The 40,775-nt window shown below is 59.6% G+C and carries 41 protein-coding genes and 2 pseudogenes; 18 read left to right on the forward strand and 25 right to left on the reverse strand.

Translation table 11 applies throughout. The features are described from left to right. Positions 1 to 116: 116 nt before the first annotated feature. The 4 genes from AC0L2X_RS28915 to AC0L2X_RS28930 form a co-directional block, all read right to left on the reverse strand. Complete coding sequence (locus AC0L2X_RS28915; RefSeq protein ID WP_473553593.1) at positions 117 to 362, reverse strand: DUF6074 family protein; 246 nt, start codon at positions 360 to 362, stop codon at positions 117 to 119. Between the two features lie 458 nt (positions 363 to 820). After that, positions 821 to 1,174 carry a TadE/TadG family type IV pilus assembly protein gene (locus AC0L2X_RS28920; RefSeq protein ID WP_473553595.1) on the reverse strand — a complete coding sequence of 118 codons (354 nt, stop codon included), beginning with the start codon at positions 1,172 to 1,174 and terminating at the stop codon, positions 821 to 823. 40 nt (positions 1,175 to 1,214) lie between these two features. Beyond that, on the reverse strand, positions 1,215 to 1,655 hold the full coding sequence (locus AC0L2X_RS28925; RefSeq protein ID WP_473553597.1) for a TadE/TadG family type IV pilus assembly protein: 441 nt from the start codon (positions 1,653 to 1,655) through the stop codon (positions 1,215 to 1,217). A 5-nt stretch (positions 1,656 to 1,660) separates the two neighbouring features. Then, complete coding sequence (locus AC0L2X_RS28930) at positions 1,661 to 2,899, reverse strand: pilus assembly protein TadG-related protein (protein WP_473553598.1); 1,239 nt, start codon at positions 2,897 to 2,899, stop codon at positions 1,661 to 1,663. A gap of 464 nt (positions 2,900 to 3,363) precedes the next feature. Here AC0L2X_RS28930 and AC0L2X_RS28935 point away from each other — a divergent pair, with 464 nt between their 5' ends. After that, entirely contained in the window at positions 3,364 to 3,675 is a 312-nt protein-coding gene (locus tag AC0L2X_RS28935) for a PilZ domain-containing protein (RefSeq protein WP_473553600.1), read from the forward strand. A gap of 863 nt (positions 3,676 to 4,538) precedes the next feature. Beyond that, positions 4,539 to 5,531, forward strand: coding sequence for a LacI family DNA-binding transcriptional regulator (locus AC0L2X_RS28940; protein WP_473553601.1), 993 nt, complete (start codon positions 4,539 to 4,541; stop codon positions 5,529 to 5,531). A 2-nt stretch (positions 5,532 to 5,533) separates the two neighbouring features. Here the strand turns inward: AC0L2X_RS28940 and AC0L2X_RS28945 are convergent, their stop codons facing one another. Together AC0L2X_RS28945 and AC0L2X_RS28950 are read right to left on the reverse strand one after the other, a co-directional pair. Continuing rightward, positions 5,534 to 6,568 (reverse strand): L-idonate 5-dehydrogenase, encoded by a 1,035-nt coding sequence (locus tag AC0L2X_RS28945; protein WP_473553603.1) that lies wholly within the window; start codon positions 6,566 to 6,568, stop codon positions 5,534 to 5,536. A gap of 14 nt (positions 6,569 to 6,582) precedes the next feature. Beyond that, positions 6,583 to 7,503: a 2-hydroxyacid dehydrogenase gene (locus AC0L2X_RS28950; protein WP_473553697.1), complete on the reverse strand. Its 921-nt coding sequence runs from the start codon at positions 7,501 to 7,503 to the stop codon at positions 6,583 to 6,585. A gap of 142 nt (positions 7,504 to 7,645) precedes the next feature. Between AC0L2X_RS28950 and AC0L2X_RS28955 the strand changes: the two genes are divergently transcribed. The 8 genes from AC0L2X_RS28955 (at position 7,646) to AC0L2X_RS28990 (ending at position 15,191) form a co-directional block, all read left to right on the forward strand. Further along, entirely contained in the window at positions 7,646 to 8,413 is a 768-nt protein-coding gene (locus AC0L2X_RS28955) for an SDR family oxidoreductase (RefSeq protein ID WP_473553604.1), read from the forward strand. Continuing rightward, positions 8,382 to 8,957, forward strand: coding sequence for a gluconokinase (locus AC0L2X_RS28960; RefSeq protein ID WP_473553606.1), 576 nt, complete (start codon positions 8,382 to 8,384; stop codon positions 8,955 to 8,957). Before AC0L2X_RS28955 ends, AC0L2X_RS28960 begins: the two co-directional genes overlap by 32 nt. A gap of 2 nt (positions 8,958 to 8,959) precedes the next feature. Further along, entirely contained in the window at positions 8,960 to 9,850 is an 891-nt protein-coding gene (locus AC0L2X_RS28965) for an NAD(P)-dependent oxidoreductase (protein WP_473553608.1), read from the forward strand. Between the two features lie 76 nt (positions 9,851 to 9,926). Then, positions 9,927 to 11,423 (forward strand): sugar ABC transporter ATP-binding protein, encoded by a 1,497-nt coding sequence (locus AC0L2X_RS28970; RefSeq protein WP_473600849.1) that lies wholly within the window; start codon positions 9,927 to 9,929, stop codon positions 11,421 to 11,423. 18 nt (positions 11,424 to 11,441) lie between these two features. Continuing rightward, complete coding sequence (locus AC0L2X_RS28975; protein WP_473553612.1) at positions 11,442 to 12,497, forward strand: ABC transporter permease; 1,056 nt, start codon at positions 11,442 to 11,444, stop codon at positions 12,495 to 12,497. 25 nt (positions 12,498 to 12,522) lie between these two features. Next, a complete protein-coding gene (locus AC0L2X_RS28980; RefSeq protein ID WP_473553613.1) occupies positions 12,523 to 13,491 on the forward strand; it encodes an SMP-30/gluconolactonase/LRE family protein in 969 nt (322 codons plus the stop codon). Between the two features lie 77 nt (positions 13,492 to 13,568). Then, positions 13,569 to 14,684, forward strand: coding sequence for an ABC transporter substrate-binding protein (locus tag AC0L2X_RS28985; RefSeq protein ID WP_473553615.1), 1,116 nt, complete (start codon positions 13,569 to 13,571; stop codon positions 14,682 to 14,684). Positions 14,685 to 14,828: 144 nt separating this feature from the next. After that, complete coding sequence (locus tag AC0L2X_RS28990) at positions 14,829 to 15,191, forward strand: hypothetical protein (RefSeq protein ID WP_473553616.1); 363 nt, start codon at positions 14,829 to 14,831, stop codon at positions 15,189 to 15,191. A gap of 302 nt (positions 15,192 to 15,493) precedes the next feature. Here the strand turns inward: AC0L2X_RS28990 and AC0L2X_RS28995 are convergent. The 9 genes and pseudogenes from AC0L2X_RS28995 to AC0L2X_RS29035 form a co-directional block, all read right to left on the reverse strand. Further along, positions 15,494 to 16,004: pseudogene (locus AC0L2X_RS28995) on the reverse strand (TOBE domain-containing protein); the annotation flags it as partial. 101 nt (positions 16,005 to 16,105) lie between these two features. Next, positions 16,106 to 16,714 carry an ATP-dependent DNA ligase gene (locus tag AC0L2X_RS29000; RefSeq protein ID WP_473553618.1) on the reverse strand — a complete coding sequence of 203 codons (609 nt, stop codon included), beginning with the start codon at positions 16,712 to 16,714 and terminating at the stop codon, positions 16,106 to 16,108. A 226-nt stretch (positions 16,715 to 16,940) separates the two neighbouring features. Further along, positions 16,941 to 17,279 (reverse strand): slr1659 superfamily regulator, encoded by a 339-nt coding sequence (locus AC0L2X_RS29005; RefSeq protein ID WP_473553619.1) that lies wholly within the window; start codon positions 17,277 to 17,279, stop codon positions 16,941 to 16,943. 18 nt (positions 17,280 to 17,297) lie between these two features. After that, a complete protein-coding gene (locus tag AC0L2X_RS29010) occupies positions 17,298 to 17,858 on the reverse strand; it encodes a slr1658 superfamily regulator (RefSeq protein WP_473553620.1) in 561 nt (186 codons plus the stop codon). A gap of 2 nt (positions 17,859 to 17,860) precedes the next feature. After that, complete coding sequence (locus tag AC0L2X_RS29015; RefSeq protein WP_473600850.1) at positions 17,861 to 20,227, reverse strand: SpoIIE family protein phosphatase; 2,367 nt, start codon at positions 20,225 to 20,227, stop codon at positions 17,861 to 17,863. Next, positions 20,224 to 21,402 carry a methyltransferase domain-containing protein gene (locus tag AC0L2X_RS29020; protein ID WP_473600851.1) on the reverse strand — a complete coding sequence of 393 codons (1,179 nt, stop codon included), beginning with the start codon at positions 21,400 to 21,402 and terminating at the stop codon, positions 20,224 to 20,226. The genes AC0L2X_RS29015 and AC0L2X_RS29020 overlap by 4 nt, the downstream gene beginning before the upstream one ends. Then, complete coding sequence (locus AC0L2X_RS29025) at positions 21,399 to 21,941, reverse strand: ubiquinone biosynthesis methyltransferase UbiE (protein WP_473600852.1); 543 nt, start codon at positions 21,939 to 21,941, stop codon at positions 21,399 to 21,401. Before AC0L2X_RS29025 ends, AC0L2X_RS29020 begins: the two co-directional genes overlap by 4 nt. A 154-nt stretch (positions 21,942 to 22,095) precedes the next feature. Continuing rightward, entirely contained in the window at positions 22,096 to 23,745 is a 1,650-nt protein-coding gene (locus AC0L2X_RS29030) for a putative bifunctional diguanylate cyclase/phosphodiesterase (protein ID WP_473553698.1), read from the reverse strand. Between the two features lie 420 nt (positions 23,746 to 24,165). Next, on the reverse strand, positions 24,166 to 25,308 hold the full coding sequence (locus AC0L2X_RS29035; RefSeq protein ID WP_473553626.1) for a helix-turn-helix domain-containing protein: 1,143 nt from the start codon (positions 25,306 to 25,308) through the stop codon (positions 24,166 to 24,168). Positions 25,309 to 25,539: 231 nt separating this feature from the next. On the opposite strand from AC0L2X_RS29035, the gene AC0L2X_RS29040 reads away from it, so the two are divergent. From AC0L2X_RS29040 to AC0L2X_RS29050, 3 genes are all read left to right on the forward strand, one after another. Then, the gene (locus AC0L2X_RS29040) at positions 25,540 to 25,839 is read left to right on the forward strand and encodes a hypothetical protein (RefSeq protein WP_473553628.1); all 300 of its coding nucleotides are present in this window, start codon (positions 25,540 to 25,542) and stop codon (positions 25,837 to 25,839) included. Positions 25,840 to 25,952: 113 nt separating this feature from the next. Next, positions 25,953 to 26,186: a hypothetical protein gene (locus tag AC0L2X_RS29045; RefSeq protein WP_473553629.1), complete on the forward strand. Its 234-nt coding sequence runs from the start codon at positions 25,953 to 25,955 to the stop codon at positions 26,184 to 26,186. Further along, positions 26,183 to 26,596 (forward strand): hypothetical protein, encoded by a 414-nt coding sequence (locus AC0L2X_RS29050; protein WP_473553631.1) that lies wholly within the window; start codon positions 26,183 to 26,185, stop codon positions 26,594 to 26,596. Before AC0L2X_RS29045 ends, AC0L2X_RS29050 begins: the two co-directional genes overlap by 4 nt. 13 nt (positions 26,597 to 26,609) lie before the next feature. Here the strand turns inward: AC0L2X_RS29050 and AC0L2X_RS29055 are convergent, their stop codons facing one another. The 3 genes from AC0L2X_RS29055 to AC0L2X_RS29065 all read right to left on the reverse strand — a co-directional run bounded on the left by AC0L2X_RS29055 (position 26,610) and on the right by AC0L2X_RS29065 (position 27,533). Then, a complete protein-coding gene (locus AC0L2X_RS29055) occupies positions 26,610 to 26,843 on the reverse strand; it encodes a DUF6894 family protein (RefSeq protein WP_292665332.1) in 234 nt (77 codons plus the stop codon). 24 nt (positions 26,844 to 26,867) lie between these two features. After that, complete coding sequence (locus AC0L2X_RS29060) at positions 26,868 to 27,056, reverse strand: DUF3606 domain-containing protein (RefSeq protein ID WP_473553633.1); 189 nt, start codon at positions 27,054 to 27,056, stop codon at positions 26,868 to 26,870. A 219-nt stretch (positions 27,057 to 27,275) separates the two neighbouring features. Beyond that, positions 27,276 to 27,533 carry a hypothetical protein gene (locus AC0L2X_RS29065; RefSeq protein WP_473553635.1) on the reverse strand — a complete coding sequence of 86 codons (258 nt, stop codon included), beginning with the start codon at positions 27,531 to 27,533 and terminating at the stop codon, positions 27,276 to 27,278. Between the two features lie 16 nt (positions 27,534 to 27,549). Here AC0L2X_RS29065 and AC0L2X_RS29070 point away from each other — a divergent pair, with 16 nt between their 5' ends. Further along, positions 27,550 to 27,876 carry a hypothetical protein gene (locus AC0L2X_RS29070; protein WP_473553637.1) on the forward strand — a complete coding sequence of 109 codons (327 nt, stop codon included), beginning with the start codon at positions 27,550 to 27,552 and terminating at the stop codon, positions 27,874 to 27,876. Between the two features lie 148 nt (positions 27,877 to 28,024). On the opposite strand, the gene AC0L2X_RS29075 is transcribed toward AC0L2X_RS29070, so the two are convergent. Continuing rightward, positions 28,025 to 28,210, reverse strand: coding sequence for a hypothetical protein (locus AC0L2X_RS29075; protein WP_473553639.1), 186 nt, complete (start codon positions 28,208 to 28,210; stop codon positions 28,025 to 28,027). 308 nt (positions 28,211 to 28,518) lie between these two features. Beyond that, positions 28,519 to 28,794 carry a hypothetical protein gene (locus AC0L2X_RS29080; RefSeq protein ID WP_473553641.1) on the reverse strand — a complete coding sequence of 92 codons (276 nt, stop codon included), beginning with the start codon at positions 28,792 to 28,794 and terminating at the stop codon, positions 28,519 to 28,521. A gap of 186 nt (positions 28,795 to 28,980) precedes the next feature. Here AC0L2X_RS29080 and ligD point away from each other — a divergent pair, with 186 nt between their 5' ends. Beyond that, positions 28,981 to 30,735 (forward strand): DNA ligase D, encoded by a 1,755-nt coding sequence (ligD, locus tag AC0L2X_RS29085; protein WP_473553643.1) that lies wholly within the window; start codon positions 28,981 to 28,983, stop codon positions 30,733 to 30,735. Between the two features lie 68 nt (positions 30,736 to 30,803). Here the strand turns inward: ligD and AC0L2X_RS29090 are convergent, their stop codons facing one another. Beyond that, a complete protein-coding gene (locus AC0L2X_RS29090) occupies positions 30,804 to 31,088 on the reverse strand; it encodes a hypothetical protein (RefSeq protein WP_473553645.1) in 285 nt (94 codons plus the stop codon). A 417-nt stretch (positions 31,089 to 31,505) separates the two neighbouring features. Between AC0L2X_RS29090 and AC0L2X_RS29095 the strand changes: the two genes are divergently transcribed. The 3 genes from AC0L2X_RS29095 (at position 31,506) to AC0L2X_RS29105 (ending at position 34,507) form a co-directional block, all read left to right on the forward strand. Further along, positions 31,506 to 33,503: a conjugal transfer protein TraG gene (locus AC0L2X_RS29095; RefSeq protein ID WP_473553700.1), complete on the forward strand. Its 1,998-nt coding sequence runs from the start codon at positions 31,506 to 31,508 to the stop codon at positions 33,501 to 33,503. Between the two features lie 4 nt (positions 33,504 to 33,507). After that, the gene (locus tag AC0L2X_RS29100) at positions 33,508 to 33,942 is read left to right on the forward strand and encodes a CopG family transcriptional regulator (protein ID WP_473600853.1); all 435 of its coding nucleotides are present in this window, start codon (positions 33,508 to 33,510) and stop codon (positions 33,940 to 33,942) included. Positions 33,943 to 34,330: 388 nt separating this feature from the next. Further along, complete coding sequence (locus AC0L2X_RS29105) at positions 34,331 to 34,507, forward strand: hypothetical protein (protein ID WP_473553648.1); 177 nt, start codon at positions 34,331 to 34,333, stop codon at positions 34,505 to 34,507. 744 nt (positions 34,508 to 35,251) lie between these two features. On the opposite strand, the gene AC0L2X_RS29110 is transcribed toward AC0L2X_RS29105, so the two are convergent. The 4 genes and pseudogenes from AC0L2X_RS29110 to AC0L2X_RS29125 form a co-directional block, all read right to left on the reverse strand. Beyond that, positions 35,252 to 35,557: a hypothetical protein gene (locus AC0L2X_RS29110; protein WP_473553650.1), complete on the reverse strand. Its 306-nt coding sequence runs from the start codon at positions 35,555 to 35,557 to the stop codon at positions 35,252 to 35,254. Between the two features lie 488 nt (positions 35,558 to 36,045). Beyond that, positions 36,046 to 36,930: a hypothetical protein gene (locus AC0L2X_RS29115; RefSeq protein ID WP_473553701.1), complete on the reverse strand. Its 885-nt coding sequence runs from the start codon at positions 36,928 to 36,930 to the stop codon at positions 36,046 to 36,048. A gap of 560 nt (positions 36,931 to 37,490) precedes the next feature. Beyond that, positions 37,491 to 39,743 carry an amylo-alpha-1,6-glucosidase gene (locus tag AC0L2X_RS29120; RefSeq protein ID WP_473553652.1) on the reverse strand — a complete coding sequence of 751 codons (2,253 nt, stop codon included), beginning with the start codon at positions 39,741 to 39,743 and terminating at the stop codon, positions 37,491 to 37,493. Between the two features lie 822 nt (positions 39,744 to 40,565). Then, positions 40,566 to 40,775: pseudogene (locus tag AC0L2X_RS29125) on the reverse strand (hypothetical protein); the annotation flags it as partial.

A 40,775-nucleotide genomic window follows, 5' to 3' on the forward strand; every position in this document is an offset into this window, starting at 1 on the left:
GCTAAGGCGACCCAGCCTAGCATAAACCTCTGTAAACGCTGCGAAATACACGTGTTTGTGGACGGAAACTAGTCTAGTAGAGTCCGCGAGTGGCAATCATTCGTCGTGAGTCGATGCTAATGTACGCGTTTCGCAGCACTCCGGCTCGCTATATCGCCTAAGACGGCATGAAGAAGCGATCCAACTTCCAGTTCGGCGAACCTGGGCGCAACTCCTGATTCGGACAACTGAAGGAGAATTGTCTTGGCAGTGCCGCGCCAGAACGCATTCGCATCTTCGCCGTTCTTGGTTTCCAGCACGCGGGCAATTCCCTCGACCAACTTCCGCCGCCGATACAGCGGAAACGCCCTTATGTTTGACACCGATCACCTACCCATTCAGTCTCGCGATTAAGCACTGGAGGATGAGAAAATCTGGTTAACGGCACATCCTTTTTGTTGGGTGAGCGTGTAGCGGGAGTTCTGAGGTCGGGCGGCGGCTTGGGCGCAACTGTCGGGTAGCAGGGATGGGCCAGAGCGACATTGGCCAATGTCCGTTCACCAGCCAAGACGGTCCGGGCTGGCAGAGCGAATGGACTTCGCTATGTCGGACGAGCAGCCTGGACGACGAATATGTTGGTCCCTGCCGGCGCCTGCCGTGGTAAGCGGGATCGGTTGTCCGATTTAGGAGCATGCCTGCCGCACCAAAGGGCTGCAATGCGCGCCGGCGAACCCAATGGGTCAAAGCGGGGATACGGCCTCGGAAGCAAGCCGTGAGGAATAGCTTAGCTGCCGGTATTCTGTGAAGGATCGTTAGCCGCGGCGTCCGACGTGAACAAGCCCTATGTCCCAATCAAGGGAACTGTGACTGTCGTTGCGTAATTTATCGGATACTGGTCGAAATATGGGAACTCGATGACGAAGGCATAGGTGGCGGTCAGATGCGCTAAGCGGAACCCGCCGCTAGGGGGATCGATCCCAATCGTAACCACGACGTCTTTCAGTCCCAGATCCAGTAATTTTTGCGTGGCGATGGCTTGGATCTGGGCCTGCGTCAGCGAGTTCTTCATCTGCAGCGCACGCGAGGACGTTTCCAGCGTATACCGAACGCTCGACATGCCGTTCAGAGCCCAGCCGAACGCGAAAATGCCGAACAAAAGCATCATCAGAAAAGGCGCGAGCAGTGCGAACTCCAATGCAGCTCCGCCTGATGCATTGCCCGCGAAAGGTCTCCGTTCAGCGGACACGAATCACCTGTTGATGACCGAGCTCGCGTGAAAAGGAAACCTCGCCAAAACTGAAGGGCGGTGACCAGGTGGCTGTCGCCTGGATTACGAGGAAGACCGAGGGGGCTTTCAAAGTGTCGCACAGGATCGATGGATCGACCACGATGTTCCCGCACATATATTTACGGCTCAGCGTCACCTGCGCGCCATCGGGGTGGTTTTCCCAGCTCGAAAGAGCGACAGCTTGGATGGTGGCGTCCTCGACGGCTCCTTGCATCACGAGGTTCGCCGCCGTCTTGACGCCTGCACGCATCGACAACGTGTTTGATACGAAGGACCAGCCGTTAATGATGCCAAGAAGTACCAGGCAAAGGATGGGCACAATCAGTGCAAACTCTACCGCAGCAACACCTGAATCGCTCCGGAAAATTCGGACGGATCGCCGTTCCACGAAAATTACTCGACAAGCCGAACGGATTGCGTCGCCGGAATATTGCGCATTCCGAGGCTCGTGCAATCCTGGCTGATGCTGGTGTTGCCGGACCACTGCAAGGTGCCGGCGACGACCTGGGTGCAACCACCCTTGCCAGAGAAATTGCCGAGATAATTGACGTCCTGGGTTGGAAAATACAGAGCGCCGGTCAAAAGTGAATCCGCCGTCCCATTGAAGGTGTTCGACCCCGTCAGGTTACCTTTGTTGCCGTAAAACAGAACACCGGAATACGTGCCCGACGTGGGTGCGCTAAGCTTGATGGTGGCGTTACCGTTCATGCTGACGCCCGAGCTGCCGGCCAGATAGATGAAGACGCCGTCACCGGAGATATTGGCGTTCGCGTTCGCTTTGAAATCACCGCCTCCGATGACGTACACGCCGGGCGAGAGGGCAACATTGCCGCTCAGGCTCAACCCGCTGCAGTATGTCCCGGGGTTCAGGGTCGACAATCTCGGATTTTGACAAGAGTCAGTGGCCGGTGGCGCGGGCAGGTCGGCAAACGGGTCACCGGCGGGTAAGGCCTGAGTTATCGGGCTGGCGCAAACGGTTGTCACAGGGTTGCTCAGCGAAACGCCGCCGGCTGATATGAGGCAGTCGGCCTGAAGGTTGGCCGATCCCTGAAGTTTGATGGCGTCGGCGGCTATCGAATTCGACATTACGGAGCAGCCCGTCATTTTTATGGTCGAACTGCCGGAAAACAGCGCCGCTTTCGGGGCGGAAGGATTGAGCGACAAAGCGCAGGCTTTTGATGCGTCAGTGATGAGAGCCACCGCTCTTGCCCGTGCGCCGACCGCGTTCTGCGTGAATATCGATGTAAAAAATCGATCGAGGTTTTGGTGAACGATTACCTCAACGGCGTTTTTCGCCACGCTTGATCCGGACGAAGGGGGGCTGAAAACTTCGATCGTGCCTGCCGACGCTGCAAAACCGTTCGAGGCTGCTGAAAGCGTCGCGGCGGAGACAATCGCGGACTTGTCTGATCCCGAAACCTTTTCCAAAGCGCCTGCATAGGCTGCCGCGTCGGCCACCGCCTGCAATTTCAAGCTACTGTAGTACCAATAGGAGGTTTCGACACCGAGGCCCGCACCGCCGACAACTATCGGCAAGGACAGCGCGAAAACAACGGCTACGTTGCCGTTATTCCCGAGGCGTCGTCGTAGACCGCGGCCGAACCGGTCGAAGATATGGGCGACCCATTCCATTGAGGTTTGTAGGCGCAAATACATGAAAGAATGAATAAGAAATTCCCTCCACTTGCACCCTCCTGGGCGGGCTCTGACTCAGAGATCCTGTCCATCGCCCCACCTGAGGCGGGCGAACGCGAACGAGCCTCTTGGTCGCTGGCAACTGGGGGCGCGGTGTCGATGATTTCACATACAAAATGGGGTTCGTTGACGGCGAACAAAAGTGACGCGATCGGCGGCGCCTTCAAGATCGTCGGCAACAGATATTCGGCCCTTCAGAGGGCCCGCGCCTGCACAAGTCCACATCACGGCGCGCGCAAGTCTCTTCGTCGCCGCGAGCTTGCCAGATCACTAGATGTTTTGGCGCGACCCGATAGATTCACTGAAGCGTCCGCGGTGACACGCGACCTGACGCATCCATTGCCGTGTGCCTGTCTTAGGTATTTTATGCCTAGAGGATGAATTCAGCTGATTTGACACTGATGGCAAACACTGCGAACCCACCTTATGAAAATTCCGGCGAGCATCGGCGCGAGCGCCGCCACCGTGTGCTAAAGGGCGGCACGATCATCACCGGGATCCAGAATTCCGAAATCAGCTGCACCTTGCGCAATCAACACGAGGGGGGTGCCGAGCTGAAGGTCGCGCCCGAAGCCCGGGTTCCCGATCGCTTCTTGCTCTACGTCGCGGTTGATGGACTTGCCTATCGATCGGAGGTTTGCTGGCGCCGCAACGACCGTATCGGCGTCAAATTCACCGGCACCGAGCCCAAACCGAAACTCCACTACGGCTGACCGACGGCAAGATGAAGGTCAGCGCGCCGCCATCCGGCCCGCAAACCAGCACTCCCCTAGGCGGGCACCTTCGCCAATTGCGCGCGTCCACCATAGGCGCGCAGGACACCTTCAGTGGCGGCGCTCGCGTTCTGAAACCCTGAAACCATTCGGCAAATCTCGGTCTGAGGCTCTCCTCCACTGGCCCTCAACCCGTCACCGCGACGCGGGCCGAATCTAATTCTTCGGGGCAGAGCGGAACTCGGGAAGCGAGCGCCGACTAGCAGAGGTCTTCCTCAGAAAGTCTGTACCCCGGCAAAGGAAATTTTCCGCTTTCGCGGGAGCCTTTGCTATGTCCGGGCCGCAGTCGCAAGGTCGCTACTTCAACGAACACATCCGCAATTTTTCGGGTGCCACCTGTTGCTGGCGATAGCGATCGGGGATGAGCTAACATTTTGGTGCTGATGTGGCCTTGTCACTCCAACTGTCGCTTGGTGGACGCATTGCAGCTGATGCGCATATGGTGTCCTGACGGTCCGCGCGCGCCGGGCAAACCCGATCCCGAGCCCGACTTGGTGCAACAACGCTTGATCGGCCCGGCCGCACGAACTGCGGCGGGTTTTTGTTTAGCTCGATTGAACACCGGTCCGCAGAGAACGTCAGGCGCACCCAGTAAACCTACCGCTGCCTGAGTTCACGCGATGATTGTTGTCATAGAGCGGTGATATCGATAACATACAACCGATTTGATTCTAGAGGAGCCGGGCTAATGGACAAAGCCGAAACCAGTTCCTGCCATACGATGTGCCGTTTGCTGCGGCTAGCGCAGAGGCATGATGGCTAAGACAGCGTCGTCGAGGCCCCTCGAGAGCCAAGCACCGACTATGGTCGATGTAGCCCTGCGGGCTGGCGTGTCGGCCATGACGGTCTCGCGCGCTTTAAAGGACGGCGGCCGCGTTTCCATGACCACTCGGGAAAAGATCATGGCCGCGGTCAACGAGCTGGGCTATGTGCTCGACCAGTCGGCCGGCAGTTTGTCTTCGCGCAAGACCGGATTTGTCGCGGCGATCGTTCCCTCGATCAACAATTCAAATTTCGCCGACACGGCGCGCGGCATTACCGATGAGCTGGAAAGCACGGGGCTCCAGCTTCTGCTCGGATACACCGACTACACGGTCGAGAAGGAAGAGAAGCTGATCGAAGCCATGCTCCGACGTCGGCCGGAAGGCATCATTCTGACCGGCGGCGCGCATACGGACCGGGCACGTCAACTTTTGAAAAGCACGGGCATCCCGGTGATCGAAACCTGGGAGTTGCCGGCCAAGCCCATCGACCAGGTTGTCGGCTTCTCCAACGAAGAGGCAATGGGGCTTCTCGTAAGAACGCTCGCCAGAAAGGGCTACCGGAAATTCGGCTACATTGGTGGTACGACCTCGCGCGACACGCGCGGCAGCCAACGGCGCGAAGGCTTCGTCCGAGCCATCGAGGAGCTCGGTCTGCCGAATGGCCGGCTTGTTTCCTTCGGCGTGCCGCCGATCTCGATCGAGCAGGGCGGGCAGGCCGTCGTCAGCATGCTGGAGCGTTGGCCGGACATTGAGGCCGTGCTGTGCGTCTCGGATCTGTCGGCTTTCGGGGCACTAATGGAATGCAAGCGCCGCGGAATGCGGGTCCCGCAAGACATCGCCATCGCCGGCTTCGGCGACTATGAGGTTGCCGCTTTCTGCCATCCTGGCATCACCACGGTAAATGTTGATTGTTACGGCATCGGGCGGCAGGCTGCACGCCGGCTCATCCAGATCATCCGGGGTGGCGAGAAGAACCACGGACAGGAAATCGTCCTGACTGGTTATCGTGTCGTTGAGCGCGAAAGCACCTGAGTTTAGCCTAGCGCGATCTGAACCTTCATCGATTTGTTTCGGTTGCCGGCGATCTCGAAGGCCGCAACCGCCTCATCGAGCGGATAGATGCCGGTCAAAAGTGGTTTCACATCGACGCGGCGCTGGTTGATCAGATCGATTGCGAGTGCGAACTCGTCATGGAAGCGGAAGCTGCCGCGCATCTCGATCTCCTTGGAGACGATCAGGTTCTGCGAAATCGAAAGGTCGCCGCCGAGCCCCAGCTGAACGAGAACGCCGCGCGGCTTTAGGACATCTAGACCCGCCCGCACTGCGCGCTCGTTGCCGGAGGCCTCGAACATCACGTCGAAGCTACCTTTGTTAGCATTATAGGCAGCAAGCTTTTCGCTATTTGTCGCGACATTGATGGTATGGTCGGCGCCGATCTCCAAGGCCTTCGCCAGCACGCCGTCTATGACATCGGTCGCAACGATTTCGCGTGCGCCGTGCGCTCGGGCGGCAAGGATACAAAGCGCGCCGATCGGGCCGCAGCCAGTGATGAGAACGCGTTTGCCGAGCAGCGAACCTGCGCGGTTGACGGCGTGCAGCGTCACCGCAAAGGGCTCGGCAAAGGCGGCTTCGTTGATCGAAACATGATCTGCGATCTTATGACATTGCCATGCCTCGGCGACCAGTCGCTGGCGGAACGCACCCTGGATGTGCGGCATCGGCATGGCGCTGCCGTAAAAACGCATGTTAAGACACTGGTTCTGCATGCCTTGGAAGCAGTAACGGCAGGCATTGCACGGCCGGCTGGGCGAGATAGCGACGCGGTCGCCGACAGCGAGCGAGGAAACGCTGCCGCCCACCGCGTTGACCGTGCCGGCGACCTCATGGCCTAGGATCATCGGCTCGCGAAGACGGATCACACCGAAACCGCCATGGTTGTAGTAGTGCAGGTCCGAGCCACAGATGCCGCCCGCCTCGACGGCAATCTCCACCTGTCCATCGCCAGGAATATCTGGATCGGTCTCTTCGATCCTCAGGTCTTTTGCAGCATGAATGACGATCGACTTCATCAGGTGGTCCTTCCTCAGACGACCGGCGTCAACAAGGGCTGTCCGCCGAAATGGGCCGCGAGATTATCACGAACGAGCTGACCCATGGCTTTGCGGGTCTCAACCGTGCCGCTTGCGTGGTGAGGCTGCAGTACGACGTTGGAGAGCCTCAGGAAGCGCTCGTCGATCGTCGGCTCGTTCCAAAACACATCGAGCCCGGCGCCCTTGATTGCGCCCAATTCCAAAGCAGCAAGCAATGCGGTCTCGTGGATCGTGCTGCCGCGCGAAATGTTTATCACGATGCCGTGCGTTCCGAGTGCTGCCAGAACCGCCGCATTGATGATGTGCTTCGTGCTGTCACCGCCGGCAAGCGTCACGATCAGGAATTCGCTCTGTCGTGCCAGCTCGACCAGATCGCCGACGAAGGCGTAGGGTAGGTCGTCGCGCTTGCGCACATCGAAATAGGAAATCGCACAGTCGAATGCAGCGGCGCGCTTGGCCACAGCCGCGCCGACACGGCCCATTCCGACGATGCCCAGCCTTTTGCCGCAGACGCGCGTGACCAGTGGCATGTTGCCCTTGCGCCAGCTGCCGTCGCGGACATAGGCGTCGGCCTGCGGGATTTTTCGAGCGACGGCGAGCAGCAAGCCGATGCCGATATCGGCAACATCCTCGGTCAGCACATCCGGTGTATTGGTGACGTGGATGCCATTCGCTCTGGTGTAAGCAAGGTCTATGGCGTCGGTGCCGACGCCATAACAAGAGACGATTTCGAGCATCGGCAGTTTTGCCATCAGCGCTGCACTGGCACCAAGCTCGCCGCGTGTCGCGATGGCGCGGACGGCGCCGGCATGACGGGCGACCAAGGCGTCCTTGTCCTCGGCCTGCCATAATTTATGGACGCGATATTTGGCCTCGATGTCTGCCATATCCCAATCCGGATAGGGACCTGTCATCAATATGTCGGTCACGGTGTTGTCTCCTCCGCGAATTCATTTTCTTATTGACTATGTTATCGATAACATTCATGTCAATAGTGGCTAGGGGCGGCGCGAACGAAATCGTGTCCGCTTTTGGGAGGTTGGTCTGGAGGTGCGCATGAGCAGTTCGCTCTTCGATTTGACGGGCAAGCGGGCGCTGGTCACTGGCTCGGGGCAGGGGATCGGCCTGGCCTTGGCACAGGGGCTGGCGCAGCACGGCGCCGAAATCGTGCTCAATGGGCGCAGCGCCGAAAAGGTCGCGGCCGCTGCCGATGCACTGGCGGTCAAGGGTCACAAGGCTCACAGCGCGGTCTTCGACGTCACCGATCACGCTGCTGTCGTCAAAGGCGTCGCGGAGATTGAGGATGCGGTCGGCGCCATCGATATCCTCGTCAACAATGCCGGCATGCAGTTCCGGACGCCGCTTGAGGATTTTCCCGCCGAAAAGTGGGACGAATTGCTGCGCACCAACATCTCCAGCGTGTTTTTCGTCGGGCAAGCGGTAGCGCGCCACATGATCCCGCGGCGGAGCGGTAAGATCATCAACATCGCCTCGGTGCAGAGCGAACTCGCTCGTCCCAATATCGCCCCCTACACGGCAACGAAGGGCGCGGTGCGCAACCTGACGCGCGGCATGTGCGCCGACTGGGCCAAGCATGGGCTTCAGGTCAACGCCATCGCGCCTGGCTATTTCAAGACGCCGCTCAACCAGGCGCTGGTCGACAATCCCGAATTCTCGGCCTGGCTGACCAACCGCACGCCTGCTGGACGCTGGGGCGAAGTCGGTGAACTGGTCGGCGCGACGATTTTCCTGGCCGGACCGGCCTCATCCTTTGTCAATGGACACACGCTCTATGTCGATGGCGGCATTACAACGTGCCTCTGAGGCGGCGCTCATTGTCGTGATGGGTGTCAGCGGCTGCGGCAAGACCAGCATCGGCGTCGAGATCGCCGCGCGGACCGGGGTTGCCTTCCTCGAAGGCGACACGCTGCATCCGGGTAGCAATGTCGAGAAAATGTCGGCGGGCATCCCGCTTGGCGATGATGATCGCTGGCCCTGGCTGGATCTGGTGGGCGCAGCCTTGCGCCAGGCCTATGAAGAGGGCCGCGGGCTGGTGGTGAGTTGCTCGGCTCTGAAGAAATCGTATCGCGATCGCCTTCGCCATGCGGCGGGTGGGCCGCTGGCGTTCATATTCGCGGCGGGATCGCGCGCCCTGCTGCAAGCCCGGATCGCCGAACGTCGCGGTCACTTCTTTCCGCCAGCGCTGCTCGACACTCAGCTCGCCACACTGGAAAGCCCGGGCGATGAACCGCTTGTGGTCACCGTCGATATAGACGCTCCGGTCGACAGGATCGCCGACGCGGCCTTGAAAGCGCTCGGCAATTTTCTGCAGCCCCATGCTGCCGGCACAAAGAACGAGGCACGTTGAAAATGACACAAGCAGCAGCGAAGGTCGCCGTCATCGGCGCCGGCATTATGGGATCGGCGATCGCCACCCGCCTGGTCGAGACAAAGCAGGCAGTGACGGTGTTCGACCTCGATAAGGCGAAGGTCGCCGCGTTGACTGCAAAGGGCGCGGCTGCCGCCACCTCGATTGCCGAGGCAACGCGAGCGAGCAGCTTCGTGGTCCTCAGCCTCAACCATACCGACATCGTGCGCTCGGTGGTGTTCGGCGAGAACGGTGTCGCGGTTGCCGGGTCGTCCGAAAAGCTCCTAATCGACATGTCGTCGATCGACCCGGCCGACACCGCTCACATGGCAAGACAGCTTTCGGCCGAGACCGGCATGAGATGGGTCGACTGCCCGCTTTCAGGTGGCGTTCCTGGCGCTTTGGCGGGCCGACTGACTGTCATGGCGGGCGGCGAAACAGCTGACTTCGAACACGCGCGCACTGTGATGCGGCATCTGTGCGCCAACTACACGTTAATGGGGCCGAGCGGAGCCGGGCAGACGACCAAGCTGATCAACCAGCTTTTCTGCGCTGTCCTGTTCCAGGCCGTTGCCGAAGCCGTGAAGCTCGCTGAGGCCGGCGGCGTCGATCCGAAGGCAATCCCGGCGGCGCTTAAGGGGGGACGCGCCGATTCCAGCATCATGCAGGAGTTCATGGTGAAATTCGCCGCCCGGGATTTCTCGCCGACCGGCCGCATCGACAACATGTTGAAGGATCTCGATTCGCTGCAGGCCTTCGCCCTCAAGACCAACACGCCGATGCCGATGACCGGGCAAGTGGTCGAGGTCCATCGCCTGCTCTGCGCGGCTGGCCTGGGGCCGAAGGATTCGGCAGAGATGATGCGCCTTCTCGACGGCAAGATTGCCGGCTAGCAATCGAACACTTTGTCGCTTGACGCCCGGAAATGTTATCGATAACATCAGCTGGCGATCTTGGGAGGAACGCTTTGTGGCCGAAGAAAAACTGATTGAGTTCAAGTCGGTTACGAAAGAGTTCGGCGGCACTCGCGCTCTTTCCGACGTAACGCTCGATCTCCACAAGGGCGAGATCCTGGCACTGCTCGGCGAAAATGGTGCCGGCAAGTCGACGCTGATCAAGACGCTTGCCGGTATCTATCGGCCCGATGGCGGCCGTATACTGTTTCGTGGCGAGCCGTATCACCACCGCCCGCCACGGCCGAGCCAGCGTCAGTCGGTTGCCTTCATTCACCAAGATCTCGGCCTGATCGATTGGATGACGGTTGGCGAGAATGTCGGCCTAGCCCAGGGGTTCTCGGTTCGCTCAGGTCTCATCGACTGGCATGCTACCGAAGAACGCGCGCGCGCGGCACTCAAGCTCGTCGGCTGTGATTTCGACCCGACGACGCGTGTCCAGGATTTGACCCGCACAGAAAAATCGCTGGTCGCCATCGCTCGCGCCTTGGCCACCGAGGCCGATGTGCTGGTGCTCGATGAACCGACCGCCAGCCTGCCTGCCGACGAGGTCGATCGCCTGTTCGACGCCATCCGCCCGCTGAAGCAGCGGGGCGTGGGCATGATCTATGTCTCGCATCGTCTCGACGAGATTTTCCGCATCGCCGACCGTGTCGCCGTGCTGCGCGACGGCAAGCTGGTCGGCCAGAAGAAGATTGCCGACACCAAGCCGGACCAATTGGTCGAGATGATTGTCGGCCGTCCTGTAAGTCAGGTTTTTACCAAGGCGTCGACAGAGGCCGGCAAGACGATCTGCACCGTCCGCGATCTGGTTTGTGCCGGCGCCGGTCCGGTCTCCTTCGAGGTGCGCAAGGGTGAGCTGCTCGGCCTGGTCGGGCTGCGCGGCGCCGGGCAGGAACTGGTCGGCCGGGCACTGTTCGGTTGTCAGCCATTTTCAGGCTCCGTGACGATACGCGGCGTTCACCCGGACCTGTCGAGCCCGATCGCGGCGATGGCGTCCGGCGTCGGCCTGATAGCCCGTGACAGGACCGAAGAATCGATCGCGGCCTCCTTGTCGATCCGGGAAAACAGCTTCCTCAACCCCGGCGCTGGCAAGCGCGGCCTCTTCTCGTTTCTGGCGCCGCACAAGGAGGCTGCCCTCGCACAAGCTATCGGCGGTTCGGTCGGGCTGCGCCCCAATGATCCGAACCTGCCAATCGAGGCATTGTCCGGGGGCAACCAGCAGAAAGTGGTCGTCGGCAGGTGGTTACACACCGGCCGCACTTTGCTGATCGCCGAAGATCCTACGGCCGGGGTCGACGTCGGCGCCAAGGCCGAAATCTACCGGCTGATCGGACGCGCGCTCGAAGCCGGCCTCGCTGTGGTCGTGGTCTCGACCGATTTCGAGGAGATCGCCCACATCTGCCATCGCGCGCTGGTGTTTTCGCGCGGACGCATTGTGCGCGAACTTACCCGCCACGACCTGACCACTTCCGCCGTGATCACCGCGGCATCGGCTTCCGAAGCCGCCTGACCCTTCCGGAGCAAAGCCATGCAATCTATCGAATCCAGCGCACTCGAGCCGACCCGTGGCGAAATGGCGGGATTGCCGTTGACGCAGAAGATTATTCGGCTGCTGCCGGTCTACGGGCTGGTGATCCTGACCCTGTTGTTGATCCTGCTGTTTTCGGTCTTGCTGCCGAACACGTTTCCGACGCTGCTCAATTTGCGCTCGATCATCTCCGACAAGGCGATCATCGCTTTGTTGTCGCTGGCGGCAATGATCCCGATGGCGTCCGGGCGCATCGACTTGACGGTCGGCTATGGGATCGTGCTGTGGCACATTCTTGCCATCAGCCTGCAAACCATGTTCGGCCTGCCATGGCCCCTGGCGGTGATGATCGTGCTGCTTCTTGGGGCGGCAACCGGCTTCCTCAACGGCCTGCTGGTCGAAGTAGCCCGTATAGACTCTTTCATCGCCACGTTGGGCACCGGTACCGTGCTCTATGCGCTGGCCCTATGGCACACTGGCGGCCGACAAGTGGTTGGTGTGTTGCCCAACGGGTTTTATGCGCTCAACGGCACGATGGTTTTCGGGCTGCCGATCACCGGGCTCGATGTGCTGGGCATCGCCGTCGCGCTCTGGATCGTTCTCGAATATTTGCCGATTGGCCGCTACGTCTATGCCATCGGCGCCAATCCGAAAGCTGCCGCCCTCAACGGCATTCCGGTGCGCCGCTTCGTCATTGGAGCCTTCATCTCATCGGGCTTCCTGACGGCGCTGACGGGCGTTTTGCTCGCCTCGAAACTGCGCATCGGGCAAGCCAGCGTCGGGCTGGAGTATCTTCTGCCGGCACTCGTCGGCGCGTTTCTTGGCTCGACGACGATCAAACCAGGACGCGTCAATGTGTGGGGCACGATGACCGGCGTCATCATCCTTGCGGTCGGCATTTCAGGCATCCAGCAGTTCGGCGGCTCGTTCTTCGTCGAGCCCCTGTTCAACGGCGTGACACTGCTCGTTGCGATCGGCATTGCCGGCTACGCGCAACGAAAGCGCGGCGCGGCGCACATAGCAAGGATCAAGAATGTCGCGCAATCTGCGAAGTGACCGGCACGGAACCAGCCCAGGGACAATGACGGTGGATTGCCGTCTGCAGCCAACAACGCTTGGCAACTACGAGATATTGGATGACCGGTTCCGGAAGCTGACGATTTCGCATGCCAAGCTGGAGCGGCTGTGGTCCGGCAGCCGCTGGGCCGAAGGTCCGGTCTACGTTCCGGCCGCTAAGCACCTGCTGTGGTCTGACATCCCCAACGATCGGCTGCTGCGGTACGATGAAACCGACGGTTCCGTCAGCGTCTTCGACACGCGCTGCAACAACCAGAACGGACATACCCTCGACCGCGAAGGCCGCGTCGTTGCTTGCGAGCATCGCGGCCGGCGCATCTCCAGGCTCGAGCACGACGGAGGTTGGAAGACCCTCGTCGAAACCGTCGATGGCAAACGGCTCAATTCACCGAACGATGTTGTTGTCAAATCCGACCGGACGATCTGGTTTACCGATCCGGTCTACGGCATTGAGGGCCATTATGAAGGTATCATTGCCAAGGCGGAGATCGGCGGATCCCATGTCTACCGGTTCGACGAGACCTCCGGCCACGTGAGAGCCGTCGTCACCGATCTGGTCCAGCCCAACGGTCTCGCTTTCTCCCCGGACGAAAAGATTCTTTACGTCTCGGACACCGGCGCAAGCCATGTGCCCGGCCTGCCGCGGGCCATCAAGGCATATGATCTTGCGCAAGACGGTCTCTCCGCTCGGGCACGCGGTGCTTTCGCCGAATGCGAGGCGGGTGCCTTCGATGGTTTCCGTGTCGATTACGGCGGCAATATCTGGGCCTCGAGCGCGGACTCGGTCCGCGTCTATTCGCCGGACGGGACCTTGATAGGCCGAATCCTGGTTCCGGAACTTGTCTCGAACGTTTGTTTCGGCGGTCCGAACCGGAACCGGCTCTACATCACCGCCCAAACATCCCTCTACGCTGTCTACGTGAACACCCAGCCAGCCGGCTCAGGTCCGGCAGCGGGAAAAATCGCCGCCTGAAACCACGCCGTGCCGATCAATCTCAAGCCTTCTCGGGAAGGCCAAAACATTTCAAACGCCAAGGGAGGTTACCGAACATGCAACGCAGAACATTCCTCACAGCATCCATCGCCTTGATTATGATCACGACCGCTGCTCCGTCCTTGTTCTCAAACCAAGCGCGCGCGGACGAGATGGCCGACGCCATGGCGGTCGTTCAAAAATATGCCCAGAAGGTCACCGCTTGGGACGGCCCGACCACTGGTCCGAAGGCCCAGCAAGGCAAGACGATCGTCGTGCTTGCCGGGGACCTCAAGAATGGCGGCATTCTCGGCGTCGCCAACGGTGTCGAGGAAGCGGCCAAGGCGATCGGCTGGGAGGTCAAGGTAATCGACGGCGCAGGATCGATTGGCGGGCGCACCGCCGCTTTCGGCCAGGCGATAGCGCTGAAGCCAAATGGCATCGTCATCGATGGGTTCGATGCCATCGAGCAGGCGCCGGCGCTGGAGCAGGCGAAGTCCGCGGGTATCCCGCTGGTCTCATGGCATGCGGGACCGGTCATCGGGCCTGATGAAAAGAGCGACGTCTTCGCCAATGTCTCGACCGATGCGATGCAAGTCTCTACCGCTGCGGCCGACTGGGCCTATGCCGACGCCAAAGGCAAGCCCGGCGTTATCATCTTCACTGACTCGACGTATGCGATCGCCATAGCCAAGGCCGACAAGATGAAGGCGGAAATCGAGCGGCTGGGTGGAAAGGTGCTCGAATATGTCGACACGCCGATCGCCGAGACTTCGCAGCGCATGCCGCAGCTCACAACTTCACTGCTGCAGAAATACGGCGATGCGTGGACGCACTCGCTGGCGATCAACGACCTGTATTTCGACTTCATGGGACCGTCGCTTGCCGCGGCCGGCAAGGCTGGCACCGACGCGCCGGTCAATGTCGCTGCCGGCGACGGCTCCGAATCCGCCTATCAGCGCATCCGTGCCGGCGAATTCCAGAAGGTAACGGTCGCCGAACCGCTCAACCTGCAGGGCTGGCAACTGGTCGACGAACTCAATCGCGCCATTGCCGGTGAAAAGTGGTCGGGCTACTTGTCGCCGCTGCACGTCGTGACGGCCGACAATGTGGAGTTCGACGGCGGCCCCAACAATGCATTTGACCCCGGCAACGGTTACCGGGACGAGTACAAGAAGATCTGGGGCAAATAGGCATTCGGCAAGCGGGCGCCTCACGCGATGCGCCCGCAAAGCCAGACTCACGTTGTGGTCGCAACTTCAGAAAATTGCTTGACCCGCTAACTGCCGCCACCGGGCGGCAGGTGATCCCAGGTAGAAAGTTAGGAAACTCTCGTCATGATCATTCGTTACGCCCTCTTCGAAGGTCAAATCCACGCCGGACGCGAGAGCGAGTTTCGGCGTTTCGTCAAGGAGAAGCTGGTGCCGCTGTGGACGCAGTTTCCCGGAGCCGAGGAAGTGCGAGTCTTGGACGGTGCGGTGCGGGACGAGGGCGCTCCGGTCTATGCCATGGCGCTCGCCATCCGGTATTCGGACATGGATAGCTGCAACCGGGCGCTTCTGTCCGATGTCCGGTCTCAGAGCCGGGACGTGACCGGCGAGCTGCTCAAGATGTTCACGGGACGTGTCCATCATCATGTCTTCGAGGCCAATGACTACGCACCTGACCAGATCTCAAAACAGCAGCAAACGGCGCACTAGCCGCAAGCCCGGCGCACCGCTTCTGAGTGAAATGTCACTGTCAATCGGCAAGACCTTCGGCGATTCCAACCATGTCGTTGTCCATCATCATTGCCGGATCGCTTGCTCCGGGCGGCAAGACCACCGAACAATTGCGATGGTCTCGTAGGCGGGCGTATCGGCGTTTCTGGCGCCGACCTCAACCAGGATCCCGCAATCTTTTTGCCACAAAAGTCATGCCGTCCACACTCCCCATCTGACTCGGTCAGTCGTGTATCTCTGGCCTGCTACCCCGCGACGACCAAGACCGTGCTTTCCGGCGATCAACGCAGCACGACATCCTGACCTTCCGCCAGCCTGGCAGCGCCGGTGTTCTGCACAATGACCTTGAGCGTCTGGCCAGCACCCTCGACAAAGTAGGTGCTGCTATTACCGGCGAAGATGCGCTTCGACACCTGGCCTCGCAGCACATTCGCATCGGCCGCATCCGGGGCCTCGGCATCAGTGACGATGCGGATGCGTTCGGGCCGCACGGCGCAGCTTGCCTTGGCCCCAGCTGTAAGCTTGGCACCCGCGCCTGCGGCAATCCCCGTTCCGTCAGGCAGCCGGATGCCCGTAACCAGTGGCGTTGCCGCGAAGGATGTTGGCGTCGCCCAGGAAGGTGGCGGCAAACTCACTCTTCGGCCGATCGTAGATCTCCTCGGGCGGGCCTTCCTGCACCAGTTTGCCATCGCGCAGAATGCCGATGCGGTCGCTCATCGTCAGCGCTTCTTCCTGGTCGTGGGTGACGAAGATCGTGATGCCGATCTCGCGCTGAATACGCTTGGGCTGCAATGGATGCCGCTTCGCGACGCATGACGACCATTCCCGACTTGCCCGCCGACCAATGCGGAAATCGTCGAGCCCGCGGTTGCGCCAGAGGCGGTCGTCGACGCTCAGAAATCGGCTTCTTCGAAATAATTGACCTTCAGCCATGTGTTCGACGGTCCACTCCTGTAGCGGCTGTCGGCGTGCTTCGAGACGATGCTCTCGAGCCCCATCTTCTCGATCGCGCGGAAGATCGCTAGCGCACTGTCCTCGAAATGCTCGCTGTACTGGATCTTGCCGAGGCCGTGCTCAACCAGTTGCCACAGCGCCTGCTTGCGCTGCAGCAGGGGCAAGGAGGCTAGATTGCGAGCGTCGAGATGGAGGATGTCAAACGCGACGAACACCAGCCGGCTGGGTTCGTTCCAGATCGTGGCTTCCAGCGCGGGGTAATCGGGAGCGCCCTGGTCGCCTGGCACAATGACCACGCCGTCGATAATGGCAGCCCGGCATGGCAGCTCGACAGCCAGCGCGATGGGCCAGTATTTCGTGGTCCAGTCACGGCCGTTCTTGTTGTAAAGACGCACGCCGTCTTTGTCGATGATGAGCTGCGTTCGGTAGCCCTCAAGATTGATCTCGTGAACCCATCCCCCATCATCGGGCGGCTGCTCGACCCAAGTCGGGATCTGTGGCGGAATGAACTCCAGCCGGCCACCGTTGACCTTGGCACGCTTACTCAATGGCGCCACCTTTGGCTGCGCAGCGAGGCTAATCGGCACAGGCGGCCCGACATCCCCCCAACTCGGACGCCTGCCGTCTGTGCCGGCCCCACCAAGCCATTGCGAGCATCTGCGCACGTCGCCGAATTGTCGTTAGCTTCGCATCCGAATACTTATCCGGGCGTACATATCTCGCTCTTGCGGCGCTCTTGCACGCCGTCCTTTGGCTAATTTCGGACGACCTTCGTCAGTCCATCAAAAGCACCACAGCGGGATGCAGCTTCTTCAGATTCGGCAATGATTTCGATTGCCAGGGTATGTCGGGCGTTCCACGCACGACGAGTCGAACATCGGGATGCTTGCGCACCTCGATGGTAAATTTCGCCAGCAGGTTGATGCCGGACGAGTTTAGAAAGTGAAGGTCCCTCAGATTGAGCGTAATGGAAGCGGGATCACAGGCAAGAACACTGGCCGCCAACGCCGTGATAGGCGCACCGGCCTCGGAACTGGCAAGCCGCATTGCACCGTCGAAGAAAATTTCGCTTCCTTCAGTCCACACACGGTAGTCGTCTGTCTTGATTTCCATAGCCTGGCTTCGTTTCATCTAGTTGTGAATTTGCGAGATCGGAATGGAGGCATATGTCTCCACGCAAATCCGATCGCTTTCGTCGGTGGCGCTGAATATCCAAGCCAGGCGTGCGCCGTAGTCGCTCATCAACGTCAGCAATCCAAGTCCGGAGCCTGCCATGTCGGGGTTGGCGGCATTCTCTTCAATTCGCTGTATCAGCAGGTCCATAGGGTCGCCAACCGTGAGATCCGCCAGGAGACTTTGGAACTTAGAGGCATCTTCACCATCGACGTCATTCGACACTTTGAGCTTGAAGCACTCCGAATCCATCGACGCCTCGATCAAGATCTCACCTGGTGCGCGAAACTTGACGGCATTTTCGATGAGTTCGTTGACCAGATATCCAATACTGTGCCGCACTTCTATGTAGTCATTGCGGGACGACCGGAAGCGCAACGCGAAAAGATCGGCGATGAAGTCCGCGGTCGTGGCACAATGACGCCAACTCAAGTCGAGAGGTCCGTCAAAGAGCCGCACGCGACTGGCGCTCTCCTTCATCCCGATTGCAATGTCAGGGGTACCGAACAGCGTTGTCATGGCTATTTGTGCCTTATGATCACGAGGGTGATGTCGTCGTGGATCTTCTGGACCCCGATATGGGCCATCAGATCGTCGATAATCCCGGTTTTGATGTCCTCGGCGCTGCTGCCGTGACGTTTTTGTGCGCTCTGACAGAGGCGATCGAACCCGAACAATTCTCTGTCTTGGGCTTCGGCCTCGGTCACACCGTCTGTGTGCAGCACGATCACGTCGCCGCTCCCGAACAGGATGTCACGCGTGGCAATGAACTTCGAGATGTCATTCTCCAAGCCAACCGGCAGACCCAGATCAATTGTATCGATACGTTCAACTTCCCCATCCGCGCGCAAGACGAGAACGTCCTCATGCTGGCCGGATAGCGTTACCCGCTCGTCCTCGAAGTCAAGAAAGGCCAACGAGAGATGCTTGCCGGTGTTCGTCCGCTCGATGTTCTTGTAGATTGCCCTGTTCAATCGATCGAGAAACTGGTGCGGATCCCCCTCGTTGGTCTCCTGCAGCGCACGTGCAACGGATTGGACCATCAGCATCAGCACGCCGCTCTCGAGACCATGACCGGTCACGTCGCCGATGCCGATCTTGACCCGTGGCCCGTTCTGCAGGACGTCGTAATAGTCGCCGCCGACCTCGTCGGCCGGCCGCATGTAGGCTGCGATCTCCAGCCCCGGAATCGCTTCTAGTTCGAATTGCTTCGGCAGGACCATCATCTGGATCTGTCTGGCGACCGCGAGTTCGGCACCAAGGCGAACGTTCTCGTCCTGCAGCTTTTCGTTGAGTGCGGAAATCTCCTGATTTGCGTCCCCAAGTTCCCTGGTTCGTTCGTCGACGAGTTGCTCGAGGTTTTCCGTGTGAAAGCTGATCTGCTCAGCCATGCGATTGAAAGCCACCCCTGCCGCTCCAACTTCGTCGCGCGTTGGGATGCTCACGCGGACTGAATAGTCTTTGGACTGGAGCCGCTGGGCGGCGCTGGCAAGCGCCCTGAGGCCCGCGGTGATCCGCTTCGAAATTCCGAGCACGGCGGCAAAAACAATCAGAAGCGAAACGACGATCGCGGCGATCTGAAAGAGCAGGATACGGTTGGTTGCGCGGGAAATACTCTTCTGCGCGGCGAACAGGGATGCATAGATCTCTCGTTCGGGAACGACGATCCCGACCGACATCATTTCGGACTTGATCGGTCCCGAACTCCACAGATTGGTCGGCTTCAATCTTTTGAGGACAACAATGTAGGGCACGCGTTCGCCCTTGTCGTCGAGCATGACATGCTGAATGACGCCGTCATTGTTCTGGTCGAGAGGCAGCGACGCGATAGCCGGCTGCGTACTTCCCCGCAGGGATCTCTCCAGGCCGGTGACGCCCTGGGTGCCCGCATCGCTCGATGAAGTCAGGCCGATGATTGCCTCGCCTGACGGATTGATCGCCACCACGTTGCCAGTCGACATTGTGAGAAAGCCGAACCCGGTCTCAGCGATCTTCACACGTTCGACGACTTCCGCGAGTTGATCGAGAGTGATGTCTGCTCCCGCCGTACCAGCGATACCGGTGCGATCGCGCGTCCACAGCGGGTGGAAAAAGCTGACGATTAGCTTTCCCGTGATCGCATCGGTGTACGGCGCTGTCTGGGTGATATCGTCAGGGACCGGACGCGAGGCTGGATCCTTGGCCCATTGCTGCCATGACCCGTAGATTCCCGGAAAGAAAAACTCCCAGAACTCCGCCTTGTTGTGGCCTGGATAGAGCCGGTCGAAGGTCTGTGCCTGGTCCGTATACGGTACGGTCCTGAAGATCGGCCGTTCCTTTGGACCAATATAGTACATTTGCAGTTTGGACGACCCGCTGGACATGAGCGTCGGCGCAACGAGGTCCAACACAGTGCTGTCTTCTATTTCCCGCTGAACGCTTGGCATTGGACTGTGGTCGGCGCCCAGCAGGTAGCCCCAGACGCTGACCACGGAAGGCGCTCCCGGCAGGTTCTGTGCCCAATCGCCCTGTGCGTTGTAGACGACCCTCACGGAGCCGGGCACCTCCTTCGAAAGCGTGGCCCCGACCTGTTGCTGCCTGCTTGGATCGTCGATTTGGGCCTGCAGCACGCCCGCCAGCGCCTTGACGTCCCCGTGGACTCGATCGAGCAGCAGGTCGACGCTTAACGCTGTCGATTCGGCATAGGAACGAATGTATTCTTGGTTTGCGGTCGTCAGGCCCTCACCGACTTCGGATGTGGCGTCGCGCGACAGTTTTTGAACATTCCAAAGCGCCAGGCCACCACTCAGCAGGAGGTCGAACAGGACGGCGCCGCCAACGACCAATACGAATTTCGCTCGAAAGGAGCGCAGGCCGAATCGCGGTGTTCGCCCATCATCGGCTTTCATTGCGGCCGTCTCCCCGATGCCACCCAGATCGGCCAACCCGCATAACCCTTGGGGTGGAGCGCAGCGAAAATGTGGTCCTGGAAGCCCTGGCGAAACCGTGCGACGAACTCCGGTCCATCGCCGCGTCTGGTCGCCATCTCGCCCGCATAGACATCCGCCCAGGCTGCAATGACGTCGGCGAAGTCCTGCGGATCCCCGTCCAGGTTAGTGACCATGAAGGTCTCCACACGGATGTCTTCGAATCCGGCTTCGATCAGGTATCGCCGGCTCTTGGGTCCAAGCTCGACGTCCATCTCGAAATGCCCGAACAGCTTCGCCACCTCGTTGTAGGTCCAACGAATGCTTTCGGCGCGCGGCTCGCCGAGGCAATGCGAATTCTTCTCGTTGGTGATGTAGACCCGACCGCCCGGCTTGCAGATGCGGTAGAGCTCCTTGAGAATGAGTTCAGGTCGATTGAAGATTTGAAGGGAATGTCGGCAGGTGACCAAGTCGAACTGCGCTTCGTCGAGCAGCATCTCCGACGCATCGCCATAGGTATATTCGATGCCCCGGATGTCGAACTCCCGCATCACCCGTCGAGCATAGTTCAGGCTTGATATGGAGTGGTCGAGGGCGACGATCCGCGACGGCTGGAACTCCTTCTGCGCGAGCACGGCGAAATCACCGATCCCGCAACAGATGTCAGCCATGACGATCCCGGACCTCATGCCGTGTCGCGGCAAGATTGCGCGCTCGTGGCGCCAGGTCATCGTTGTCTGAGTGCGCAGGATGGGTACGAACCCGCCTTCCTCAAGAAAACCCTGCCCCGGATAGAATTCGGTGTCATACTCCTCGACCGTGATGTTCGGTTCGATTGCGCTCAGGCGACCGAATTTTCGCGAGGTCCATCCGACGACGCTTGATGTGATGACCACGAATTTGAGATCGGGTCGAGCGCGACAAGCGTCGATGATGATCCTCGAAAAGCTGTGAAACGCAGCGTTGTTCATCTGCGTCAGGCGCCTGACATTGACGTAGAGAACGCCGCGCACATGGCCGATCGCATCGCGGAGCAATGCTATGCTCGGCCCAAGCTCATCGATCCCCTGAGGCCGGACCACTCCCGATATGGAGAACTCCTGGTTATTGGCGTCGTATTGCGCCTTGAAGCGCGGGAGAAGGTCGTAAGGGCTCAATGTTGCAAGCCCTCAAGCGGAAGGTCCACGACAAGCTTGATTGCATCGCCGTCGGCGTCCTCGAGCCACAGTGTCGCGTTGTAGTCAACAGCCAATTCCAGGAGTACGACCTCGCGGCTCGGCGCGAGATCCCCAGACACCGAATTGAGATACCGCTCTCTGGCCTCCATTCCTACGAACTGCGACACGGCTTCTTCGTAGAATTGGCGCTCCTCTGGCACGCAAGGAAATGTTAACTCGATCCTGTCCGTCGCGCCATGGCGAGACACCCTGCATGCCAGTTCGCCGTCGGCATGGCGAGTACGAAAGGCGACTTCCAGCAATTCGTTGAAGGCAGAGGAAAAGAGATTTGAATGGTGGACCGAGTCTGACCTGTTCTGACTGATCATCCGGGCCACGTATGTCGAGACATAATCGCAATGCTTCCAAGCGGAGACAAACGCTTTGATTTCCATGTCGATCTGGATCATCGGCTCAAAAGTCGGCTCGCCAGCCAGGTCATGATGAACAGGTCCCATCGGCATCCTCACTTGTTCCATCAGTATTGAGCTCTCGCGGGGTGATGGCCTCCGCGATGAAAAATTTCTCCGCGCCCGCAATGAGTCAGTCTCGCACCGACTCGAAGAATTTCGCGGTATCTGCCTCGATCGTTCTACAAATCTCCGCCTCACCGTTAACGAAGGGCGCAAGGCGCTAGAGCGCTTGTTTTGATTCCTCCATCGCGCGTACCACCCTCAGCGGAGACCGCCTGATGAAACCGCTGATCGCCTCGGCTCCAAGCGGCTTTCCCAGGAAGTTGCCTTGCAGGCAATCGCAATTCTCCTTGATCAGCCACCGTGCCTGTGCCGCTGTCTCGACCCCCTCGGCAGTGACATTTATCCCGAGGCCGTGCGCCAGATTCATGATCGATCGCACGATCGTTTGGCTTTTGAGATCGGTCTCCAAGTCCGCAATAAAGTACTGATCTATCTTCAACGTATCGAAGGGAAAATTTTTTAGGTAGCTCAACGAAGAATAGTATGTTCCAAAATCGTCTAGCGATATTCTTATTCCCAAGACATTCAGCGTATTCAGTGTGTCTATATTGTCGATCGTCTTCTCAAGTAGAACCCTCTCGGTTATCTCAAGTTCAAGTCTGTCGGCTTCAATCCCAACTGCGTCGATGACCTGAGCGACGGTGTCCGTCAGCGAACCGCTAAGGAACTGAGCCGGCGACAGGTTCACTGCGACTGTCAGCGAGGAGGGCCACGTCAACGCCTGGCGACAGGCTTCCTCGAGCACCCATCGCCCAATCTCGTCCATCAGACCGTCAGCTTCGGCGATCGGTATGAACACGTTGGGTGGAATGATTCCGACCTCAGGGTGCCGCCACCGCAGCAGCGCTTCGAAACCGGTCACTGACGAGGGAGGTCGAATGAGCGGCTGATACTCCAGATAAAGCTCGCCGCGCTCCAGCGCGGTTCGAAGGCTGCGCCTGAGATTCTCGCGTTGCTCGAGCAAGAGCAGCATCGAACGGTTGAATGTTCGAGCGCAGCCGCGTCCATCTGTCTTGGCCGCGTAAAGAGCAATATCAGCGGCTTTCATCAACTGTTCGCCATCGGTCCCGTGCTCCGGCCCGAAAGCAATTCCGATACTCGAGCCGACGAACACGGGAATGCCGTTGATGAGGAACGGGTCCTTGAACGCGTCGACTAGAGATCCGGCGAGGCGTTCAGCCTCTGCTGGCTGCTCCTTTCCCAATTGGATGACAGCGAACTCATCGCCGGCATACCGGTAAGCGGATTCGCCGTCCTGCAGCGCGTCGCGGATACGACCCGCCGCGAGTTGAAGAAGAGTGTCGCCTGCTCCATGGCCGAGCGTGTCGTTGACCGCTTTGAAATCGTCAAGGTCGATTTGCAGAAGGGCGGCTTTCGGCTTTGATCCGCCGAGGGCCGCCATTGCCTGCTGCAGCCGCTCGCCGAATCGCCGCCGATTCTGCAGTCCGGTCAGCACGTCGTGCGTCGCCTGATGGAGCAGAACTACATGCTCTTGTTCCTGCGCTGCGCTCCGCCCGCCGTCCTCCCTTAATTCGATGATTCCCGCACCATTTGCCGTGGTGAACACAAAAACGGACCGGTGCGCTCCGCCCGATGATCGCGGCAAGTCGATGCTGGCCGGAGAGCCACCCTGGAACACACGAAGAAATTCGTCGCGATAGCTCGTATCGAGAAAACTCGGGTAGATCTCCCAGACGGCGGCGCCCGGCGCTACCGCGCCTCCGTACAAGCCTTTGAGCCTGGCCGCGTAGTGCGTCAGGCGAAAGTCACGGTCATAGAACGACAAAATTTCGGTCGTGTTCGCCAAAAGGTCTGCCAGAACGCCTTCGCCGACACTTGGAGCATCGCTCGATGAAAGCCCCTCACTCTCGGTGCCGACGCCTGAAGCCTCTGAGGGCAAGTACCACCTCCATAGGCGGTGCAGAATCGCGCCCCCCAGTCTAAAAATAGCATAACTGCCGAGCTTGGCAAACTTTCAAATCGCAGTCTTAATAAGAGTCGCCCGCAGGTTAGTTCCATGTATTCTCCGCCTTGATTGGCGGCAAATTATCGATAAAGATGAACCGTCCCAGTTCGTTAACAAATCGTGAATTGGCCAGAATCAGCTGTGTGATTGATGCGCAGTAGGCGCGACACGAAGATATTGTGGTTCATGAGGCGCCGTGACCTTCGCCACCGCGGGCAACCCCTCTTCTGAATCAGCCCAATCAGCTTCGCGATCCTGTAATCAGTTTCCGAGCGCCTTAAGCCAACCTTCGAAGGAAGAGGCCTCCTTGTCTCCGGCATGCGAAACAGAGTGGGCGGGGCGGGGCAATACCACAGTACTGCGGCCTTCGCGGGGGCTGTAGCCGAATTCCTTGCTGAATGCTCGGCTGAAATTAGCCGCTGAGCTAAACCCAAAGGCCTCAGCAATTTCAACAATGCGCCGGCTGTCCGCTGGATCGCTAAGCGCAACATGGGCTGCCATAAGGCGGCGACTTTGTATGTAGTGGAGAACGCCACCGCTCGGTTCGAACACCTGATAGAGACGAGAGCGCGATACGCCGAGCGCCCGGCAAATTGAATCCGGTGTGAGATGAGCTGCATCCAAATTGTTTTGGACGTATCGACGCGCTCGCTCCATTAGGGCGACACTTCTCAATTGTTCGGCGGCCGCAGCCTGTTCGGCCGGAGGCCCCAGGCAGGCAATGATCATGCTGCGTGTTGCGTGCACAATGCGGGGTAGATCGTCAGCGGTGAGACTGCGCAGCCTTGCTTCGATGCTGTTGACGTAGTCGACCAAGAGGTTGGCAAAGTTACCTGACAGAATTGAATTGTTCTTTGCATCGAGGGTTGACGCCGCATCAGAGAACAAATCACGCGGCAGATAGAGAACAAGACTTTCCGAGTCCGTTACCCTCCCGCGAAACGGATAGCCAAGTGATCTGATCTCCAACTTGCCCGGCTGGTTTTCCGCAACGAGGCGGTCGATCTCCGTCCACGACCGGCCGGTACGAGGCAAGACGATATACCAGTGATCGATCGAACTGGATCGGAGCTTCGCGGCGGAACGCATGAAGCTATGTGCCGGCGCGCGCTGTTGAATCATCAGCATGCCCCCGAGATGCCAAGCCGTGTGGTCGGCGGGAAAGCCATCGTTCAATGATTTGTCATCCGGCAACCTGACCTCGACAAGCGGCGCCATATGCGCTTGCCAAGCGGCGAACTGATCCTCTGGCGCCAGTTCCAGCGTCGAAAAGGACAGAGGTTCGAACGCCGGCGCGGGCGATGGAGCGTCTTCATTGTGGGATTGATCTTCGCGTGGCCAACGACGCCGATCACGGTCCCGCAGCTGCCCCGCGCGGACCTCGTCTTGCCGCTTAGTGTCCATCGCGTGGTGCCATATCCGAATCGGGTATGCCCATGCCCGTCTCAATCATGTGGTGTACCTCGGGCATCTGGCAAGACTGGTGAACTCGAGTCGAGTGAAACGGCGATCACGCTGGATTACGGCAAGAAATGCATTGCGAGATAAGTTTCTGGATGCGACGCCAACGACACTCTTCAACCTGGTGCGTATAGAATCGGGCATCGTGGAATATCAGTTGAGGAGACCACCAAAATGGCCACTAGGCTCAACAGCGAAACTCGTCGCAGGATAATTCTGGATGGATACGGTAACAACGAGCCGTTGAAAAACATTGCGGCAAAGGTCGGATGCTCACTGGCGAGTTTGAAAGTCACCGCCAGCAAACTCGGTTGCACCCGAACTCCGAAAGAGGCAGCCGAATTTCGGCGCGGATTTCACGTCCCGGAAAACAAGCGGCAGGATTACTATAGACTTATGATTACTGGACAATATAAAGCCCGTGAGTGTGCGCTTATGCTAGGATTAACAACGGAGCAATCAGGAACCAAGTAAATTGATTCCTATGCACTGCAGATGACATTGTCATTTAGACAGCCATCGCTTCAGCGGTTCATCAGCAAAAGCCCGCCGCAAGCACGGCAGCGGGCCCTGAAAGGTTCGCACAGATGCTGCGTCGGCATTTCAATCGCACCTGCCTCAGCCCTCATGACCTGGCTATTTGCGAACGCGTGTTCGATCAGGTCTGCGCGGATGAGCATCTCGACCCTTTGGACCCGGCTGCCGAAACCTTGACAGTAATGGTTGTGGCCATTTTTCGAAATGCTCATACCAGCGAGCGCGAACTGCTTGAGGCGGTCAAGTCTCGTCGGAAAAAGGCTGCGGGAAGGCGCGTCGCATGAATCCGTTCAGTCGCGACGCGCGGTTGCCAAAGACACCGGACTCGAAAACCGCCGCGGGCACGGGTTCACAGTGGTTTCAATACTACTCCCTCCAGTGGTTGCCTGGTGCAAGTCGCTTGATCGGTTCACGCCGTGCTGGCATCTGCGAACGGCTTTCGAGCGACCTGCCGAAGGATCCAGTGATCCGAGCGGATATCGCGACGAAGATTTCGAGAGAGACCGACGGCAAAATTGGGCCGGACCATACGGTGGTCGCGAAAGCCAAGCTGGACCACAACCTGTTTGAGGAACAGGACGAAGCTGACGCCTTCGATCGCGAACCATCTGTGGTTCCGTTGCTCCTGGTTCTTTATGTGCTTTCAATGTTGATCTTGGCCGGGTACGCGCTCGCTCGTGCGTATTTTCTATGACGCCCGCTCACCTCTAGTGCGCCATCTCAATTTCGAATTTGATCCTAGCGTGTAGCAAAACCTCGCCCGTCTCGGTGCGAACGATCATCGCAAAGCTGCGATCAGAACCGTCTGCCTTGTCTTTCACGATCGCCGCCAAGGCCTTTGCAGCCTCGACCTTGGCAGCTTCCACGTCTGGAAGATCGGTGCCTTGATCGTCCGGATATACGTCATTGGCATCCGCGAAGTCGAAGAAATATCGCGGCATTGCGTTGGTGCATCTGTTCGAGGATCAACTAAGACGAAGCGATTTTGCTGCTTCTGTAAGGCGGGCGCGATCGTTGCCGTAGGTCTTGATCAACTGCCGAACCTGGTCGGGCGTCAGGCCGTTTTGCCCGGCGAAGTATTCTACCTCATATTCTTCGTCCACCGATACGCGGTTGCGGTCTCGGAAATCCCGCTTGCCCCTGTCGTCAGCCATTCTGGTCCTCCTCTCGGATTCGGATCAACAGCAACGCCGGGAAGCAGCTTTCGTTGCCACACCCCTGGAATCACGTTCCGTTCACTGTGGCTAACATAGCTTTGTACCTAGTATTGACTGGGTGCGTAAAGTTGTAAGTGCCGGCGGCGGCCGCCTCGAGTTCATTCCGCCGAGGGTGCCCAAGCTGGTCTCAAAGCCGCGGGAGGGTGAGCACTGGATTCACGAGATCAAACCCGACGGCTTTCGAACGCAGATCGTCATAAACAGCCTCGACGACATTCGCGCCTCACGGGGAGCGGTGCGAACTGGACGAGCAAATATACCGGCCCCATCGAAGCCGCGCCATGATCCCTCGGCGCCTTTAACATCATGCATCTCGACGGCCACGATCTGCGCGACGTCGGCTGCAAGGCGCGCCGCATAAATCCTGTTCGGCATCATCAAGCCAAACAGCAGGATCCAGTTCAGCGAAGCCATCCCCGGAGATCCCAAGGTGATCTTCTATCTCGCCGACCAGGCGGGGCTCGAGGGGATCGTTTCCACGCGCGCCGAGGGAGCCCGGCAAGGCCGCATTCGCCTTGCTGGCGGAGCCAGGCGCCGGGAAGTATGTCGGTTCTTCATCAGTCTGGGGCTCGATGTGAAGGAACGGCTGTGGAAGCGGGTCCAAGAACATGCCGGGCCTCCTCCGGAGGGCGTCAAGAAGCGACCAGCGACGCAGTGGGTCAAGCCGGGAGAGGTCAAGCAGCGCGTCAAGTGCCTCCGCGGCGAGCATAAATATATACGCAGCGCTTCCTTGCAGAGATTCGACGATGAGAAGTAGCCCTATCGGGGCAGCCGGTCGACCGTTTCGATGATGGCTTTGGCTAGGGCCTCGGCCTGGTGGGTCAAACTCAGCCGTCAGAGTAATCGCGTTTTTCGTGGCCGGCTGGCGCGCATCATCGCGCGCGATAGCAAGGCTCAGTCACTCGCTACTTTATTGCTGGTGAATCGTTCTTCACCAAGCGGACTGCGGCCTCCACCAGACGCCGTTGCGTACGTATCCTGTTGGACAGCACGATATTCTGGGTCAACATTTCTTCTGTGCGTTCGAGCGCGAGCTCGGTCCGATTGATGCGCTCCCTGGCATCGGCCATCGCGCGTCCCTGGAGTTCCATCGCGTTCCTCATGATTTACTAACTCATGGCGGACCGTGTCGTTCCCTCATGCCTGTCGCACGGCATCGTCGGGCAAGCCAGGGCATTCGTGCCTCGACTCTTGGCATTTCCTTCTGTGTCATGTGTCGGTCGCCATCAGCTCCCGCGGGTCCATCGCGCTTCCAAGATGCAGTGGACTATCGCCTGAATGAGGCCAGCCAATTCTGGTCGATCTTTTCGGGCTTGCTGGACGGTCAGGTCGGCGAAGCGACCGATGGATTGATCGGCCGATCAAGATCCTTGCCTTTGTAGCGGCCTCGTTGTTGGTTTCAATCCGCCTCGCCTCGGAGCACAGCCATCTTTCTGCGCGAATTGGGCGTCCAGGCCGTGATGGTGTCCGCATCGACGGTGATCAGCGCCCCCGCTTTCAAGGTCACTGTCCGATCCACCTCGTCCACGCGCGCCACTTCGCCTGTTAGCTGTAACTCGTCACCCGGTTTGACCTTCTTCGGTGCTGGGATCGAATGCGGAAATCCGTAGGAGGGGATGCTGACGCTAGCTCTGCCGTCGTCGAGCAGCTTCAGGACCGTGACGGCAATTGCCACTCGTCGCCGACATTGATGTCCTCAATTTTCCAAGCCATGTCCATGAGTCTGGGGCGGCTTTGGCGGTCGTCAAGAGATCGCCAATTATGGAGAGGGTGCGAACTGCGCCCGACCTGCGCTTTGTTTCGGAACCGATTCGAACCAGCGATATTGAATCAAATTCGCAGTGTTTGGAGTGACGGGTGCATGCTTACCGAGCTTGGCGTTGGCCGGCTGTCGTTCATTGAATTTCAAATGCCCACGCTGGTCGATAAGCCACCTAAGGGAAGCGGATGGATTCACGAAATCAAGTATGATGGCTACCGCACACAGCTGATCATTCATTTGGGGCGGGTGCAGGCCTTCACACGAAACGGCTACGACTGGACCGACAGATACCTCCCGATCGTCCGCGCTGCGGCTGAGCTAAAAGCGAAGCTGGCAATCATCGATGGCGAAGCGACAGTGTTCGGCGCCACGGGGCGTCCGGATTTCCAGGCGCTACGCCGGGAACTTGGAAAGGCCGAGTCGATGACGCTGGTCTTCCACGCCTTCGACCTCCTCCACCTCAACGGCAAAGATCTGCGTGAGGCTCCGCTGCTCGAGCGCAAGGGGGCATTGCAACGTCTATTGAAAGACGCGCCCCCGGCGCTCGTCTATGTCGATCATGTGGAAGGCGACAGCCCAACTGTGTTCGCGCACGCGTGCGAAATGGGCCTTGAGGGTATTGTCTCCAAGCGTGCCGATTCCCCTTATCGCTCCGGCCGGCAGGAGAGCTGGCTCAAGCTCAAATGCGTCAAGAGCGACAATTTTCCGATCGTCGCCTTCGTCGAGAAGTTGGGTGCGCGGCCACGCAGGATTGCCTCGCTCTATCTCGGCCGTCGCAAGGGCAATCGCATCCACTACGCAGGCAAGGCGCAGAGTGGCTACAGCCTCACCGACGCACGCGAAGTGCGCGAACGGCTGGACCCACTGATCATCAGTAAATCTCCACTCGCCGAACCAATAGACAAGCCAAAGGCCACTTGGGTGCGGCCGGCAGTCGAGGCCGAAATCCAGTATAGCGGCATCACCGATGATGGGCTGCTGCGCGAAGCGGTGTTCAAAGGGCTGCGCGACGATGTGAGCCCGCCGGCCGGCGCGCCATTGATCCGCAAGACGCGGCCGCCCAATGAACCTTTCGGCGTCCCGCGCGAGAACATTCTGCAACTGCTGCCCGATGCGGTCGTGCCCTCGAAAGAGGATCTGATCGGCTATTGGAAGAAGGTGGCGAAGAAGGCGCTTGTCCATCTCGGCCGGCGCCCACTCAAGCTTGTTCGCCACTCGCACGGCACAACGTTCTATCACAAGGGCAAATTGCCCGAAATTCCGGAAGCCGTGCACCAACTCCGCATCCAGAAGCGCGAGGGAGGCGAAGGTGTGAGACTCTGGATCGATGATCTGGATGGCCTGCTTGGCTTGGTCGAAATAGGCACAGTGGAACTGCACCCTTGGAACGCAACTGTTGACGACATCGAGCATGCTGACCGCGTTGTCATAGATCTTGATCCTGGCCAAGGGGTCGAATGGGAGTTGGTCCTCGAGACCGCTCTAACGCTTCGAGACGTGCTGCGTTCGGAAGGACTCGATAGCTGGCCCAAGGTGACCGGCGGCAAAGGCGTGCATGTGATGGCGCCACTGCAGGCTGCGGTCACCCACGACGCCGCTCGGCAGTATGCTCGCAAGCTGGCGCAACAGTTGGTCAGCAAGCATCCCGATCGCTACCTTTTGTCGGCTGCGCCAGCCGCCCGCTCAAAGCGCATTTTTCTGGATTATCTCCGCAACGGGCGCGGCAACACGGCGGTAGGGGCCTATTCGCCACGGGCCCGCCCCGGCTTTCCGATAGCGGCTCCGGTTAGCTGGAATCAGCTTGAAAAGGGAATACTGCCCGATGCGTTCACACTACAAAGTCCTTTTGCCTGACGACACCGCATCTAGACTAAGAAAAGGCCACACTCTCTTGTTTCGCGTCTCCCTCCTCTTTAGCCTGATTACTTCGCTCTGAGGACGGGTATGAAGCAGAATCCGGAAGGCAGTCGGCGATCAGCCGCAGGAAACGCATTGGTCGTCGGGCTTTTGACCTTGAGCATATCCCTGGCAGCATGCACTGCGGCTTCGAGCAGCGAAAAGGCCGGCTGGCTCACCCAGCGCAGTGCCTCCAGGGTCACCAAAGCGATGGAGAAGAAGGGCTTAATGCCCGCGACCATCGACTGCCGATACAGCCACAACGGCCCGGTCAATTTATCGAAATTCACCTGGAAGCGTGCCGCCGCCACCTCGATTTGGCGCTGGTACGTTGGACCTCCCGACTATGTTGCGTCGAATGAGGTTCGGGCATGTGCAATCGGCCTTCATCGCGTGTTTTCGAAGAAGGTTCGGCACGCAGGTACGGGCCAAACAGTCCAATGTTCGATCTGGACGAACTAATCGTCTGCGCCGCCGCCCACGGAGCAAAGACGATGCCGGACTCCGGAGCAAGGTGGTCGCATGCTCCTTCAACAGATGTCTGAAACTAGCCCATAGCGGACAAATCTCGACAGTTTCCAGGCCCTTCCGGAAAATTCGAGACCGCATTGGGCAAGTCTTTGCACCTCCGGGTACGCCCTGCTGCTTTGGCTGCTACTTTTGCCTTGCGGATTTGGGAATTCGAGCTTTTCGGTTGTTTGCAATCATCCATTTTGGGGAACCGACGGATGCCGGCAAGCAAGGTCTTATGGGGTCAGGTCCTCACCGCCGTTTTGATTGTCGTCGTGATGACATGGGGGGCGACACAGTGGACAGCATGGCGGCTCGGCTTTCAAACCCAACTCGGTCCACCTTGGTTCGAACTGGCTGGACAGCCCATTTATCCGCCGCCAGCTTTTTTCTGGTGGTGGTTCTTCTACGACGCGTATGCGCCGAGAATCTTCTTCGAGGGCGCAGCGATTGCCGCGAGCGGCAGCCTCATGGCGATCGCCGCTGCGATCGGGATGTCGCTGTGGCGGGCGCGCGAGGCAAAGGACACCACGACCTATGGCTCGGCGCGCTGGGCGACGCGAGACGAAATCAGGGCCGCCGGCCTGATGGGTCAGGATGGGGTGGTGCTCGGCACGTTCGACCGACACTATCTGCGCCATGACGGTCCGGAACACGTGCTGTGTTTCGCACCGACCCGAAGCGGCAAGGGCGTTGGCTTGGTTCTGCCGTCACTGCTGACCTGGCCGGGTTCGGCAATCGTCCACGACATCAAAGGTGAAAACTGGGAATTGACGGCCGGATGGCGGGCCCGTTTCGGCCAGGTGCTTCTGTTTGATCCGACCAATGCTGGATCCGCAGCCTACAACCCTTTGCTGGAAGTGCGACGGGGTGAGTGGGAAGTTCGAGATGTGCAGAACGTGGCGGATGTCCTGGTCGACCCAGAAGGCACATTGGAACGACGCAACCACTGGGAGAAGACCAGCCATGCGCTGCTGGTAGGCGCCATACTGCACGTGCTCTATGCGGAGAAAGACAAGACCCTCGCTGGCGTGGCAAATTTCCTTTCCGATCCAGAGCGGCCAATCGAGACAACGCTGCGCGCCATGATGCTGACGCGGCATTTGGGCGATGCAGGCCCGCATCCCGTCGTGGCGTCGGCTGCACGGGAGCTGCTTAACAAGTCCGAGAACGAGCGCTCGGGCGTGCTCTCGACGGCCATGAGTTTTCTGGGCCTCTACCGGGATCCGGTTGTGGCCAAGGTGACGTCACGCTGTGATTGGCGGATCGCAGACCTCGTCGAGGGGACACGGCCGACGACGCTCTATCTGGTCGTGCCGCCGTCGGACATCAGTCGCACAAAGCCGCTGATCCGACTAGTGCTTAATCAGATCGGACGGCGACTGACGGAGGATCTCCACGCGAAGGACCACCGACAGCGTCTTTTGATGATGCTGGACGAGCTCCCGGCGCTCGGCAGGCTTGATTTCTTCGAAAGCGCGCTCGCCTTCATGGCCGGCTATGGCATCAAGTCGTTCCTGATCGCACAATCGCTCAATCAGATCGAAAAGGCCTACGGGCCGAACAATTCCATCCTCGATAATTGTCATGTGCGGGTGAGCTTCGCCACCAATGACGAGAGGACAGCCAAGCGCGTCTCAGACTCTCTGGGGACCGCGACCGAGTTGCGCGCCATGAAAAACTATGCGGGGCACAGATTGTCGCCCTGGCTCGGGCATCTGATGGTGTCGCGGCAGGAAACGGCGCGTGCACTGATGACGCCAGGCGAGATCATGCAGCTGCCGCCGACCGATGCGATCATCATGATCTCGGGCCAGTTCCCAATCCGTGCAAAGAAAGCACGCTACTTTGCCGACCCGCGTCTTGCCGAGCGCGTCTTGCCGCCACCAAGGAGCGCTGGGACCATGCAAAACGCTCGCTCTGACGACTGGACCGAAACGACACTCCTTGCTGAGCCGGAAAGCAAATCTCCGAAATTGAGCGCGGCCACGGGCGAGCAGGACGAGGATCCGGCCAATGGCGGCATTCGCCGTCAGCCCGAGCTTCCCGAACACGAAGACATCGCGCCGGAGCGAACGCCACGCTGCGACGATGAGTTCGACCTTGATCGTGACGAGCCCGACGATGAGGCCCTGCGTCGTCGCAGTGTCGATCAGGCTATGAGGCGCGCTGCACGCCAGGCCGCCCTTGACCCCAATGATGGCATTGAGCTTTGAGCGCATGAAGAACGCCAAGAAAAGACGTCTGTCTGCCTATCTCGACCCTGACGTAATGAGGGCACTGGCAGATTACGCGGGGCGGCGCGAGGTCTCGCTGTCACTGGTCGCCGAGGCTGCGCTCGCGTCGTTCCTGTCGCCGGACGCCGAAGAGCGAAAGCAAGCGGCGATAACTCGCCGCCTCGACCACATCGATCGACGCGTGCAGCGGGTCGAGCGCGACGTCGGAATTGCTATTGAGACGCTGGCACTGTTCGTTCGGTTTTGGCTCAACTCGACTCCAGCCTTGCCGGAATCGGCACAAGCCGAGGCGCGCGCCAAGGGTTTGCAGCGCTACGACAATTTCGTCGATGCGCTCGGTCGCCGGCTCAGCAAAGGACCAAGGCTCAGGCAGGAGATAGCCGACGATGTCCCGCCAGCGCCGCCATCAGCTGGATGAGCTGGCGGCAAGATCGGCGCTTCAACAGCCCAACCCCGGTGCCCGATTGCGGAGCTACTTTGCGCAGCTGATACCCATCAGAATCACCTTTTCATCGGAGCGGCGAGCTCGGCATCCGTCTCCACAGTCGATCTCGGCCAACAGGTGCGTTGCCGCTTGGAGTTCTTTCGACCGCGCATGCTGGGTTGAATTCGAGCCTTGCCGCCGGAGGAACAGGTTCTTGCCCGTGCCGTAAGCAAAAGTTGCAGATGGTAATCATTTTGGACTGCCTGGTGGCACGGCATCGCTGTCGAAACCGGACATCGGGCCTTTCCTTAGGCGCAATAACTTTGAAACAAATCCTGCCGGCAAGCGTTCCAGCATAGCGGGCGGGTTGCCGGAGGACCCAATGCCCGACGAATACAATGAGATCGTCATTCCTCAACACCACGACGCGTCGCCACTTCGGGAGGAGGAGTATTTCGTCGTCTGCCCGGCGTGCGGCCAAGCGTTCGATATCAGGTGTATGGCAGAGGCGCTTCATCACAACGAGCTGGGCCACGAGCCCTACGACCTCGACTCGTAGTCGGCAGTCACCGACGTTCGTCGACGAACGTCGACCCTGTTCGAGACCAACACCGAGGTAAGTTCTCGCTCATCTCGCCGGCGTTGCAGTCCGGTCGGCCTACAACGAATCCCGTCGCCAGGGCGGAGCCTCGCCGGCACGCTATGTGGTGACAGCTACTTTGCGGGTTTTCAGCGACGACCTGATTGCCGTTGCGGCGTTTTCGATGCGGCCCTGGCCGTGACCGAGCGGCGTGGCCGTCACTGACGGGGTCGTTAACCCAGGGGGACGCTTATTCTACCGCAGTATGTCGCCCAACTCCCTCGCGACGCTCCGAAGCAGACCTTTGCCGGCACCGGGGGCCGGAACGAGCATGTGATCTCCATAATGCGTACTAACCGGAGCCTATCGCGATTGAAACTGCTCATCGGGGAACAGTCGCTCGTTGCAGAGAAAGGTTACGATCGATCGCGGTGCCCGCGTGCCTTCACGCGAAGGCACATGCTACGCGTCTTGGACGGGCGAGCCGCCTGTTGCCGAGGGCGGACTGCAGGTGAAGCGCGCTTGCGATGGCCCGACTTGACTTGCTTCACCAGTAACCGGGAAGACGCCAGGGGGCGCGCTGCGCTGGACGCGTGCCCTAGTCATCGAGCTCCCATTTCTCCGTTCGACCGCTCCAGGTCCGGCTGGACAGCGCCGCACCGTTGTTCTGTTCAAAGGCCCTTGCATCTTCCCTGCGCCGACACCGGCCGTGCATCCGGAGCGTCAACCCGCTGAAGTCCGGTGGTGCTTTCTCAGCCGAGTAATCGCCGACTTGTCGACAGTGATCACCCCGCCGCAGTCAATCCGCACAGTGAGCTTGTTCGCCCCGCGATCGACGCGGGTGACGTCCCCAACAAGAACCACTCTGTCGCCGGCCCGAACTTTCGGTGGCGGATCAATCGCATAAGGATGGTCATACGAAGGAATGCTCACCCTGGCGCGCCCGCTAGGAAGAATCGCGATGACGATACCTGCCAGCGCCACCTCATCGCCGACCTCAAATTCGCGAGGCATGTTAACGTGCAGCATGGTCTTCCTCCCGATGCTTTCCTAATTCACGCTTTGCTAAATTAATGCCCGGCCAACCAGGTTGGTTGCTTGCAATCGACTTCGTACGGTTCCGCACAATTCCAAGCTGGTATGCACTCCCGGTTGGCCTCGGCTCGGCCTTGTGCGTCAAAAGTCTGCAGAAACCCTTTGATATTCAGGATGACCTTGGCGCGCCCGCCCAGTCATGTGTTAGCGGGGCGGCGGACTCGCTCTCGGCCGGCCATGGCTATAAACGCGGAGCGTGGAGCGGCATTGATCCTTCGCCTGCAGGTACGTGGTTCCGGTAAATTCGAGGAACGCCACGCGGGAAGCAGGAATCGTATGCTGTACCCAAACCGACGGCTCCCCGGAGCGGAAGTTGATCACCGGCCCACCGTTAGGCCCGGCCGGTCGTATTCCAAACGTCATAGAAGCCGGTCGATGGCTTACCTGCCACGCGGATTATCGGAGCCAGATCATCGACGCTGCTAGAACGATGACACAAGCCTTGCCCTTCTTCGCGCCAGGCTACGAGCGTTTTGGCGAGCGATCCTGAGCTCGGGCAGCGTTGGTTGCCACCAGCCTCGCTGCCGCTCCGTTAACCCGGCAGTGCGCCGAGCGGGCCATGTCCTAGTCAATTCAGCCAACGTCGCCGGACGCCATCTGCCCCAGACATGGTCGACGTTCGCCTCGATCAAATGCGGATAGAACGCTGCTAACTCCGAGGCGTCGACGAGTTCACCCGAAATCTCGGTGAAGACCACGATGCCGTATTGCTCCGTTGCCACGGGACGGGCAAGCCGGGGTAAATCGTCAGGGGGCAGTGGATAGCGACGTCGCCTGCGTTCGGCATACCGCAATCTGGCGGCTTTATGTTCCTCGGAGTCTTTGGACGCTTCCCGTCGCCGTTTTCTCTCCTCCGGTTCTGCGCGGCCTGCGGCCCTTTCGATGCTTGGCCAATGGCGCCTCAACTCCTCGTAGGAGCGGAAGGGCACCCTCCAGGCCCGCAGTTCGTCGTCCCAGCTCGCCCATGGAACGGCTCGTAGTTCCTCAAGGACCGTCCGCGAATATGGCGTGCGGATGCGCAGGTCCTCCGCCACTTCCAGATACCGGCTCGACAGGGGATCGAAGGCGAAGGCGTCCCGTCCTTTGCTGTCATCATGTGCTACTCGTAAATTCGCCTCTTGCGCAAGCCAGCGCTGGATGCGCCGCGCTGCAGTCTTTCCGGGGACGAACCAGCTTCTGCGCTCGTCGCTCCACCTGGCGCGCGGGAATGTCTGTCGAAACCGCTCAACCGTCGCGCGATCGTACGGAAAGCGCGCTTCGGCACCAGGAGCTGGCTGCGGTGCAGCAGGGGCGTCGGAGTTTTCCATCAGATTGCGAAGCACAGCACTGCTCGAAAACAACGCGGTGCAGCTCATTTGGGTCCAAGAACGCCAGAACGCATGAGGCGATCGGTGAAGCCGCTCGACGCGCCAGCGCGGCGAAACCTTCGCCGCGCTGGACCGTTTATACTGCACCAGCAGAGGTCCATTCATGCCCAGACGAGATGCAAAAAAACCAACGGCCAGACGGCCAACGAGCCCTCGTTCGCGCCCCCTGAAAGGCGAGGAGACGGAAGTAAACCACATCGTCGAAACGCAAAGTATATCGCCAGCCCAGGCGCGAGAGCTTGTGCGGCGCCACGGAAACGATTGGCGCAAGATCGATGAAGCCGCCAAGTCTTACAAGGACGACAGCTGAAGCACTTCGAGGCGGGGCAAGCGAGCTTTGTAACGACAATCCACGGGAGCAATCGAGCGGATCGGCTTGAGGGTGACCACCATCGGAACCTCGACGTAAACGGTTCGCCCTACGACTGCATACGAATTGGTTACGGCGGCTCACGGGCATGAAGGCATCCGCTCCCGGAGAGGCGACAGCGAGCGAACCCTCATATGCAGGCCGAGCGCAAGTTCGGCCCGGTGGCACAACTTCGCGCTTCCACCAGTGAAGGATCGCCGCCGCGCACTTGCCAACGGGTCTCGGCGCCGACGCGCCAGAAATGGAGTTCGAGGCGATTTTTGCCGAGGCGCATGTCGTTCAAGGTGAGTTCCTCGATCCAGTCGGGTAGCCTGGGATCAATGTACAGCTTGCCATTTGGAGCATCGGGCTGAAAGCCGATGATTGCCTGCAGAAGCGAAAAGCAGGATCCGGCCGCCCATGCCTGCGGAACGTTCGCTCCCTTATACTGCACGGGGAAAGTAGTAGGCGTCCGCGGCAATCCGGCGAACAGCTCTGGCATTCGATGTTGCATGAAGTAGATTGCGGCGGTGCTCACGTCGCGAGATAGGCGACAGGCTTCCGCGAAAAAGCCATAGCGCCGGAAGCCGAGCGCAATCAGACCGTTGTCATGCGGCCATACGGAGCCGCGTTGATAGGAATGTGGATTGTAGGCTGGGTGATCGGCCGAAAGCGTCCTGATCCCCCAACCGCTCCACATATCTGGCTTCATCAGCCTATGCACCACCCTGGCGGCTCGTTCGGGTGGGACTATTCCCGACCAAAGGCAGTGACCGGGGTTGGAAGCGACGCTCAGCACCGGCTTCTTGTCGCCATCCAACGCGAACGCGTAGAAGCCGGATGCCTCGTCCCAGAAGACCTGGTTGAATCGATCGAACAAGCTCTTGGCTTTGAGGCGAAGCTGCCCGGCACGACTGCCATCGCCTGTGGCATCGAAGATTTCAGCCATGCGCTGCCAAGCGTCATAGACATAGCCTTGCAATTCGCAAAGCGCCTTGGGTCCCTTCACCAGGGTGCCGTCGGGATAAACCAAGGCGTCACCGGCGTCTTTCCAGCTCTGGTTCTCGTACCCCGCAGCCGAGCGGGTTTCGTATTCCTGGAAACCGTCGCCGTCACGGTCCCCATACCGGTCAATCCAATCCAGGCACTTCTCGGCGGTTGCCATGTGCCGCTTGAGCAGGCTGGCGTCACCGGTGCAGCGCCAAGTGTTGTGGAGCACGATCAGATACAAAGGCGTGGCATCGGCCGTGCCGTAATAGGGCGTATGGGGGATCAAATTGAAATGGGCGAGTTCGCCAGTGCGAAGCTCATGCATTATCTTGCCCGGTTCCGCATCCCGGTAGTCGTCTCGTTCGGTGGCCTGAAATCGCCCTAAAACGTCCAAGGCGCCGCGCGAAAAATCTGGGTAGACCAGGGCATTCTGAAGCGAGACTATCAGGCTGTCGCGCCCGAACAGGCTTATGAACCAGGGTAGTCCGGCGGCCGGCACGTATTCTAGTTCGTCCGTGCCTTCGATCGGCAGCCGCAGCGCGGCCATGTCCTCGACCGCCTGATGGTAGAAGCGATGAAATTCGTCATTGGAACAGTTGAACTTCAATGCGCTGCCTTGCCATCCCGCGAGGCGTTTTGCAGCGTTCGACTCGAGGCATTTGTCAATGCAGGCTCGCGGTGCCCGATAGATTGTCTCGCCATTGCCAAAGTCGTAGAGAAGACAAGCATGCCATGTCGCGCCCGGTTCGAGCACGATGTCGAAGCTGATCCGGCCATTGGCATAGACGGGCTTTGTGGCCGTCCGGCGGACCTTGACAATGACGTCTCGCTTGAAGTCCCGATTTACGTAGGAGGTACGAAGGCTCGCCGCTCTGGACGACCATTCCGTGGTAATACGTCCGCGGCGGATGATTGCGTCGGCCTTGACTTCGAAAAGATCGGCAAAGTCGCTGCGCATGGCAACTTCCAAATTGAACCGCACTGGCTTTTGCCCGTGGTTTACGAGTTCAAAATCCTCATGCAGCCCACCATCCAAGGCGCGGCCGATTACCAGCCCCAGGCTGCCTGCTGGCACATGGTTCGTTTCGGTCGCGAACGCCTGATTGACCACATAGATCTTGGCGGCGAAGTAGGCGATGTTTCCGGAACTGAGGAGGTCCCATGGTTGCCCATTGGCATAGATCTGCCAGCTGGATATCAGGCGTGTGTCAGACGCATACAACCCGTTATACGTGGGCCAGGCGATCTGGCCATCCGGTTCGGTGACAAGGAAGCTGCGTCCCTGGTTGATCGCCAGACGCGGCGGTCCGACTGTGATCTCTAGTGTCATTTGTTCAACCGTCACCCGATCGATCACCATCCACGGGAACAGATTGAACGGCCGGTGTCGGCCGCCGCCGCGATCTTCGGCCACGAGACCTGACGTCTGCCTTGAACGCCTGGCCCCAGATCGTCACAAAATTACATCCGAGGTAGGTGATCCACCAGCCGGTCATCGATGAGCTCGAACAATCTGACCGGCTTCGAGCACATAGCCGCGAACAGAGGCGGACAAACCCGCCCCCTCCAGCAGAACTGTCAAGCCCGTCCTGGCGAGCACATCCTCCAGCCGAACCAGAAGCACGCGCGGCGAGCCTCACCTCATCCATCCCGAGCAGCTGGGCGAACCTGTGAGCCCACGGCCGTTGCGCACGTCTGCTGTTCGCCACCAGGATCGAGCCGGTGGTCTGCCATCCGCCAGCGCGCGGGCCGGAGAAAGATGGATGCTTCCTGGCGAGGCCCGGCGACGCTGCAATCTGGTCGTTGCGACGGCACGCGTCCATCCGGAGTTGTCTTCCACCGTCTTTCATCAAAATAGTCGCCGGCTTCAGGTGCTTGCGGGCGCCAACCTTCGAAGTGTCTTCCGCTCAAACTGGTGTATTCTCGGCGGCTGTCAACAAGGAGAACGGCTGGGTGCGCAACCCATTTTGCCCACATAAGATGAGGGTCAGCCCAAAGCCGCGCGCTCCCGTGGGGTGAGCAGAGAGGGGTTCCAGAACGTCGACCGCCGCCGGGGCGACGGCCCCACGCTGGTTGCATCCTCCACGGTGCAAACGACCGCTGCGGTTCTGAAAACCAGGCCAGTCCGATATCCCCCACCGAGCTAGACCCAAAGGCGTGAAGTCGCGCGACCCACAATGATGGACACCACATTGGCAGCACCGTCTGCACCAGACGGTTCGAATACTGCGGCACTTCAGGGACCAGGTGGCATGCGATGAAGATTCGGGGCCTGCGCAGGCAGCCCCAACGGCGCGGAGCGCGCTCGACCGCGCATGCTCTCATCGCGATCGAACCCAAGTGTGGCTGTTCCGGTGTTCATGATTGCTCGGTAGAGTGCCACATAATCGCTGCACATGCGCTCGACCGTGAACCGCTTCTCGAACGTCTGCCGCACTCGTGCGCG

The sequence above is a fragment of the Mesorhizobium sp. WSM4828 genome, assembly GCF_055811175.1.

Excerpts from the sequence above, each read along its gene's own strand:
- AC0L2X_RS29015 (WP_473600850.1), bottom strand. The coding sequence starts at position 20,227 with ATGAAAGCCGATGATGGGCGAACACCGCGATTCGGCCTGCGCTCCTTT.
- AC0L2X_RS29095 (WP_473553700.1), top strand. The coding sequence starts at position 31,506 with ATGCCGGCAAGCAAGGTCTTATGGGGTCAGGTCCTCACCGCCGTTTTG.
- AC0L2X_RS28960 (WP_473553606.1), top strand. The coding sequence starts at position 8,382 with ATGTCGATGGCGGCATTACAACGTGCCTCTGAGGCGGCGCTCATTGTC.
- AC0L2X_RS29025 (WP_473600852.1), bottom strand. The coding sequence starts at position 21,941 with ATGGAACAAGTGAGGATGCCGATGGGACCTGTTCATCATGACCTGGCT.
- AC0L2X_RS29060 (WP_473553633.1), bottom strand. The coding sequence starts at position 27,056 with ATGGCTGACGACAGGGGCAAGCGGGATTTCCGAGACCGCAACCGCGTA.
- AC0L2X_RS28930 (WP_473553598.1), bottom strand. The coding sequence starts at position 2,899 with ATGGAATGGGTCGCCCATATCTTCGACCGGTTCGGCCGCGGTCTACGA.
- AC0L2X_RS29075 (WP_473553639.1), bottom strand. The coding sequence starts at position 28,210 with ATGGAACTCCAGGGACGCGCGATGGCCGATGCCAGGGAGCGCATCAAT.
- AC0L2X_RS28935 (WP_473553600.1), top strand. The coding sequence starts at position 3,364 with ATGGCAAACACTGCGAACCCACCTTATGAAAATTCCGGCGAGCATCGG.
- AC0L2X_RS29005 (WP_473553619.1), bottom strand. The coding sequence starts at position 17,279 with ATGGAAATCAAGACAGACGACTACCGTGTGTGGACTGAAGGAAGCGAA.
- AC0L2X_RS29035 (WP_473553626.1), bottom strand. The coding sequence starts at position 25,308 with ATGGACACTAAGCGGCAAGACGAGGTCCGCGCGGGGCAGCTGCGGGAC.
- AC0L2X_RS28990 (WP_473553616.1), top strand. The coding sequence starts at position 14,829 with ATGATCATTCGTTACGCCCTCTTCGAAGGTCAAATCCACGCCGGACGC.
- AC0L2X_RS29110 (WP_473553650.1), bottom strand. The coding sequence starts at position 35,557 with ATGCTGCACGTTAACATGCCTCGCGAATTTGAGGTCGGCGATGAGGTG.
- AC0L2X_RS29010 (WP_473553620.1), bottom strand. The coding sequence starts at position 17,858 with ATGACAACGCTGTTCGGTACCCCTGACATTGCAATCGGGATGAAGGAG.
- AC0L2X_RS29100 (WP_473600853.1), top strand. The coding sequence starts at position 33,508 with ATGAAGAACGCCAAGAAAAGACGTCTGTCTGCCTATCTCGACCCTGAC.
- AC0L2X_RS28950 (WP_473553697.1), bottom strand. The coding sequence starts at position 7,503 with ATGACAGGTCCCTATCCGGATTGGGATATGGCAGACATCGAGGCCAAA.
- AC0L2X_RS29045 (WP_473553629.1), top strand. The coding sequence starts at position 25,953 with ATGCTGCGTCGGCATTTCAATCGCACCTGCCTCAGCCCTCATGACCTG.
- AC0L2X_RS28945 (WP_473553603.1), bottom strand. The coding sequence starts at position 6,568 with ATGAAGTCGATCGTCATTCATGCTGCAAAAGACCTGAGGATCGAAGAG.
- AC0L2X_RS28965 (WP_473553608.1), top strand. The coding sequence starts at position 8,960 with ATGACACAAGCAGCAGCGAAGGTCGCCGTCATCGGCGCCGGCATTATG.
- AC0L2X_RS29050 (WP_473553631.1), top strand. The coding sequence starts at position 26,183 with ATGAATCCGTTCAGTCGCGACGCGCGGTTGCCAAAGACACCGGACTCG.
- AC0L2X_RS29115 (WP_473553701.1), bottom strand. The coding sequence starts at position 36,930 with ATGGAAAACTCCGACGCCCCTGCTGCACCGCAGCCAGCTCCTGGTGCC.
- ligD (WP_473553643.1), top strand. The coding sequence starts at position 28,981 with ATGCTTACCGAGCTTGGCGTTGGCCGGCTGTCGTTCATTGAATTTCAA.
- AC0L2X_RS29065 (WP_473553635.1), bottom strand. The coding sequence starts at position 27,533 with ATGGCTTCGCTGAACTGGATCCTGCTGTTTGGCTTGATGATGCCGAAC.
- AC0L2X_RS28975 (WP_473553612.1), top strand. The coding sequence starts at position 11,442 with ATGCAATCTATCGAATCCAGCGCACTCGAGCCGACCCGTGGCGAAATG.
- AC0L2X_RS28985 (WP_473553615.1), top strand. The coding sequence starts at position 13,569 with ATGCAACGCAGAACATTCCTCACAGCATCCATCGCCTTGATTATGATC.
- AC0L2X_RS29055 (WP_292665332.1), bottom strand. The coding sequence starts at position 26,843 with ATGCCGCGATATTTCTTCGACTTCGCGGATGCCAATGACGTATATCCG.
- AC0L2X_RS28940 (WP_473553601.1), top strand. The coding sequence starts at position 4,539 with ATGGTCGATGTAGCCCTGCGGGCTGGCGTGTCGGCCATGACGGTCTCG.
- AC0L2X_RS29040 (WP_473553628.1), top strand. The coding sequence starts at position 25,540 with ATGGCCACTAGGCTCAACAGCGAAACTCGTCGCAGGATAATTCTGGAT.
- AC0L2X_RS28980 (WP_473553613.1), top strand. The coding sequence starts at position 12,523 with ATGACGGTGGATTGCCGTCTGCAGCCAACAACGCTTGGCAACTACGAG.
- AC0L2X_RS29105 (WP_473553648.1), top strand. The coding sequence starts at position 34,331 with ATGCCCGACGAATACAATGAGATCGTCATTCCTCAACACCACGACGCG.
- AC0L2X_RS28955 (WP_473553604.1), top strand. The coding sequence starts at position 7,646 with ATGAGCAGTTCGCTCTTCGATTTGACGGGCAAGCGGGCGCTGGTCACT.